At 40.8% G+C, this 57,671-nt stretch carries 58 protein-coding genes and 1 tRNA gene (2 of these 59 only partly in view); 19 read left to right on the forward strand and 40 right to left on the reverse strand.

The window, feature by feature from the left end; genetic code table 11:
• Nucleotides 1–408: the beginning of a 23S rRNA pseudouridine(1911/1915/1917) synthase RluD gene (rluD, locus tag L4F91_RS10310; protein ID WP_265778552.1), read on the reverse strand. 567 nt of this gene lie to the left of the window's left edge; only the first 408 of its 975 coding nucleotides appear in the window; its start codon is at nucleotides 406–408; its stop codon lies beyond the left edge, outside the window.
• Between the two features lie 99 nt (nucleotides 409–507).
• Here rluD and L4F91_RS10315 point away from each other — a divergent pair, with 99 nt between their 5' ends.
• Nucleotides 508–1,296 carry an outer membrane protein assembly factor BamD gene (locus L4F91_RS10315; RefSeq protein ID WP_250351422.1) on the forward strand — a complete coding sequence of 263 codons (789 nt, stop codon included), beginning with the start codon at nucleotides 508–510 and terminating at the stop codon, nucleotides 1,294–1,296.
• A gap of 236 nt (nucleotides 1,297–1,532) precedes the next feature.
• Here the strand turns inward: L4F91_RS10315 and L4F91_RS10320 are convergent.
• The 4 genes from L4F91_RS10320 to rpsU all read right to left on the reverse strand — a co-directional run bounded on the left by L4F91_RS10320 (nucleotide 1,533) and on the right by rpsU (nucleotide 5,807).
• Nucleotides 1,533–1,609, reverse strand: a tRNA-Ile gene (locus L4F91_RS10320).
• A 122-nt stretch (nucleotides 1,610–1,731) separates the two neighbouring features.
• Entirely contained in the window at nucleotides 1,732–3,603 is a 1,872-nt protein-coding gene (gene rpoD, locus L4F91_RS10325; RefSeq protein ID WP_250351634.1) for an RNA polymerase sigma factor RpoD, read from the reverse strand.
• An 80-nt stretch (nucleotides 3,604–3,683) separates the two neighbouring features.
• Nucleotides 3,684–5,447 (reverse strand): DNA primase, encoded by a 1,764-nt coding sequence (gene dnaG / locus L4F91_RS10330; protein ID WP_395896333.1) that lies wholly within the window; start codon nucleotides 5,445–5,447, stop codon nucleotides 3,684–3,686.
• A 144-nt stretch (nucleotides 5,448–5,591) separates the two neighbouring features.
• A complete protein-coding gene (gene rpsU, locus L4F91_RS10335; RefSeq protein WP_017805200.1) occupies nucleotides 5,592–5,807 on the reverse strand; it encodes a 30S ribosomal protein S21 in 216 nt (71 codons plus the stop codon).
• Nucleotides 5,808–6,044: 237 nt separating this feature from the next.
• Between rpsU and tsaD the strand changes: the two genes are divergently transcribed.
• From tsaD to L4F91_RS10355, 4 genes are all read left to right on the forward strand, one after another.
• Nucleotides 6,045–7,076, forward strand: a complete 1,032-nt coding sequence (gene tsaD / locus L4F91_RS10340) for a tRNA (adenosine(37)-N6)-threonylcarbamoyltransferase complex transferase subunit TsaD (protein WP_265762395.1) — start codon at nucleotides 6,045–6,047, stop codon at nucleotides 7,074–7,076.
• A 9-nt stretch (nucleotides 7,077–7,085) separates the two neighbouring features.
• Nucleotides 7,086–7,319, forward strand: a complete 234-nt coding sequence (locus tag L4F91_RS10345; RefSeq protein WP_395896336.1) for a hypothetical protein — start codon at nucleotides 7,086–7,088, stop codon at nucleotides 7,317–7,319.
• A 12-nt stretch (nucleotides 7,320–7,331) separates the two neighbouring features.
• A complete protein-coding gene (locus L4F91_RS10350) occupies nucleotides 7,332–7,913 on the forward strand; it encodes a thymidine kinase (RefSeq protein WP_250363935.1) in 582 nt (193 codons plus the stop codon).
• A gap of 115 nt (nucleotides 7,914–8,028) precedes the next feature.
• Nucleotides 8,029–8,784 (forward strand): class I SAM-dependent methyltransferase, encoded by a 756-nt coding sequence (locus L4F91_RS10355; protein ID WP_395896338.1) that lies wholly within the window; start codon nucleotides 8,029–8,031, stop codon nucleotides 8,782–8,784.
• A 175-nt stretch (nucleotides 8,785–8,959) separates the two neighbouring features.
• On the opposite strand, the gene L4F91_RS10360 is transcribed toward L4F91_RS10355, so the two are convergent.
• The 9 genes from L4F91_RS10360 to L4F91_RS10400 form a co-directional block, all read right to left on the reverse strand.
• Nucleotides 8,960–10,756 (reverse strand): DEAD/DEAH box helicase, encoded by a 1,797-nt coding sequence (locus tag L4F91_RS10360; RefSeq protein ID WP_395896340.1) that lies wholly within the window; start codon nucleotides 10,754–10,756, stop codon nucleotides 8,960–8,962.
• A 141-nt stretch (nucleotides 10,757–10,897) separates the two neighbouring features.
• Entirely contained in the window at nucleotides 10,898–11,794 is an 897-nt protein-coding gene (gene nlpI / locus L4F91_RS10365; protein ID WP_395897892.1) for a lipoprotein NlpI, read from the reverse strand.
• 104 nt (nucleotides 11,795–11,898) lie between these two features.
• On the reverse strand, nucleotides 11,899–14,034 hold the full coding sequence (pnp, locus tag L4F91_RS10370) for a polyribonucleotide nucleotidyltransferase (RefSeq protein ID WP_250351415.1): 2,136 nt from the start codon (nucleotides 14,032–14,034) through the stop codon (nucleotides 11,899–11,901).
• A gap of 272 nt (nucleotides 14,035–14,306) precedes the next feature.
• Nucleotides 14,307–14,909 carry a NapC/NirT family cytochrome c gene (locus tag L4F91_RS10375; protein ID WP_250351632.1) on the reverse strand — a complete coding sequence of 201 codons (603 nt, stop codon included), beginning with the start codon at nucleotides 14,907–14,909 and terminating at the stop codon, nucleotides 14,307–14,309.
• Nucleotides 14,910–14,920: 11 nt separating this feature from the next.
• Nucleotides 14,921–15,352: a nitrate reductase cytochrome c-type subunit gene (locus L4F91_RS10380; protein ID WP_250351414.1), complete on the reverse strand. Its 432-nt coding sequence runs from the start codon at nucleotides 15,350–15,352 to the stop codon at nucleotides 14,921–14,923.
• 1 nt (nucleotide 15,353) lies between these two features.
• Nucleotides 15,354–16,217 carry a quinol dehydrogenase ferredoxin subunit NapH gene (gene napH / locus L4F91_RS10385; protein ID WP_250351413.1) on the reverse strand — a complete coding sequence of 288 codons (864 nt, stop codon included), beginning with the start codon at nucleotides 16,215–16,217 and terminating at the stop codon, nucleotides 15,354–15,356.
• Entirely contained in the window at nucleotides 16,217–16,969 is a 753-nt protein-coding gene (gene napG, locus L4F91_RS10390) for a ferredoxin-type protein NapG (RefSeq protein WP_250351412.1), read from the reverse strand. Before napG ends, napH begins: the two co-directional genes overlap by 1 nt.
• 45 nt (nucleotides 16,970–17,014) lie before the next feature.
• Nucleotides 17,015–19,495, reverse strand: a complete 2,481-nt coding sequence (napA, locus tag L4F91_RS10395; RefSeq protein WP_250351411.1) for a nitrate reductase catalytic subunit NapA — start codon at nucleotides 19,493–19,495, stop codon at nucleotides 17,015–17,017.
• A 26-nt stretch (nucleotides 19,496–19,521) separates the two neighbouring features.
• Nucleotides 19,522–19,812, reverse strand: coding sequence for a chaperone NapD (locus L4F91_RS10400; protein ID WP_250351410.1), 291 nt, complete (start codon nucleotides 19,810–19,812; stop codon nucleotides 19,522–19,524).
• A 314-nt stretch (nucleotides 19,813–20,126) separates the two neighbouring features.
• On the opposite strand from L4F91_RS10400, the gene narQ reads away from it, so the two are divergent.
• From narQ to rpoH, 5 genes are all read left to right on the forward strand, one after another.
• Nucleotides 20,127–21,830, forward strand: coding sequence for a nitrate/nitrite two-component system sensor histidine kinase NarQ (narQ, locus tag L4F91_RS10405; RefSeq protein WP_250351409.1), 1,704 nt, complete (start codon nucleotides 20,127–20,129; stop codon nucleotides 21,828–21,830).
• A gap of 15 nt (nucleotides 21,831–21,845) precedes the next feature.
• Nucleotides 21,846–22,880 carry a UDP-N-acetylmuramate dehydrogenase gene (gene murB / locus L4F91_RS10410; protein ID WP_250351408.1) on the forward strand — a complete coding sequence of 345 codons (1,035 nt, stop codon included), beginning with the start codon at nucleotides 21,846–21,848 and terminating at the stop codon, nucleotides 22,878–22,880.
• Between the two features lie 33 nt (nucleotides 22,881–22,913).
• Nucleotides 22,914–23,237: a DUF2322 family protein gene (locus tag L4F91_RS10415; RefSeq protein WP_250351407.1), complete on the forward strand. Its 324-nt coding sequence runs from the start codon at nucleotides 22,914–22,916 to the stop codon at nucleotides 23,235–23,237.
• Nucleotides 23,237–24,187, forward strand: a complete 951-nt coding sequence (gene tehA / locus L4F91_RS10420; protein ID WP_250351406.1) for a dicarboxylate transporter/tellurite-resistance protein TehA — start codon at nucleotides 23,237–23,239, stop codon at nucleotides 24,185–24,187. Before L4F91_RS10415 ends, tehA begins: the two co-directional genes overlap by 1 nt.
• A 186-nt stretch (nucleotides 24,188–24,373) precedes the next feature.
• A complete protein-coding gene (gene rpoH / locus L4F91_RS10425; protein ID WP_395897894.1) occupies nucleotides 24,374–25,219 on the forward strand; it encodes an RNA polymerase sigma factor RpoH in 846 nt (281 codons plus the stop codon).
• A gap of 431 nt (nucleotides 25,220–25,650) precedes the next feature.
• On the opposite strand, the gene lptD is transcribed toward rpoH, so the two are convergent.
• Together lptD and L4F91_RS10435 are read right to left on the reverse strand one after the other, a co-directional pair.
• Nucleotides 25,651–27,996 carry an LPS assembly protein LptD gene (lptD, locus tag L4F91_RS10430; RefSeq protein WP_395896347.1) on the reverse strand — a complete coding sequence of 782 codons (2,346 nt, stop codon included), beginning with the start codon at nucleotides 27,994–27,996 and terminating at the stop codon, nucleotides 25,651–25,653.
• A 65-nt stretch (nucleotides 27,997–28,061) separates the two neighbouring features.
• Nucleotides 28,062–28,619, reverse strand: a complete 558-nt coding sequence (locus L4F91_RS10435) for a DNA-3-methyladenine glycosylase I (protein WP_265762559.1) — start codon at nucleotides 28,617–28,619, stop codon at nucleotides 28,062–28,064.
• Nucleotides 28,620–28,784: 165 nt separating this feature from the next.
• Between L4F91_RS10435 and tal the strand changes: the two genes are divergently transcribed.
• Complete coding sequence (gene tal / locus L4F91_RS10440) at nucleotides 28,785–29,738, forward strand: transaldolase (protein ID WP_395896349.1); 954 nt, start codon at nucleotides 28,785–28,787, stop codon at nucleotides 29,736–29,738.
• 187 nt (nucleotides 29,739–29,925) lie between these two features.
• Here tal and L4F91_RS10445 read toward each other — a convergent pair whose 3' ends face one another.
• From L4F91_RS10445 to hslR, 16 genes are all read right to left on the reverse strand, one after another.
• Complete coding sequence (locus tag L4F91_RS10445; protein WP_395897896.1) at nucleotides 29,926–30,888, reverse strand: asparaginase; 963 nt, start codon at nucleotides 30,886–30,888, stop codon at nucleotides 29,926–29,928.
• Between the two features lie 174 nt (nucleotides 30,889–31,062).
• Entirely contained in the window at nucleotides 31,063–31,317 is a 255-nt protein-coding gene (gene rpsQ, locus L4F91_RS10450) for a 30S ribosomal protein S17 (protein WP_250351402.1), read from the reverse strand.
• The gene (rpmC, locus tag L4F91_RS10455; RefSeq protein ID WP_017805230.1) at nucleotides 31,317–31,508 is read right to left on the reverse strand and encodes a 50S ribosomal protein L29; all 192 of its coding nucleotides are present in this window, start codon (nucleotides 31,506–31,508) and stop codon (nucleotides 31,317–31,319) included. Before rpmC ends, rpsQ begins: the two co-directional genes overlap by 1 nt.
• Nucleotides 31,508–31,918, reverse strand: coding sequence for a 50S ribosomal protein L16 (rplP, locus tag L4F91_RS10460; protein WP_103853558.1), 411 nt, complete (start codon nucleotides 31,916–31,918; stop codon nucleotides 31,508–31,510). The genes rpmC and rplP overlap by 1 nt, the downstream gene beginning before the upstream one ends.
• Nucleotides 31,919–31,931: 13 nt before the next feature.
• Nucleotides 31,932–32,636, reverse strand: coding sequence for a 30S ribosomal protein S3 (gene rpsC / locus L4F91_RS10465; RefSeq protein ID WP_250351401.1), 705 nt, complete (start codon nucleotides 32,634–32,636; stop codon nucleotides 31,932–31,934).
• Nucleotides 32,637–32,654: 18 nt separating this feature from the next.
• Nucleotides 32,655–32,987 carry a 50S ribosomal protein L22 gene (gene rplV / locus L4F91_RS10470; RefSeq protein ID WP_250351400.1) on the reverse strand — a complete coding sequence of 111 codons (333 nt, stop codon included), beginning with the start codon at nucleotides 32,985–32,987 and terminating at the stop codon, nucleotides 32,655–32,657.
• Between the two features lie 10 nt (nucleotides 32,988–32,997).
• Nucleotides 32,998–33,273, reverse strand: a complete 276-nt coding sequence (gene rpsS, locus L4F91_RS10475; protein ID WP_005539416.1) for a 30S ribosomal protein S19 — start codon at nucleotides 33,271–33,273, stop codon at nucleotides 32,998–33,000.
• A gap of 25 nt (nucleotides 33,274–33,298) precedes the next feature.
• Nucleotides 33,299–34,120, reverse strand: a complete 822-nt coding sequence (gene rplB / locus L4F91_RS10480; protein WP_103853556.1) for a 50S ribosomal protein L2 — start codon at nucleotides 34,118–34,120, stop codon at nucleotides 33,299–33,301.
• 21 nt (nucleotides 34,121–34,141) lie between these two features.
• Nucleotides 34,142–34,444, reverse strand: a complete 303-nt coding sequence (gene rplW / locus L4F91_RS10485; protein WP_035687397.1) for a 50S ribosomal protein L23 — start codon at nucleotides 34,442–34,444, stop codon at nucleotides 34,142–34,144.
• On the reverse strand, nucleotides 34,441–35,043 hold the full coding sequence (gene rplD / locus L4F91_RS10490) for a 50S ribosomal protein L4 (protein WP_250351399.1): 603 nt from the start codon (nucleotides 35,041–35,043) through the stop codon (nucleotides 34,441–34,443). Before rplD ends, rplW begins: the two co-directional genes overlap by 4 nt.
• A gap of 15 nt (nucleotides 35,044–35,058) precedes the next feature.
• Nucleotides 35,059–35,688 (reverse strand): 50S ribosomal protein L3, encoded by a 630-nt coding sequence (gene rplC / locus L4F91_RS10495; protein ID WP_035687403.1) that lies wholly within the window; start codon nucleotides 35,686–35,688, stop codon nucleotides 35,059–35,061.
• Nucleotides 35,689–35,704: 16 nt separating this feature from the next.
• Complete coding sequence (gene rpsJ, locus L4F91_RS10500) at nucleotides 35,705–36,016, reverse strand: 30S ribosomal protein S10 (protein ID WP_001181005.1); 312 nt, start codon at nucleotides 36,014–36,016, stop codon at nucleotides 35,705–35,707.
• A 244-nt stretch (nucleotides 36,017–36,260) separates the two neighbouring features.
• Nucleotides 36,261–36,578, reverse strand: a complete 318-nt coding sequence (metJ, locus tag L4F91_RS10505) for a met regulon transcriptional regulator MetJ (protein WP_250351398.1) — start codon at nucleotides 36,576–36,578, stop codon at nucleotides 36,261–36,263.
• Between the two features lie 187 nt (nucleotides 36,579–36,765).
• Nucleotides 36,766–38,382 carry a phosphoenolpyruvate carboxykinase (ATP) gene (gene pckA, locus L4F91_RS10510; protein WP_250351397.1) on the reverse strand — a complete coding sequence of 539 codons (1,617 nt, stop codon included), beginning with the start codon at nucleotides 38,380–38,382 and terminating at the stop codon, nucleotides 36,766–36,768.
• A gap of 228 nt (nucleotides 38,383–38,610) precedes the next feature.
• On the reverse strand, nucleotides 38,611–39,471 hold the full coding sequence (gene hslO / locus L4F91_RS10515; RefSeq protein WP_250351396.1) for an Hsp33 family molecular chaperone HslO: 861 nt from the start codon (nucleotides 39,469–39,471) through the stop codon (nucleotides 38,611–38,613).
• Nucleotides 39,472–39,576: 105 nt separating this feature from the next.
• Nucleotides 39,577–39,990, reverse strand: a complete 414-nt coding sequence (gene hslR / locus L4F91_RS10520) for a ribosome-associated heat shock protein Hsp15 (RefSeq protein WP_250351395.1) — start codon at nucleotides 39,988–39,990, stop codon at nucleotides 39,577–39,579.
• A gap of 134 nt (nucleotides 39,991–40,124) precedes the next feature.
• Here hslR and L4F91_RS10525 point away from each other — a divergent pair, with 134 nt between their 5' ends.
• From L4F91_RS10525 to L4F91_RS10560, 8 genes are all read left to right on the forward strand, one after another.
• Complete coding sequence (locus L4F91_RS10525) at nucleotides 40,125–42,149, forward strand: OPT family oligopeptide transporter (RefSeq protein ID WP_395896370.1); 2,025 nt, start codon at nucleotides 40,125–40,127, stop codon at nucleotides 42,147–42,149.
• 124 nt (nucleotides 42,150–42,273) lie between these two features.
• Complete coding sequence (gene cysQ / locus L4F91_RS10530; RefSeq protein WP_395896372.1) at nucleotides 42,274–43,080, forward strand: 3'(2'),5'-bisphosphate nucleotidase CysQ; 807 nt, start codon at nucleotides 42,274–42,276, stop codon at nucleotides 43,078–43,080.
• A 70-nt stretch (nucleotides 43,081–43,150) separates the two neighbouring features.
• Nucleotides 43,151–44,644, forward strand: coding sequence for a glucose-6-phosphate dehydrogenase (gene zwf, locus L4F91_RS10535; protein WP_395896374.1), 1,494 nt, complete (start codon nucleotides 43,151–43,153; stop codon nucleotides 44,642–44,644).
• A gap of 40 nt (nucleotides 44,645–44,684) precedes the next feature.
• Entirely contained in the window at nucleotides 44,685–45,383 is a 699-nt protein-coding gene (gene pgl / locus L4F91_RS10540) for a 6-phosphogluconolactonase (protein ID WP_395896376.1), read from the forward strand.
• Nucleotides 45,384–45,432: 49 nt separating this feature from the next.
• Nucleotides 45,433–45,867 carry a nucleotidyltransferase substrate binding protein gene (locus L4F91_RS10545; protein WP_265778464.1) on the forward strand — a complete coding sequence of 145 codons (435 nt, stop codon included), beginning with the start codon at nucleotides 45,433–45,435 and terminating at the stop codon, nucleotides 45,865–45,867.
• Nucleotides 45,860–46,171 carry a nucleotidyltransferase family protein gene (locus L4F91_RS10550; protein WP_265778693.1) on the forward strand — a complete coding sequence of 104 codons (312 nt, stop codon included), beginning with the start codon at nucleotides 45,860–45,862 and terminating at the stop codon, nucleotides 46,169–46,171. The genes L4F91_RS10545 and L4F91_RS10550 overlap by 8 nt, the downstream gene beginning before the upstream one ends.
• A gap of 46 nt (nucleotides 46,172–46,217) precedes the next feature.
• A complete protein-coding gene (gene gnd / locus L4F91_RS10555; RefSeq protein WP_395896378.1) occupies nucleotides 46,218–47,672 on the forward strand; it encodes a decarboxylating NADP(+)-dependent phosphogluconate dehydrogenase in 1,455 nt (484 codons plus the stop codon).
• A 120-nt stretch (nucleotides 47,673–47,792) separates the two neighbouring features.
• Nucleotides 47,793–48,077, forward strand: a complete 285-nt coding sequence (locus tag L4F91_RS10560) for a YfcZ/YiiS family protein (RefSeq protein WP_395896380.1) — start codon at nucleotides 47,793–47,795, stop codon at nucleotides 48,075–48,077.
• A 161-nt stretch (nucleotides 48,078–48,238) separates the two neighbouring features.
• Here the strand turns inward: L4F91_RS10560 and iolG are convergent, their stop codons facing one another.
• The 8 genes from iolG to L4F91_RS10600 all read right to left on the reverse strand — a co-directional run.
• Entirely contained in the window at nucleotides 48,239–49,249 is a 1,011-nt protein-coding gene (gene iolG, locus L4F91_RS10565; protein ID WP_395896382.1) for an inositol 2-dehydrogenase, read from the reverse strand.
• Nucleotide 49,250: 1 nt separating this feature from the next.
• The gene (gene iolE / locus L4F91_RS10570) at nucleotides 49,251–50,147 is read right to left on the reverse strand and encodes a myo-inosose-2 dehydratase (protein WP_395896384.1); all 897 of its coding nucleotides are present in this window, start codon (nucleotides 50,145–50,147) and stop codon (nucleotides 49,251–49,253) included.
• Nucleotides 50,148–50,174: 27 nt separating this feature from the next.
• Entirely contained in the window at nucleotides 50,175–52,115 is a 1,941-nt protein-coding gene (iolD, locus tag L4F91_RS10575) for a 3D-(3,5/4)-trihydroxycyclohexane-1,2-dione acylhydrolase (decyclizing) (protein WP_250351386.1), read from the reverse strand.
• A 233-nt stretch (nucleotides 52,116–52,348) separates the two neighbouring features.
• Nucleotides 52,349–54,346, reverse strand: coding sequence for a transketolase (gene tkt / locus L4F91_RS10580; RefSeq protein WP_395896386.1), 1,998 nt, complete (start codon nucleotides 54,344–54,346; stop codon nucleotides 52,349–52,351).
• 168 nt (nucleotides 54,347–54,514) lie between these two features.
• Nucleotides 54,515–55,192 carry a 3-keto-L-gulonate-6-phosphate decarboxylase UlaD gene (locus L4F91_RS10585; RefSeq protein ID WP_250351384.1) on the reverse strand — a complete coding sequence of 226 codons (678 nt, stop codon included), beginning with the start codon at nucleotides 55,190–55,192 and terminating at the stop codon, nucleotides 54,515–54,517.
• A gap of 12 nt (nucleotides 55,193–55,204) precedes the next feature.
• Nucleotides 55,205–55,900: an L-ribulose-5-phosphate 4-epimerase gene (gene araD, locus L4F91_RS10590; protein WP_395896388.1), complete on the reverse strand. Its 696-nt coding sequence runs from the start codon at nucleotides 55,898–55,900 to the stop codon at nucleotides 55,205–55,207.
• On the reverse strand, nucleotides 55,894–56,754 hold the full coding sequence (locus L4F91_RS10595; RefSeq protein ID WP_250363908.1) for an L-ribulose-5-phosphate 3-epimerase: 861 nt from the start codon (nucleotides 56,752–56,754) through the stop codon (nucleotides 55,894–55,896). The genes araD and L4F91_RS10595 overlap by 7 nt, the downstream gene beginning before the upstream one ends.
• Before the next feature lie 46 nt (nucleotides 56,755–56,800).
• Nucleotides 56,801–57,671, reverse strand: the 3' portion of a protein-coding gene (locus L4F91_RS10600; RefSeq protein WP_395896390.1) for an FGGY-family carbohydrate kinase. The gene runs 581 nt beyond the window's last position; 871 of the gene's 1,452 nt are visible here — the last part of the coding sequence; the start codon falls outside the window, past its right edge; it ends in the stop codon at nucleotides 56,801–56,803.

The following is a 57,671-nucleotide window of genomic DNA, read 5'->3' on the forward strand; positions in this document are numbered from 1 at the left end:
ACGATGAACGATCCCCGCGCGCGGTACTTCTGCAATGGCAGGATAATGATAAAGTAACGCATTTAAAACCGTTCCGTTAGGGTTGCCCGCCCCGGGGTGTACAACCAAATCTTTCGGTTTATTAATGACCAAAATATCATCATCTTCATACACTATATTTAACGGAATAGCTTCTGGCTCAAAGCGGGTTTCATCTTCGACTTCTACGGTAATAGAAATGTGTTCGCCACCATACACTTTACTGCGTGGCACATTGACCACTTCGTCATTTACTTTCACCAGATCGCTTTCGATCCAAGTTTTTAACCGTGAACGAGAATAGTCAGGGAACATTTCCGCTAAACTTTGGTCTAAACGTTGTCCCATTTGATTTGGCTGAACGTCTGCTTCTAAAGTAATGTGTGCCATAAATAAAAATCCGTGAATAATTTGCTTATTTAGCAAGGTGCTATAAAATACGGATTATTGTAACTTATTTATTATTGCTCGTAAAAAAAGGATTCATCAATGCGTAAATTAACGTCTTTTACATTCGTTGCATTAACGGCACTTGCCGTAAGTGCTTGTTCTAATTCATCAAAAGAAATAGAGCAAGGCACTGAACAAGAACTTTATGCGAAAGGGCAAACCTATTTGCAAGACGGGGACTATTCCCAAGCGGTACGCTATTTAGAAGCAGTCAAAAACCGTTTCCCTGCGGCAAATTACAGTGAGCAAACACAGTTAGATTTAATTTATGCTTATTATAAATCGCAAGATTACACCAAAACCTTGGTCGCAGCAGAACGTTTTTTACAGCAATATCCAAATAGCCCAAATGTAGATTATGTGATCTATATGGCAGGGCTAACCAATTTTGCTTCAGGCGAAAACTTCTTCCAAGATTTCTTTGGGGTTGATCGTGCTACCCGTGAAAATACCGCAATGAAAGCGGCATTTGCAAACTTCCAAACCCTTGTGGATCATTTTCCTAATAGCACTTATGCACAAGATGCCTTAGCAAGAATGGCTTATATTAAAGCTGCCTTAGCTCGCCACGAACTTGCCATTGCTAAATTCTATATGAAACGCAATGCCTATGTTGCCGTTGCTAACCGCGTAGTCGGAATGTTACAACAATACCCTGACACCCAAGCCACCCTTGAGGCGTTGCCATTAATGAAGGAAGCCTATGAAAAAATGAACCTTCCTGATTTGGCAAAACAAACGGAAACCTTGATTCAAGCAAATAAAGATAAAAAATTCAGTGATGTCGAAAAACCAAAAGACGTTGAATTAAATAAGCCAAAAGCTTAATCAATGCGCAATAGAAGATGATGAGAAAACCTCTATATTGAAGATAGAGGTTTTTTATTACTTAATTTTTAAGTGCGGTAAGTTATTAGAAAATTTCCAAAAATTTGACCGCACTTAGATTTTTTTTCGTCAGAGTGTAAAATGTATGATAAAGAATTTATTGGCAAATCCGGGAAATCAATATAAAGGATTATGAAGTAATCTGAAGCAGAATGAACGATATTCAATGATTGAAGTGGTGCCCCCAACAGGACTTGAACCTGTGACCAATCGATTATGAGTCGACTGCTCTAACCGACTGAGCTATGGGGGCGGTGAGAGTTTGCTGATTATAATGAAATCTCCTAGTAAAGTCTATCATTCACCAATTATGCGGTTTAAATTTGAACAAAAAAGCCTGATAATACATCAGGCTTTACTAAAGATAAATTCTCCTTACTCATCCAAGAAACTACGCAAAGTTTCTGAACGGCTTGGATGACGTAGTTTGCGTAACGCTTTCGCCTCAATTTGACGGATACGTTCACGGGTTACATCAAATTGTTTTCCCACTTCCTCTAAGGTGTGATCCGTGTTCATATCAATACCAAAACGCATTCTTAGCACTTTCGCTTCTCTCGGTGTTAAACCTTCTAACACTTCGTGCGTAGCGGCTTTAAGGCTTTGTGCCGTTGCGGAATCAAGTGGCAATTCTAAGGTGCTGTCTTCAATAAAATCACCTAAGTGTGAATCATCGTCATCACCAATTGGGGTTTCCATTGAGATCGGTTCTTTGGCGATTTTTAGCACTTTGCGAATTTTATCTTCTGGCATTCCCATTCTTTCTGCCAATTCTTCTGGTGAAGCCTCACGCCCCATTTCTTGCAACATTTGGCGCGAAATACGATTCAATTTATTGATCGTTTCGATCATATGAACTGGGATACGAATGGTTCTTGCTTGATCTGCGATTGAACGTGTAATTGCCTGACGAATCCACCAAGTTGCATAAGTTGAGAATTTATAGCCACGGCGATACTCAAATTTATCCACCGCTTTCATCAAACCTATATTCCCCTCTTGAATCAGATCCAAGAATTGTAAACCACGGTTGGTGTATTTTTTCGCAATAGAAATGACCAAACGCAAATTAGCCTCAACCATTTCCTTTTTCGCTCGGCGTGCTTTTAATTCACCTTGGGAAACCGCATCGCAAATATCGCGAATTTGGCTAATTGTTAAGCCTGTATCTTGTTCAATCTGTCCTAATTGGGCAATTGCCTGACGGATAGGTTCTTCATACTGCGCTAATTTTTCAGACCAATTTTTCCCAGCATTCAGGGCTTTTTCTAGCCACGCATCTTTGGTTTCGTGTCCAATAAATTCTTTTTGGAATGTGCCTTTTGGCATTTTCGCGTTATCCACCGCCATTTTTTGAATATGACGTTCCTGCTGACGCACGCGTTTCATCATATTACGCATAGATAACACCAACGTATCAAATTGTTTTGGCACTAAACGGAATTGCGTAAAGATCTCTGCCAAAATTTGAATTTGATCTCTTGCTTGTTTTTTATGGCGACCGTGTTTTGCAATCGTTTCTAAGGTTTTTTTGTGTTGTGCCTGTAGTTCTGCAAATTTTTCACGCGCCACTTCCGGGTCAATACTGTTATCAGAATCACTGTCATCGGAAGAATTACTTTCATCACTTTCTTCCTCTTCGTTTTCATCATCTTCAATTGATTCTGTTGAAACGCTTTCCTCATCTTCTTCGTCAGAAAGCATTTCGTGTTCATCTGATACAGCTTCTTCCACGACGGCATTTGGATCAACAAAACCTGTGATGAGATCAGCTAAACGCATTCCCCCCTCTTCCACCAAAGCGTATTGATGTAAAAGATCGCTCAAGGCTTCGGGATAAGCTGCTACGGCAGTTTGTACTTCATTGATCCCTTCTTCGATACGTTTCGCGATGTCAATTTCGCCTTCGCGGGTTAAAAGCTCCACACTCCCCATTTCACGCATATACATACGCACGGGATCAGTGGTTCGCCCTAATTCCGCTTCCACGCTAGATAATACTTGGGTGGCTTCTTCTACCGCATCTTCATCAGTGATATTTTCATTCAACATCAAATCATCGGCATCCGGTGCAGTTTCTAGCACTTGAATACCCATATCGTTAATCATTTGAATGATGTCTTCAATTTGATCTGCATCTACAAGCTCTTCTGGCAAATGGTCGTTTACTTCAGCATAAGTAAGATAACCTTGCTCTTTCCCTTGTGCGATTAACAGTTTCAATTGAGATTGTGGATTTTGTTCCATATCCATATTATATATCCGCCTCGATGTGTAATTGTGGGAGATAAAATGCTTCCGATTTTATCACCGTTATGTTGGATTAACTATTTATTTTGCTGTTTTTTCAATAATAATTGTGCGAGTGTGTGCCGTTCTTGTTCATTTAAGCCTTCTGTGCGTGCTTTCGCGATAAGCATTTCGATATTTTTCTCCATCAGTTGCAAATAAAAAGAACGCAAGGTTTCACGAAATGTGTCTTCGATTTTATCCTCATCGACTAAATGATCCCACACAGCCAGAATTTCAAGGGGGCGAAAATGCTCAGTATCACGGTAATGTTCTAAAATTTGTGCCGTCGTCATCCCCACTCGTTCACGACAAAGTGCGGTGATTTTTTCAAACAAATCTAGCCCTGCCTCATTGAGTACCGACAAGGCACTTAAATTCTCTGGCACAATGTGGATCAACTCAGGATTTTGTAATAGTAAAGCAATCAGCACACGCATTGGTGTGCGTTTTACCACATTTTGCTTCGGCGTTGATGAGGTATTTTCTTTTTGTGCGGGGATTAAATGCTCAATCTGCGTTTCATTAAAGATCCCCAATTTTTGCGCCAAAAGCTTACGCAGAGATAAACGTAGCAATTCCCCCGGAATTCGGTTAATCAATGGTACCGCAAGCGCAGCCAGTTTTCCCTTGCCTTCTTTACTTGAAAAATCCACCTGTGAACTCAGTGTGGCAAATAAAAAATCACTCAGAGGCTGTGCTTGACGAATATAATCCTCAAACTCTTCTTTACCATATTGACGAATGAAGGTATCAGGATCTTCGCCATCAGGTAAGAAAATAAACTTAATTTGCCGTCCATCTTCTAAAAAAGGCAACGCATTTTCTAACGCTCGCCACGCTGCATCACGCCCGGCACGATCAGCATCGTAACAACAAATAATCTGTTCACTAGAACGAAATGCGAGCTGAATTTGCTCAGGCGTTGTCGCTGTGCCTAAAGACGCAACAGCATAATCTACCCCAAATTGGGCAAGCGCCACCACATCCATATAACCTTCTACCACCAGCAACATTTCAGGACTATCATTAACTTGTAATGCTTCAAATAAGCCATAAAGCTCGTTGCCTTTGTGGTAAGTCATACTTTCTGGGGAGTTCAAATATTTTGGTTTTTCATCCCCCAACACACGTCCACCAAACGCGATGGTTCGCCCGCGACGATCACGGATAGGAAACATAATGCGATTACGAAAACGATCATAAACATCTTGCTTTTCGTTGCGCGATAACATTCCCACATCAAACAATTTTTGGCGAGCGTCTTGATTGCCTCCAAACTGTTTAAGCACCGCATTAAACTGATTCGGCGAAAAACCGATTTGAAAACGTTCAATCACCTCAGCAGATAAACCACGTTTTTGCACATAAGATTGCGCAGGAATATGATGCGCAAGTTGCTGATGATAAAATACTGCAATTTCTTGCATTAGCTGGTAAAGATCTTTCTTAGTGCGATAACTCGCTTGGGGTTTGCCTTTGTTATCAAAGTGCGGTGAGTTTTCATAAGGAATTTCCAGCCCTAAATGATTGGCAAGTTCTTCTACTGCCTCGATGAATTCGAGCTTATCATATTCCATTAAAAAATTAATCGCATTACCGTGTGCGTGGCAGCCAAAACAATGGTAAAACTGCTTTTTAGGGCTTACGGTAAAGGAAGGCGTTTTCTCGTGATGAAAAGGACAACAAGCCTGAAATTCACGCCCTGCTTTTTTCAGCTTAACCCGTGAATTAATTAATTCGACAATATCTGTTCTGGCAAGAAGATCATCAATAAATGAACGTGGAATATGGCCTGCCACAATAATTTCCTCTCATTTCAATCAATGTAGATTTAGAAAGACATACCTAAGATAATAAGAAATGACAGAGCTAAAAACAACAAAACCGTGATTCCAAAAGGTTTCACGGCCTGCTTAACTCGAGTTTAATTAAAAAATTTTTAATTAGTATAAACGTACATTACGTGCATTCTCACGAGCAACGCGTTTTGCGTGGCGTTTAGCACGAGTTGCGTTTTCACGTTTACGAATTGTTGTTGGTTTTTCGTAAAATTCACGGCTACGAACTTCCGCTAAGATTCCTGCCTTTTCGCAAGAGCGTTTGAAACGACGTAATGCTACGTCAAATGATTCATTTTCACGAACTTTAATTACCGGCATAAGCCATCACCTCAATATGGATTAATATTTTGCAAAATTTAGACCGTTTTGATAAACGGCTTATTTAAACTAATAAGGGTCGCAATTCTAATTCAAATTAAGCGCAAAAGCAAAGAAAAGATCCAATTTTTGTTGAAATTCTGCTTTTCGCTAAAAGGAAAAATGATCGCCAACTGGTGAAAAGACAATAAACAGGGTAAAATCACCTCAATTTTTCCTATATCAAAGAGAGAAAAAATGCGAATTTTAGGCATTGAAACATCTTGTGATGAAACAGGTGTGGCGATTTATGATGAAAATAATGGACTTATCGCCAACCAACTTTACACCCAAATTGCCTTGCACGCCGATTATGGTGGAGTTGTACCTGAATTAGCATCACGCGACCATATCCGTAAAACCGCTCCGTTAATTCAAGCTGCATTAGCACAAGCAAATCTAACCGCCAGTGATATTGATGGTATTGCTTATACTTGCGGCCCCGGACTGGTGGGCGCATTATTGGTTGGCTCAACCATTGCGCGTGCTTTGGCTTATGCGTGGAATGTGCCAGCCATTGGGATTCATCATATGGAAGGGCATTTACTCGCCCCAATGTTAGAAGAAAATGCACCGCACTTTCCTTTCGTTGCTCTATTGGTATCAGGCGGTCATACTCAGCTTGTACGGGTTGATCGCGTAGGACAATATGAAGTGCTTGGCGAAAGTATTGATGATGCTGCAGGCGAAGCCTTTGATAAAACGGCGAAACTGCTCGGCTTAGACTACCCCGGTGGGGCAGCATTGGCACGCTTAGCGGAAAAAGGCACGCCTAATCGCTTTACTTTTCCACGTCCAATGACAGATCGCCCCGGCCTTGATTTTAGTTTTTCTGGCTTAAAAACCTTTGCGGCAAATACCATCAATCAAACCATTAAAGAAGAAGGAACACTCACCGAGCAAAGCAAAGCAGATATTGCTTATGCGTTCCAACAGGCGGTGGTAGAAACCTTAGTGATTAAATGCCGCAGAGCCTTGAAAGAAACGGGCTTTAAACGCTTGGTTATTGCAGGTGGGGTGAGTGCTAATCAACAATTACGCCAAGCCTTGGCAGAATTAATGGCACAGTTGGGGGGGGAAGTTTTTTACCCACAACCGCAATTTTGTACGGATAACGGGGCAATGATTGCCTATACAGGATTTTTACGCCTGAAACACGGTGAGCATTCACCATTAGAAATTGAAGTGAAACCACGTTGGGCGATGACCGAATTGAACGAAATTAAATAAGGATAATTTATGCAATCTCACCAATCTAACGTAATGCGTGCCGCTGGCATCGGTTGCGTGCTTATGCTTCTTGCTATCGCTGTTGTCTTGATCAAATTACCGACTGCACAGGTGATGGATCTACTTACCCTTGCAGGACAATGGGTAGGACAAGGCACTACTGTTGGCATTTTTATGCTTGCCACGCTCCCACCATTGACGGGGCTGGTATTTTACTTTATTTGGAAATGGCTAACAAAATAACCGCACTTTATTATGGCTAAACTTTATTTTTATTATTCTACGATGAATGCGGGCAAATCCACGACCCTGCTACAATCAGATTACAACTACCGTGAACGGCAAATGAATACGCTGGTTTACACCGCTGCCATTGATGATCGCTTTGGGGTGGGCAAGGTAACCTCTCGTATTGGGATTAGCCAGCAAGCGAAATTGTTTCATAAAGAAACGGATCTTTTTGCCGACATTGCCCTGCACCTTGAACAAGAAAGTCTGCATTGTATTTTGGTGGACGAAGCACAATTCCTTACCAAAGCGCAAGTTTATCAACTAAGCGATGTGGTAGATAAATTACATATACCCGTTTTATGTTATGGATTACGCACCGACTTTCAAGCGGAACTCTTTGAGGGCAGTAAATATTTACTTGCTTGGGCTGATCAGCTAGAAGAATTAAAAACCATCTGCCATTGTGGACGCAAAGCCAATTTCGTATTACGTTTGAATGATCAGGGTGAAGTGGTCAAAGATGGCGCACAAATTCAAATCGGTGGCAATAATCATTATGTTTCCGTATGCCGTCGTCATTACAAAGAAAAAATTGAACAGGCATAAAACAGACCATTTTTTCACCGCACTTTATTTGTAAACAAGAATTGATCGCATTTAACTAGGAAGGACACAGGAAAGCTGATATAGTTGAATGATGATTAATCCTAAGGGAGGTAATATGAAAAAAGAAGAAATGGGACATAATTTTCTTGCCCGATTAGGCAAAACACGTTTACGCCCGGGCGGTCGCAAAGCCACAGAATGGCTGATTGCTAACGGCGATTTCAACGCGCATAAAAAAGTCTTAGAAGTGGCGTGCAATATGGGAACAACGGCCATTGAGTTAGCCAGTAAATTTGGCTGCCATATTGAAGGTGTAGATCTTGATGAAAACGCATTAGAGAAAGCAAGAAAAAATATCGCTGAAAAAGGGCTACAAGATAAAATTCACGTTCAACGTGCCAACGCAATGAAATTGCCCTTTGCCGATAACAGCTTTGACATCGTTATCAATGAAGCAATGCTCACAATGCTACCAGTGGAAGCCAAAATTAAAGCGGTGCGCGAATATTATCGCGTTCTCAAACCCAACGGCTTTTTGCTCACTCACGATGTCCTTCTTACCACGGACGATGCAGACAAGGTGATCCAACAGTTACGCGAAGCCATTAACGTTACCGTAACCCCATTGACAAAACAGAACTGGAAATCACTCTTTTTAGACGCAGGATTTCGCAACGTGGAAACCTATTCGGGCAAGATGAGCTTACTTTCTCCAACAGGAATGATTTATGACGAGGGGGTATTCGGCACAGCCAAAATTATCCGCAATGCCTTAAAGCCAGAAAATCGCCCAACATTTACAAAAATGTTTAAGGTTTTCAATGATCCTGAGAAAAAATTAGGCTTTATCGCCCTATGTAGTCAAAAATAATTTAAGCGAAAATCCCCCGCCCTTATCACACTAAAGTGCGGGGATTTTTTAGTGAATTTTGGTTTTTATACAAACAAATTTATGTGCAAGTTCCCGCTTTACGGAAAATGCACCGCCTTATATTTTACGATAAAAATAAAAAATAGCCCCAAGGGGCTATTTTCAACAACTAAAATTATCTTTTTCTTGAACGAGATTTAAAACCGCCTTCATCAAAAGTGCGGTGATTTTTTTCTTTAAATTTGCGTTCACCTTTGCCGCGGGCAAAACGCTCATCAGCGCGACTTTTGCCTTTTCCAGCAAAGCCTTTTCCTTTCCCCTCGCCCCCTTTCACTTCACCAAGGAAAGACATTTGCATTGGTTTATTCATTACACGAGTTTTCGCGAAATGATTGAGCAATTCTTTCGGCATTCCTTGTGGTAATTCAATGGTGGAATGACTATCGTAAAGTTTGATATGCCCAATATAACGGCTGTTAATATCCCCTTCATTGGCAATGGCACCAACAATATGACGCACTTCAACACCATCTAAACGTCCAACTTCAATGCGGTATAAATCCATCGGCTGCGGATTACCATAGCCACGACGTTCAGCTGAACGTGGATTCTCACGGCGGCTACGCTCCCTTGGGGTATGTTTATCAAATACAGGATCAGGTGGGAGAATTAATTTTTGTTTACCTTGTAATAACATCAACATTGCAGCAGCAATATCTTCTTGATCTTGATCGGCTGTAAATAAGTCTTCTAGTAAACTGCGGTATTTTTCGAGATCATGATGTTCCAATTGCTTAGTAATTTTTTCAACAAATTTCTTACGACGACAAATCTGTAATGCATCGTGCGTTGGAAATTCCACCTCTTCAATAGGTTTCTTGGTCAAGCGTTCAATATTTTTTAACAAACGGTTTTCTCTTGGTTCAACAAAAAGTAAAGCTCGCCCTGCGCGTCCTGCACGACCAGTTCGGCCAATACGGTGAACATAACTTTCTGCATCAAGAGGAATATCATAATTTACCACTAAACTAATACGTTCAACATCAAGACCCCGTGCTGCAACATCGGTTGCAACTAAAATATCTAAGCTTCCGCTACGTAAACGTTCAAGGGTTTGTTCGCGTGCTTGCTGTGTCATATCACCATTTAGTGCTGCTGCACGGAAACCGTGTTTTTCCAGTAACTCAGTAATATCAAGGGTGGCAGTTTTGGTACGCGCAAAGATAATCGCTGCATCAAAATCTTCCACTTCAAGAAAACGCAATAATGCCTCGTTTTTACGTAACCCTCTCACATACCAGCAAATTTGAGTGATATCCGGCGCATTACGTTGTGTAGATTGAATTTTCACCTCTTTTGGCTCGTGCATAAAGCGTTTTGTAATACGGCGAATAGGTTCGGGCATTGTTGCCGAAAATAAGGCTGTCTGATGCTTCTCTGGCAGTGCTGCCATTACTGTTTCCACATCGTCAATAAAGCCCATACGTAACATTTCATCTGCTTCATCTAAAACAATGGCTTTTAACTCAGAAAGATCAAGGGTGTTACGTCTAAGGTGATCTAAAATACGCCCCGGTGTCCCCACCACCACTTGTGCCCCTTGTTTTAAAGCGCGCAATTGAATGTCATAACGTTGTCCACCGTAAAGGGTAACAATATTGATGCCTTTGGCATATTTCATAAATTGCTCACAAGCATCTGCCACTTGAATGGCAAGCTCGCGGGTTGGTGCCATCACTAACATTTGTGGCATTTTTTTATTTGGCTCAATTTGAGCTAAGAGTGGGAGAGAAAAAGCAGCGGTTTTTCCACTCCCTGTTTGTGCCATTCCAAGCACATCATCACTCGCTAAAAGGTGAGGGATACAAGCCTGTTGGATTGGTGAAGGGGATTCAAATCCCATATCTGTTACAGCATTAAGGATAAATTCAGGAAGTCCTAAATCATTAAAAGTGATGTTTGTTTCAGTCATTAAAATACTCGAATATAAAAGGAAAGCTCAATTACTTTCAGTTTGGCAAAGCCGAGGTGTTACTAATAGATAGCAGCTTTGCGGATAACATTGTTGAAAATTTTTACGTTTTACAACACCAAATCTAGATAAATACCTAGCTTATTTTGCTTGCTGACGTTTTAATTTCGCCAATTCAAGCACTGCAAAACGATACTCAACAAAGTTATACACCTGATTCGCTATGGTCAGTTTAAACAGATTTTCTGCTTTTTCTTTTTGACCCAAATTGAGTTGTTGTTTTGCTAGATAAAAATAGGTTTCGGTCAATACTTCAGCATAAGGGATTTTTTGCGTTTCAGCAAATTCTCTCCCTTGCTGTTGTAGCTCTGCAAGCGATAACTGACCTAAATAATATTGCACAATATAACTGCCCCACTGCTTTTGCGAGAGTGCAGAGGCTTGTTGTGCTAACTGCTGTTTAGCCTTTTTGGGATTGATTTCTAGTTCATTGAGGTATAACCATAATGCACGGTAAGCATCGCTTTGATCTTGTTGATAAAACTGCAAAAAGTCCTGCTGTGCAAGTGGGTAACGCGCTATATAATAAAAACCTAAACCTCGATTAAATAGGCTATATTCATCTTTTGGATTAAATTCCAATGCCACATTAAACGCTTCTAAAGCCTCATCATAATTTTCATTAATAAACTGATAGACGCCTAAATAATTATAAAGTGCGGCATTTTTTGGCTGAAAAATTAAAGACTGCAAAAAGTCATAACGTGCTAATCCCCAAAGACCAAGAGCGTCATATAGCACGCCTCGCTCAAAATGTAAGGAAGCACGATCTTTTTTATCCATTCCGCCAATTTGTAATACTTGGCTAATCCGAGCAATCATAATTTCTTGCTCAAGATGGCTATTTGGTGTCTGCGTCGCAATGAGCAATTTATTTTTTGCCATAAATGGTTGCGAATCTACACAGCCGACAAGTAACAACGCAAAACACCAGACTGAAAACAATCTGAGAGATTTTATACGCCAATTACATTGCATCATTGTTTAGCCTTAGCTTTTTAGCTTAAGTATACCTGACTGACAATGTCAGCCAGTTTTCCATTAAGGAAAATAGCTCCCTAACAAGTAGGGAGCAGAGTTCGTTATTCTTGCTCGCTCACGTCAAGCACAATCTCTTCTGATTGGCTTGTTTCTTGTTTTGGAGCAATATCTTTCATCGTTAAACGGATACGACCTTGACGATCAATTTCAACCACTTTCACGCTCACTTCTTGACCAACAGTCAAGTAATCACTTACTTTCTCTACACGTTCATCAGCAATTTGTGAAATGTGAACTAAGCCTTCTTTATTGCCTACTAATGAAACAAATGCACCGAAATCAGCAAGGCGAGTTACTTTACCTTGATAGATTGCACCCGCTTCCACTTCTGCAGTGATATCTTCAATGCGAGCCATTACTTCTTTCACCGCATTATTATCCACGGCTGCGATTTTCACTGTACCGTCATCATCAATATCAATGGAGGTACCCGTTTCTTCCGTTAAGGAGCGGATCACAGCACCACCTTTACCGATCACATCTTTAATTTTCTTCGGATCGATTTTCATCGTGTGAATACGCGGTGCAAAATCTGAAATATCTTCACGCGGTGCAGGAATGGCTTGTTCCATTACACCAAGAATGTGCATTCTTGCCCCTTTCGCTTGATTAAGCGCAATTTGCATAATTTCAGGCGTAATTCCTTCAATTTTGATATCCATTTGCAGTGCAGTTACCCCTTCGCGTGTCCCCGCAACTTTAAAGTCCATATCACCTAAGTGATCTTCATCACCTAAAATATCAGAAAGCACGACAAATTTTTCGTCTTCTTTCACTAAGCCCATTGCAATACCCGCAACCGCCGCTTTAATTGGTACACCTGCATCCATTAAAGCTAATGATGCACCACATACTGAAGCCATTGATGAAGAACCATTTGATTCGGTAATTTCAGAAACAACACGAACAACATAGGGGAATTCGCTCAAACTAGGCATTACCGCAGCCACCCCACGTTTTGCCAAGCGACCGTGACCAATCTCACGACGTTTTGGTGAGCCGATCATACCCGTTTCACCCACAGAATATGGCGGGAAGTTGTAGTGGAATAAGAAATGATCGGTTTTTTCACCGGTTAATTCATCAATAATTTGTGCATCACGCTCTGTACCTAAGGTTGCCACTGCCAACGCTTGAGTTTCACCACGAGTGAAAATCGCTGAACCATGTGTACGTGGTAATACACCGGTACAAATATCCAGCGCACGCACCGTATCCACGGTACGACCGTCAATACGAGGCTCACCATTTAAAATGCGTGAACGAACGATTTGACTTTCAAGTGCGGTAATAATATCAACAATTTTTCCTTCGCTGATGCTTTCATCTTCCGCTGTGAGTTGGCTCACAACATCTGCTTTAATCGCATCAATTTGCTCATAACGTGATTGTTTTTCGGTAATACGATAAGCATCGCCTAAACGGCTTTCGGCTAATGCTTTCACTTTATCAATCAACGCGGTATCTGGTGCTGGAGGCTGCCAATCCCAACGAGGTTTACCTGCTTCTTGAGCAAATTCTTTAATCGCTTCAATCACCACTTGTTGCTGTTGATGACCGAACACCACTGCGGCTAACATTTGTTCTTCGGTTAAAATATCCGCTTCCGATTCCACCATTAATACGGCTTTATCAGTGCCTGCTACCACTAAGTCTAAACGGCTTTGTTTTTGTTCGCTCGTGGTTGGGTTTAAAACAAATTGACCATCAATAAAACCAACGCGCGCCGCACCAATTGGTCCGTTAAATGGCACGCCTGAAAGAGTAAGTGCCGCAGAAGCCCCTATCATCGCGACTAAATCAGGGCTAATTTGTGGATTTACCGAAACCACGGTTGCCACGATTTGAATTTCGTTGAAAAAGCCTTCAGGGAATAATGGACGAATTGGACGATCGATTAAACGAGCAATTAAGGTTTCGCCTTCTGATGGACGGCCTTCACGTTTGAAAAATCCTCCTGGAATACGTCCCGCTGCATAAGTACGCTCTTGATAATTTACCGTTAATGGGAAGAAATCTTGTCCTTCTTTAACCTCTTTTTTCGCTACCACAGTAACGAAAACGCTGGTATCGTCCATACTCGCCATCACTGCTGCCGTGGCTTGACGGGCAATTGCACCGGTTTCTAAGGTTACCGTGTGCTGACCATATTTAAATTGTTTAACAATTGGATTCACAATATTTTCCTTTCAATTAAATGAAATAAGTGCGGAATATTCCGCGTGAAATGCTTTTCGTAAATCAACCTTTTATCTAACCAGTTGATTTTACTACTTTTCCCAATTGCGACTAGCAAAAATCATCTCAAAAAAAGACCGCACTTAATCTCTTACCAAAGATCATTTTTGATAGCCGCACGCCAACGGGAAAATAAAAGCCCTGCTATTATACAGGGCTTTTTCGTTTATTGATACCAATTCAACCAAATATCTTTTTCGCTGAGGAAAAATTAGTGTTCTTTGCTACCTTCAGCTTTCTCTGGAAGGAAACCTGATCTCACGTCTTTCATATTCGGTAAGTGGTGAGCAATCCCTTTATGGCAATCAATACAGGTTTTCCCTTCTTTAATCGCCATCGCGTGCATTTTCTCTGCCACTGTTTTTTGTTGCGTGAAATCCATTGCTTCAAAATTATGACAGTTGCGACATTCTTGTGAGTTATTGGCTTTCATTCTTGCCCATTCACGTTCTGCCATTTCTAGACGAGCAGCTTCAAATTTTTCTTTGGTGTCCACTTTACCTGTAAGGTGTGCATAAACTTCTGTTGCTGCTTTGATTTTTCTTGCCCATTTAGGAATAAATTCGTGCGGTAAATGGCAGTTCGCACAAGTAGCTTTCACGCCTGTGCGATTCATATAATGCACAGATTGGCGATATTCTGGTACAACATCATTCATATGACAGCTTGAACAGAATTCTTCCGTATTGGTATGTTCAAGAGCGGTGTTAAATCCTCCCCAAAAGAGAATACCAGCAATAAACGATAACGTGATTAAAACACCGACTGCCATACGACTCGGTGAGCGAAACCAATGCCAAAACTTTTTGATCAATTTCAACATTTTTATTCTCCGTAACCTTTCATAGGTTTAAATTCATTTGGCACGATTGGCTCGACATCCGACTGTGAAACGTGGCATTGCAAGCAGAAATAACGTCTTGGTGAGGTTTCACCGCCGACAATATTGCCTTGGCGATCCATAAAGTGCGTTGGGCTAATGCGTGTTGCCCCTGTAATGCGTGATGCTTCAACACTGTGGCAGTTTAAGCACTGATTGACATTTTTCGTCACTTGATAATTTTTCACACTATGTGGAATTGTTGGTGGCTGATTGACATAGTTAAGTGCTGGCAGCTCACTTTGTTTTGGTACATTGTGGAAAGCTGGCTTCACATCTTCTGCCGCCCCTTGTAAATAGTTGTCAATTTTATCTTCCGCAGCCATTACGCTGGTGGCGAAAAGTGCGGTTAAAATTACTAAGGTTTTTTTAATCATTTTATTCCCCCGAATGATTAAATCTAGTGGTAAAAGTAAATACATTTTCAGCACAAACATCAATGCAACGTCCGCAACTGATACAATCTTTAGAAAGTACGAGCAGGCTTTCATCTTTTTTGCCGTGCAATGGGCTGCGTAACACTTGTGGCTCAGGGCAAACATTGTAGCAATCCATACAATTATCACAGCGTGAGCGATCAATGACTTTAATACGCGCAATGCTTTTCGCACCAATTAAGCCATAAGTCGCCCCGATAGGGCATAAATGCCCACACCAGCCATGCTCTGCAATCAATAAATCAAATAAAAATATCGCTAAAATTAACCAAGTTGTTGCACCAAAGCCATAAATTAACGCACGTCCAAATGCACTCACTGGGTTGATCCATTCCCACAACATAATGCCACTCATTGCACTGCCGATAAGAATCATCAATAAAATACCGTAGCGTAATCCACGTGGGATTTTGGCATTTTGCCGAATGCCTAATTTACGTCTTAACCAAGCTGCACTGTCGGTAACAAGGTTTAACGGGCAAACCCAGCCACAAAATATTTTGCTCCCTAACAAAGCATAAAGGGCGATCACAATACTCGCACCAAGTAGCGTTGTGAAGTTTGGTAAATGGCCTGTTGCAAGGCTTTCTGCGGTAATGAGGGGATCACTCATTGGGATTAAATCTAAAAATAGACTCCCACTATAATTGCCACGCAAAATCCACACACCAAGCCAAGGGCCACTTAGAAACATTGCGAGAATGCTTAACTGGGTTAAACGACGCCAAAACAAAAAGCGATTAGCACGCCATAAACCAAGCTTTTCTCTTGCTTCTCTTCCTGCATATTTCGGTGAATTTGCCATTAACGCCCCTCCGGTTTGCGTACAGGTAAAGAAATCATATCCTCAGGGGCAAGAGAATGCCCAGCCTTTTCTTTTTCTTGCCAACCTAAGCGATAATGTTTACCCAACATTCCTTTTGCTAAAGAGAGAGGTAACACTTTAATTGCCGCCTCGTCCAGTACACAGGCCTCTTCACATTTTCCGCAACCTGTGCAAGCATCAGAATGCACAGTTGGGATAAATAATGCGTGTTTACCCGTGCGATCATTACGTTGCATTTCTAACGTGATCGCTTTGTCAATAAGCGGACAAACGCGATAACACACATCACAGCGTAAGCCTTGCCAATTTAAGCAAGTTTCGTGATCTAGCAACACCGATAAACCCATTCGAGCGTCATTAATATTATCCTGTGTAGAATCTAACGCCCCACTTGGACAGGCTTTTGCACAAGGAATATCTTCACACATTTCGCAAGGTTTCTCCCGTGCGATAAAGTAAGGTGTGCCAGCTTCCATAGGTGAAAGCAAGGAAGCAAGGTGTAACATTTCATAAGGACAGGCTTGCACACATTGTCCGCAGCGAATACAGGCAGCGGCGAATTTTTTCTCATCTTCAAGGGCAAACGGTGGACGTAATGCCACGCCTTGACGTGCAAGGCTTTGCTCTTGTTGAAGTCCGAGTAAAATGCCAAGACCTCCTAATCCGCCCGCAGTACGAGCAGCGTCTTTAAAAAATTTACGGCGTTCCGGTGTTTGGGTTAATTTTTTCATCGTTTTTTCACCGCACTTTAGCTATATCAAAGTGCGGTTATTTTTTTAAGCTTTTTCCACTTTAACGGCACATTTTTTGAAGTCCGTTTCTTTAGAAATAGGATCGGTTGCATCTAACGTAAGTTTATTAGCAAGCTGACCTGCATCAAAGAAAGTGGTAAAGACTAAGCCTTCAGGACATTTATTACGTCCACGGGTATCCACATAAGAAATAATTTCACCGCGACGTGAAGACACTTTGATCTTATCACCGTGACGTAATCCCCGTTTTTTCGCATCATTTGGGTGCATCCAAACGACGTTATTCGGGAATGAACGGTGTAATTCAGGAACACGGCGAGTCATTGTGCCAGTATGCCAATGTTCTAATACACGCCCCGTAGATAACCATAAATCATATTCTTCATCAGGCACTTCCGCTGGTGGCTCATAAGGAACCGCTAAGATCACGGCACGTTTGTCAGGCTGACCATAGAATGCTACGCCTTCACCAGCTTTGACATAAGGATCATAGCCTTCACGATAACGCCACAATGTTTCTTTGCCATCAACCACAGGCCAACGTAAACCACGCGCTTTATGATAGAGATCATAATCTGCTAAATCATGCCCATGTCCACGACCGAAAGAGGCATATTCTTCAAATAATCCTTTTTGAATGTAGAAACCAAAATCATAAGCTTCATCATTTAGGCGATCATTTAGCTCTGCATTAGAATATTTATCTACATTACCGTTACGGTATAACACCTCATATAATGTTTTGCCTTTAAATTCTGGATTTGCATCTAAAATGTCAGCGGGCCAGACTTCATCCGTTGTGAAGTATTTTGAAAATTCTACTAATTGCCATAAGTCAGATTTTGCTTCACCCGGTGCTTTCACTTGCTGACGCCATACTTGTGTGCGGCGTTCGGCATTACCGTAAGCCCCTTCTTTTTCTACCCACATTGCGGTTGGTAACATTAAATCTGCAGCTAATGCGGAGACTGTTGGATAGGGATCGGAAACCACGATAAAGTTTTCAGGATTACGCCAACCCGGGAAAGTTTCTTGATTGATATTTGGGCCACCTTGCATATTGTTAGTACACATTTGCCATAACACACGCATTTTGCCATCTTTTAATGCACGGCTTTGTGCCACAGCGTGATAGCCTAGTTTATCGGTGATCACACCTGCTGGAATTTTCCACGTTTTCTCTGCTTTAGCACGATGTTCAGGTTTTGTTACCACCATATCAGCGGGTAAGCGGTGGATAAAGGTACCTACTTCACGCGCGGTACCACAAGCAGATGGCTGACCGGTTAATGAGAATGGTCCACAGCCCGGAATGGAGATTTTCCCAGTTAATAAGTGAATGTTATAAATCAAGTGGTTTGCCCACACACCACGCGTATGTTGGTTAAAGCCCATTGTCCAGAACGAAACAATTTTGCGTTTTGGATCGGCATAAAGCTGCGCCAAACTTTCAAGTTGCTCTTTTGGTACGCCTGACATTTCGTGTGCTTTATCAAGGGTATATTCAGACACAAGGGCTTTGAGTTCTTCAAAGTTACTGTCATACATTTTACCGCTATTAGCATTTTTTGCTGCTTTCTGGCGCGGATCGCTATCACGCAAGCCATAACCAATATCGGTTTCACCACGTTTAAATTTAGTATGTTTATTAACGAAATCCCAATTAATGGCATCATTTTGAATTAAATAATTAATGATGTAGTTCAAGATCACTAAATCTGATTGTGGTGTGAAAACCATTCCATTATCGGCAAGTTCAAAACTACGATGCTCAAAGGTAGAAAGCACGGCCACTTTAACATCAGGATTAGATAAACGGCGATCAGAAATACGCGACCATAAAATTGGGTGCATTTCTGCCATATTTGAACCCCATAACACGAAAGCTTCCGCTTCTTCAATATCGTTATAGCAACCCATCGGCTCATCAATACCAAAGGTACGCAAAAATGCAACCGCCGCAGAAGCCATACAATGACGCGCATTTGGATCAATATTATTAGAACGGAAACCGGCTTTCCAAAGTTTGGCTTTCGCGTAACCTTCAAAAATGGTGCTTTGCCCAGAGGTGAACATTCCCACTCCATTCGGTCCACGTTCTTTCATTGCCGCCAAGAATTTTTCTTTCATCGTTTTGAAAGCGGTATCCCAAGTTACTGGCGTGAAATCACCATTTTTATCATATTTACCGTCTTTCATACGTAACATTGGCTGAGTTAGACGGTCTTTTCCATACATAATTTTTGGTAAGAAGTAACCTTTAATACAGTTTAATCCACGGTTTACTTCCGCATCAGGATCCCCTTGTGATGCCACAACACGTCCATTTTGCGTACCAATTAATACTCCACAGCCTGTACCACAGAAACGGCAAACACCCTTGTCCCATTTGATACTGTTATCCTGTGTGGCTTCCACATTTTTTACTGGAATGGTTAATCCAGCAACCGCCGCAGCGGCAACGGCTGCATTGGTTTTCATAAAGTCTCGGCGACTTAAATTCATCTCATTTCCCCCACGAGTATGATTAATTATTCATCATTGCCTTCATCTTGTTGATGATAGACTAAAGATACGGTAATCACGCCATCAATATTGCGCGCTTGCTCCATTTGCTCGAGCAAAAGATGTTGATCGTGCGATTGCATCACCACCACCAACTTGCCTTTTTCAACATCTTCGGCAGGCACTTCGGTATAAGGTACAGCTAAAAGTGCGGTCTTAATTTTTTCAATTTTTTGCGGATTACATTGAACAATCACGCCACAAACGTGCCAATCTTCCGCTTTATCCATTGGGATAGTCGAGTGTTTATTTAACATTTTTATTCCTGTGGATATATCATATATTGAGTGCTAGTAGGTTCACTCAATTTTATTTAAATGGTGATATTGACCACGACTCAAATAACTTTTACTAGGCTTACTATTTTCTTGAGGGATTGATCTATTTTTAATAACCTAAATTAAGTATTTATCCGATTAAAAACTAATTTATTGTTTTAGATCAAAATTATTCCAGTATCAGATAAGGGGATAAATTACTTTCTTTAACTCATTGACTAACATTTCTATGAAAAAAGAATTTTTTTGTTAAAATGCTGGAAGATTAGAATTATATTTGATACTAAAAATTCGTGAAAATAAGAAAACACTCTGTTGCCACCAAAATTGCTAATTACTTGCTACTTATTATTATTTTTGCAACGGTGATTAGTGTATTAAGTTTAATTATTATGCTAAGTAATAAATCTGATGCCGAATTAATCAATATATCCGGTTCATTACGAATGCAAAGTTATCGTATTTTATACGAAATGGAACATGCACCTGAGTTAGTGTCAAAAAATTTACTTCAATACCGTTCCACCTTACATTCCTCTACCTTAACGGATATTAACCATCAGTTTTTTATGCCCAATGATATTAAGCAGGCTTATCAACATCTGATTGTACGTTGGAAGGAAATGGAGAATTATGCCAAACAAATGAATTATCCTTCCTATCAAAAAGAAGTAGCAAACTACGTTGCTGAAGTGAACCAATTTGTTGAAGATTTACAACATTTTGCTGAGAAAAAACTTTATCTTGCAGTATATTGCATTCTTTTTGCAATGCTTTCTATTGTCGCAATGGTGTCTTATGTGGTGTGGTTTACCAAAAAACAAATGGTAAAACCGTTGGAAAAATTAGCCTTAGCAAGTACCCAAGTGCAAATTGGGCAATTCAACCACATTCCACTAGATAGTAATAATAATGATGAAATCGGACGACTTGCGTTAGTTTTTACCCAAATGGCGAGTGATTTGAAAAAGCTGTATGCAGGGCTGGAAGAAAAGGTCAATGAGAAAACACAAAAATTGAGCCAAGCTAACCGCTCTCTTTCAATGCTTTACCAATGTTCTCAATTAGTTACCACGAATAATATCGATCCTACGTTACTCAAGCAAGTCTTAAAACAAATAAAAGTCAATGAACATTTACGCTATATCGAATTACTGGTATATGGCGCAGAACATTGGAATATCCAGCTCGGTGAGAAAGAAGCCCCACTCTCGACACAACAAATGGAACTTTGTGTTGAAGGGGATAAACTTGGGCGACTATCTTGGCAAGCGGGGCTGCCTTGCCCTGATTTACGCACAATGCAAAATGTCTCACAAATGTTGAGCCGTTCACTGTATTTTCACTATACGCAACGTCAGCAACAACAGCTTTTATTAATGGAAGAGCGGTCAATTATTGCACGAGAATTACACGATTCATTGGCACAAGTGCTGGCGTATTTACAAATTCAACTCACCTTGCTAAAGCACAATCTGAACAAGGATGGCGAGCAAAATAAAGAAAAAAGCCTGACAATTATTCGTGATTTTGAACAAGCCTTAAATGATGGTTATGTTCAACTGCGCGAATTGCTTGCCACCTTCCGTTTAACGGTGCAAGAAGCAAATTTACAGCTTGCACTTGAACAAGTGATTGACTCTTTACGCAATCAAACAACAATGAAAATGCGCGTGGAATGTAGTTTGCCGTCTCACACTTTCAATGCGCAACAGCTCGTACACGCCTTGCAAATTGTCCGCGAGGCAGCATTAAATGCGATTAAACATTCTCAAGGTACAGAAATTGAAGTGGTTGCTCACACCAATGAAGACGGAGAATATGAGCTGTTGGTGCGCGATAATGGCGTGGGTATTCCTAGCCTCGATGAACCAGCTGGGCATTACGGTTTAAATATAATGAATGAACGCAGCGCCCAACTCAATGCTATACTAAGCATCAATAATCGCCCTGAAGGCGGTACAGAAGTGAAAATGACACTGCCAAATAAATTATAGACGTTAAGGAATAAAATGGAAAATCTTCAACCATTTCATACATTTGGAATAAATGCGCAAGCAAAAATGGTAAAAAAAATCACCGCACTTGAACAAATCCTCCCTCTTTGGCAAGAAGCCCAACAGCAACAGCTTCCCGTGCTTTTTCTTGGGCAAGGTAGCAATGTGTTATTTGTGGAAGATTTTAACGGAATCGTACTGATAAACGCATTAAAAGGCATTGAACATCACCAAGATGAGCACTTTCATTATCTTCACGTCCAAGGGGGCGAAAATTGGCACGAGCTGGTTCAGTGGAGCTTGGAACAAGGTATTTATGGTTTGGAAAATTTGGCATTAATCCCCGGCTGTGTCGGCTCCGCCCCAATCCAGAATATCGGTGCTTACGGGGTAGAATTTAAAGATCTGTGCGATTATGTAGAGGTACTTAACCTTAATACAGGCGAAATCTTCCGTTTAAACAAGGCTGAATGTCAATTTGGCTACCGTGAAAGCCTCTTCAAACATCAATATAAAGAGGGGTATATGATTGTTGCAGTCGGATTAAAATTAGCTAAAGATTGGCAGCCTGTATTAAGTTATGGCACCCTTTCGCGTTTTGATCCTGCCACGGTAAAAGCCGAAGACATTTTCAATGAAGTCTCTACGGTACGCCGTGCGAAGTTGCCTAATCCACAAGAATTCGGCAACGCAGGAAGTTTTTTCAAAAACCCCGTTATTTCCAGCGCACTTTTTGCACAATTAAAACACCAATACCCCGAGATACCGAACTATCCGCAGCCAGATGGCACGGTGAAGTTAGCCGCCGGTTGGCTGATTGATCAATGTGGCTTAAAAGGCTATCAACTTGGTGGTGCGGCAGTGCATCAAAATCAAGCGTTGGTACTGATCAATAAGGCACAAGCAAGTGGTAAAGATGTGGCAAACCTTGCCCATCATATTCGTCAAACTGTGGCAGAAAAATTTGCGGTGTATTTACAACCTGAAGTTCGTTTTGTCGGTGCAAAAGGCGAAATTGACAGCGAACAATTTATTTCATCGCAACATTAATCATTATTCTCATTTAACTAAAAAGGAAACAAAATGGATTTCAAAACAATTTTAGAAACGTTACCTACTATCGATCACCTTTCGGGCTTAAGCGTATTTGACGGTGAAACACCACTTCATCACATTCCTGCCATTGCTGGCAAACTTGGCTCATTACGCGTGTATCATGCCCTTGCGCAAGAATTTAACGGAAAATTAGACCGCACTTGCGCAGAGAAAGGCTTACAACTTTTTGCTGAACATACCGCGGATGCGAAACAATTCCCCGGTAAACACCCCAATATTGATTTATTGTTTGCTATGATAACAGAAGGAAAAGAATACCGCCTTGTACCTGAAATAGCAGAGGGAAAATAATGTCGCAAGCCAAGCCTTTTCCTATTGGGGTAAACTATTTCAGTATTGTATTGGGCATTTCTGCCCTCGGTTTAGCGTGGCGTTATAGTGCTAATGTGTTGGCTGTGCCAACGCTTATCGCAGAAACCTTGATCGGCTTTGCAGCCTTGCTTTGGGGACTACTATTTTCGATTTATGTGTATAAATGGATACGCTATCCCACCCAAGCTAAAGCCGAATTGCATCACCCAATTTTAGGTTGTTTTGTTAGCCTGATCCCAATTACACTTTTATTAATCGCGATGGGATTATCACCTTATAGTAAAGGATTGGCACAATATTTAGCTGGGCTTGGCATTGTGGCACAACTTGCATTTTCTACCTACCGTTACGGTGGATTATGGCGTGGTATTCATCCGCAAGATGCCACGACCCCTGTGCTATATTTGCCAACCGTCGCAGCAAATTTCGTCAGTGCAACGGCATTAGGCTTATTAGGTTATTCAGAATTAGGAATGTTATTTTTCGGTGCAGGAGTGATTGCGTGGATTATTCTTGAACCCGCCGTGCAACAACGTTTACGCAATTTAACTGAATTGCCAACAGTAATTCGTCCAACGATTGGTATCCAACTTGCGCCTGCTTTTGTTTGCTGTTCAGCCTATCTTGCCTTAAATGGCGGTCATATTGATTGGATAGTGAAAAGTTTGATCGGATACGGCCTGCTACAATTATTATTTTTAATTCGCCTACTACCTTGGATCGGCAAACAATTCCGTCTCACTTATTGGGCCTTTTCATTTGGCTTAGCCTCAATGGCTGGAGTAGGCATTCGTCTTTACGGCAAAGGTGAGAACCTCAGCCTTGCCCTACAACATTTAGGTTTAACGATGTTCATCATTGCCAGCTTGTGCATCGGATTTCTCATTGTGGCAACACTTAGATTAGTCATAACAAAGCAAATTCCCTAGCTTTGCAATTGACTAAAATAGATTTATTTTATTGCGTAAAAATTTAATCAAAAGAAATGAACTTTCTGATCCCACAATAGTCTAAATTTACAAGAAAAGGATAAATTAATCGTTATAATCGATTGACCTTATAATAAATTATGTTATAAATAGACCCAAATTGGGCATAAAATAAGAAGGAATATGATGAACAAAGATACACAAGCTCTAATGTTAGTTCCTCAAGGCAGCTTAGAAGGCTATATCCGTGCTGCAAACGAATATCCTATGCTAAGTGCAGAGGAAGAAAAGGAATTAGCGGAACGTTTGTATTATAAAGAGGATCTTGAGGCAGCCAAAAAATTGATTTTGTCTCATCTTCGCTTTGTGATCCACGTTGCGCGTGGTTATTCTGGTTATGGATTGCCACAAGCGGATTTAATTCAAGAAGGTAACATTGGCTTAATGAAAGCGGTAAAACGCTTTAACCCTGAAGTGGGCGTTCGCCTTGTTTCCTTTGCTGTACATTGGATTAAAGCAGAAATTCACGAATATGTACTACGTAACTGGCGTATCGTCAAAGTGGCAACGACGAAAGCACAACGTAAATTGTTCTTTAACCTACGCAAAACTAAACAACGCTTAGGTTGGTTCAATGATAATGAAGTGGATATGGTGGCTGAGGAACTAGGCGTATCAAAACAAGATGTCATTGAAATGGAAAGCCGTATGACAGGGGCAGATGTTGGCTTTGATCTGTCTAATGATGACGATGATGAAAGTTATGCTCCAGCGCTTTATCTTGAGGATAGAAACTCAAATTTTGCCGCAGAATTAGAAAATGAAAATTACGAAACCCAAGCCGCAGATCAGGTTGCCGCAGCGCTTGAAGGTTTAGATGAACGTAGCCAAGATATTATCAAAGCACGTTGGTTAGATGAAAATAAAGCAACGCTACAAGATTTAGCTGCGAAATATAATATTTCCGCTGAACGTGTTCGCCAGCTTGAAACCAATGCACTGAAAAAACTTAAAAGTGCGGTAACGTTCTAAAGCCAAACAATATAAAAAGCACTGGATTACATCAGTGCTTTTTCAGTTATTTTCTTTACATTTTCCCATTACCCATCCTAAATACGAAGAAAAATCAATGACGACTGCTATTGCTCCTTAAAAACAAATCTTGACAGTTTCTATGTAACTCTCACATTCTTAGGAACTTAAATTCCGTTACCCACCATTTTAGGTTTGAGTAATAAACCATTTACTGACGCTTCTCAAGAACCTACAACTATTAGCTTATAATATCTAAATGACCTATTCCAAAATATAAAATAGGGATATTCCGTGCTAAATAACAGATTATTTGAACTGCTAAGTTTTATTACGTAATACAAAAAGTCTGCACCTTAATAAATTACTTGTTGATTCCAACTTTTAAGATGCAGCTAAAACAATCTATTTTTTACTTTCTTATGATGACTTTAATATAGGCTAAATGATTGAATATAAGGCAATTTTCCTGCTTTTAGCATTTTTTCAATGCCGCTGCGGTGATCGGTGGTGCCTAAGCCACGTAACTCAAAGTTTACCCCAAAACTATGATCGTAAAGCACTTCGTTTGACGTTTGTCCTTCTTTGCTTGTTACATAACGGCGTGCGCCCACTCCCACCGACCAACAGCAGGTGTTGTATTTTACCCCGAGATATTGCTCAACAGGCTTTTTCAAGGCTAGATCTTGGTAATAATGCCCAACCACTGCCCATTTGTCCGCAATTTCCCACGCTGCCACTAAACCAAGCTGTTTAATGTCTTGGTTATACGCATTTGCACCTGTGAGATTTTGGTCAATATATTGCTGGCTGGCATAGCGATAACTTAATTGAACGAGGTTATTACCACTTGGATTAAATTCTAATACAGTATTTGCCAAAGAAGTTTGATGCAAGCTCGTATCATATTGGTAACTCGCTCGCCAGTTCCATTGTTTATTAATTCGCCAATTGGTTTCTAATGACCAAGAGGAGGTGGAGCGATCACTACTGTTGTTTGAGTTATTATCAATCCTTGAATCACTAAGGTAATAAATTTGCCCTAAAGAGAGGTTAAAACGCTCATTCCCTTCTTTATCATAAAAACGCGTTGTTCCCCCGAGGGTAAACTGATTCGCTGAGGCAATGCGGTCTAATCCACTATAACGGCGATCACGGAACAAGGAAAAATAATCTTGCTGCAATAATGCGGAATCATAACCAAAACCAAGATATTGGCTATTTAATTTTGAACCGATATTGCTTTGGTCCTTATAAGGGCGATAAAGATATTGAATATGCGGCTCAATCGTTTGTGTATAGCCATCAAACAAGGTTTCTTTGCTTGCAAGTAAGGTTTGAAAATCAACCTTCACTTGTGGCAAGACACGGGTTACCGAGCGTTCAATCTCTTCCGCATTTTGCCCTTTTCCTTTTGTTTGATTATAGTGAGTTGCGTAAAGTTTTGTTTCAATATTCACACTGCCGTAACGGTTCGTAAGCGGAATATTAAGGCTTGGTTCAAGATGATAACGCCAAGCTTTCGGCATTAAGGCACTGTCATTCTCAAAACGCGAAATTTGTGAGAATACGCGGAAATCCATTAAGCCGTCGGCAAGTCCATCGCGATAATAATTAAAATCTAATTGTGGAAAAACACGATAAGGTCCGATATCCACATCGTCAAACACTTGGAACTGTTTCGCCGATAAAGCGAAATTGTAGTTCGGCTGATAGTAAGCAATGCGGAAATTTTGATCGGCATAACCGTCTGTACTGCGCCCATAAGCAGAATCAAAATCAGAGAAATAACGTTTATCGCTTACCCTTGTGTAATCCACATTTAAACGCCAATTTTCTAAGAAACTGGAACTATGTCGCCAGTGGAATAAATGACGAGAGCGGTTGTCTCCTTGGTAATCATCATAGCGATCACGTGCTAAATATTCTCCTGCAATTAATCCCTCACCAATTTGCGTGAGATAACGTGTTTCACCGTTAAATTGCCAGCCTCGTTTTGACATATATTTTGGTGTTACGGTCATATCAAAATTGGGGGCAATGTTCCAATAAATTGGCTGTGCATACGAATAACCATCACGGCTAGACATTCCCACATTTGGAATTAACAAACCAGAACGGCGACGATCGCCGATAGGGAGTTGCAAATAAGGGGTATAGAAAATCGGCACACCATGTACTTTAAAGCGTGCGTGCCACATTTCGGCATATTCTTCTTGGATATGCTGACGCATTTCACTTGCTTCAATCGACCAACTATTATCATCAGGCAAGCAAGACGTAAAAGTCGCATTTTTAAGTAAGCGATAATCATTGCGTAGCTCAACGTGTTGTGCATTACCTCGCCCTTGACGCCCAACAAATTGGTAATCTGCGCCTTCTACATCTGCATCTTTATTATTCAAGTTTATCTTGGCAGAATGCCCTGACAAATTGATAAGATTATCTTTATAATCAAACCCCTTTTTGGCATAGGCAAAGCGCTGTACATTAGCCCCTTCGCCACGTTGAACAATTTCTGCAATTTGGGTAGTTAAATGGCGATTACCCTGTTTAATCTCAACATCGCCCTCATAACGCGCACTAACAGGCTGATTTAATTCTGCGCGATCTGCCTCGATATAAACAGGCAATTGGTTTGGATCGCCCTGCACCACCTCACCTTGAAACTGTGGTACGCCAGCTAAGCATTGCTGCTGTAAACTTGCCCAACTTGGTACACCATAAAGTGCGGTCAAAATTGAGAAAGAAAGCATCGTGTAGTAATTTTTTTTCATTAATAACCCATTTTTTAAGGTGTGAAATTAAGCCGATTATAAAGAAAAATGATGAAAAAAGCATTTTATTTATACTTACAAAAACAGCTATTCAGATGATCATTTACTAGCCCCATAGATTGCATAAAAGCATAACAAGTGGTTTCTCCAACAAAGACAAAACCACGTTTTTTTAAAGCCTTTGAAAGCTGTTTTGAAACCGCTGTCTTCGCTGGCACTGCGGATAAATCAGGGACATCATTTATTTGTGGCTGGTGATTAACAAAGGCCCAAATAAAATCGCTAAAATTTTCACCGCACTTTTGCATTGCTAAATAGGCTTTTGCATTCTTTACAATTGCCTCTAATTTCGCACGATGACGAATAAGCCCAGCATTTTGCATTCTCTCATCAATATCTTGTGCCGTCATTTGCGCAATCTTTTCAGGATTAAAGTGAAAAAATGCCTGACGATACTGTTCCCGTTTTTTCAAAACGGTAATCCACGAAAGCCCTGCTTGCTGTCCTTCTAAACAAATTTTCTCAAATAATTTCAGACTATCATATTCTGGCTTGCCCCATTCATTATCGTGATAATCTTGATAAATAGACGAGCCTTCGGCCCAACTGCAACGTGTTTTCATCATTCATTCCTTATATTGTGATCAGGATCACAGATTTTCTTTTCCTCATTCATTGAATTTAATTTAGAATCTACCTATTAATACTAGAGCTAAAATAGCTATATGCTCATCAATAAGATGTGATATTGTATTCCAACTTAACCAACAATCAAATTAGAGGTAAATATGACAACACAATTAGACGCATTACGCGAAATGACCGTAGTTGTGGCAGATACAGGAGATATCGAAGCCATTAAAACTTACCAACCACAAGATGCCACCACGAACCCATCACTCATTTTAAGCGCCTCCGCATTGCCTCAATATGCGCCGTTAATTGACGAAGCCATTGCCTATGGCAAAAGCAAAAGTGCTGATAAAGCACAGCAACTCATTGATGCAGAAGATAAATTAGCGGTAAATATCGGTTTAGAAATTCTTAAAATCGTACCCGGACGCATTTCTACCGAAGTGGATGCACGTCTTTCTTACAATACCCAAGCCACTGTTGAAAAAGCACGTAAATTAATCGCACTTTATAATGAAGCTGGGGTTTCCAATGATCGTATTTTAATTAAAATTGCCTCCACTTGGCAGGGTATCCGTGCAGCAGAAATTCTTGAAAAAGAAGGCATTAACTGTAACTTAACCCTCTTATTCTCAGAAGCCCAAGCTCGTGCTTGTGCTGAAGCGGGGGTATACTTAATTTCACCATTCGTCGGTCGTATTCTTGACTGGTATAAAGCCAATAGTGATAAAAAAGAATATGCGCCAGCAGAAGATCCCGGTGTGATTTCAGTAACTAAAATTTACAACTATTACAAACAACACGGCTACCAAACCGTAGTAATGGGGGCAAGTTTCCGTAACGTAGGCGAAATTACTGAACTTGCCGGTTGCGATCGCTTAACCATTGCTCCTACTTTATTAAAAGAATTGCAAGAAAATAACACCGCACTTGCTCGCAAACTAGAATATAAAGGTGAAGTGAAAGCTAAGCCACAACCACTTACAGAAAGCGAGTTCTACTGGCAACATAACAGCGATCCAATGGCCGTCGAGAAACTGGCTGAAGGTATCCGTAAATTTGCCATTGACCAAGAAAAATTAGAAGCGATGTTATTGGCGAAGTTCTAATCTCCTCTCAATAAGACAAAGCCCCAACTCACTGGGGCTTTTGCTATATATGAAAATTCTGCCAAAAATCTCACCGCACTTTTAATGCTTGTAATGGGATAAACGCAAAACATTCCACCGCTTTTAGCGGTTTCTTACAACGCATCTCACCACAATAAAGTGCGGTGCAAATGTTAAACTTTTTTCTTTATCCTTCCATATAGCTTTTCAGCGCCTCGCCTTGCAATCCTGCATTCAGCGCGATGAGTAATTTTAAGCGAGCTTTCGGAGCATTCAGTTCTTTCACAAACATTACGCCCTGTTCCTGCAAACTTGCCCCACCGCCATCATAACCATAAACAGGCTCAGCAATACCGTTAAAACAACGAGAAACTAACGCAACAGGAATATTATGTGCTAGCAATCGCTGTAATCCTTTCGCAGCTTGCGGTGGAATATTTCCTGCCCCTAATGCTTCAATCACTAAGCCGTCCAATTGTTGCAAATCTAATTGCTCAAACAGCCAGCTATCCATTCCCGCATAAGTTTTGATGACTTGCACATTTCCACTCACTGTTTCTAAATCAAAACGCACGCGAGGCTCGGCGGTTTTGAAAAAGAGAATATCTTTTTTCATAATCACCCCCAAAGGGCCGTGAGTGGGTGTTTGAAAGGTGGAAACATTAGTGGTGTGGGTTTTGGTTACATATTTCGCCGCGTGAATTTCATCATTCATAACAACTAACACGCCTTTATCTGCGCTTTTCTCAAAAACTGCCACGCGCAATGCAGAAAGGTAATTATAAATGCCATCACTGCCTAACTCATTATTTGAACGCATTGCTCCCGTAATGACGATAGGTATTTTAGGAAGTTGCATTGTATCAAGAAAATAAGCCGTTTCTTCCAGTGTATCCGTCCCGTGTGTAATCACCACACCATCATAATTTTGTGCCTCTTGCTTAATTTTCTGGCTTAGGGCAAGCATATGTTCAAGGCGAATATGTGGGCTGGGTAAGTTAAGAAAATCCACCGATTCCACTTCAATATTATGTAAATCCAAACCGACTTTGGTCATAGGATTACGGCTATTTGGCGTCACTTTTCCACTGCTATCCGCGTGCATTGAAATTGTGCCTCCTGTGTGGAGGACGAGGAGTTTTTTCATTATTATTTGATCTATAGGTTATTTTAATTACGCTATTTTAGCATAGCTATCAACAAAAAATTTTTACAACCTTCACATAAATAAAAGAGCGGTCAAAATTTTTATTATTTTTATCAACAAAAAAGCCAATGGTATTCACCATTGGCTATTATTTTATTTAAAGCGATAACTAATAAATTAGATTACTGCTTTTTCAACAACGCGAACCAAAGTATGTGATTTAGTTTTTGAAAGAGGACGACATTCCTTAATTTCAACAACATCACCTAATTTTGCTTCGTTATTTTCATCGTGCACATGTAATTTAGTTGTACGACGGATAAATTTACCATAAAGAGGGTGTTTCACTTTGCGTTCAATTGCAACTGTGAATGATTTATCCATTTTGTCGCTAATTACACGACCTTGCACAGTACGAATTTTATCAGTCATTACTCACCCGCCTTCTCGGTTAATACAGTTTTCACTTGTGCAATACTGCGACGCACTTGTTTTAACTGATGGGTTTGTTGAAGCTGACCGGTGGCTGCTTGCATACGCAATTTGAATTGCTCACCTAACAAGTTAACCAATTCAGCATTCAGCTCTTCAACAGTTTTTGTACGTAGTTCTTGAGCTTTCATTACATCACCGTTTTAGTTACGAATGTGGTCTTAATTGGCAATTTAGCCGCTGCAAGTGCAAATGCATTTCTTGCTAGCTCTTCAGACACACCATCCATTTCATAAAGTACTTTACCCGGCTGGATTAAAGCTACCCAGTATTCAACGTTACCTTTACCTTTACCCATACGGACTTCTAATGGTTTTTCAGTAATTGGTTTATCTGGAAAAACACGGATCCAGATTTTACCTTGACGTTTAATCGCACGAGTCATCGCACGACGTGCTGCCTCAATTTGGCGAGCTGTTAAACGACCACGGCCAACTGCTTTCAAACCGAAGGTACCGAAGCTAACTTCTGTACCACCTGCAATTCCACGGTTACGACCTTTTTGGACTTTACGGAATTTTGTACGTTTTGGTTGCAACATTTAGCAATTCTCCTTACTTACGACCTTTACCACGTGGCTTTTTAGGCGTGGTAGGTTGTTGTTCTGGTTGTTGTGCAATTGCAGCCATTCCACCAAGAATTTCACCTTTGAAGATCCACACTTTAACGCCGATTACGCCGTATGTAGTATGTGCTTCAGCAGTGTTATAATCGATGTCCGCACGTAGTGTATGTAATGGCACACGACCTTCACGATACCACTCTGAACGAGCAATCTCTGCACCACCTAAACGACCGCTAACTTCAACTTTGATACCTTTGGCACCTAAACGCATTGCATTTTGTACCGCACGTTTCATTGCACGACGGAACATTACTCGACGTTCAAGTTGAGAAGCGATGCTATCTGCAACTAATTTCGCATCTAATTCAGGTTTTTTCACTTCAGCGATGTTGATTTGAGCTGGAACACCTGCGATAGCTGCAACAGCATTACGTAATTTTTCAACATCTTCGCCTTTTTTACCAATTACGATACCTGGGCGAGCTGTGTGAATTGTTACACGAATACTTTTCGCTGGACGCTCAATAGTGATGCGTGAAACGGAAGCATTCGCTAATTCTTTATTTAAGAATTGACGCACTTTGAAATCGCCGTCTAAGTTAGACGCGAAGTCTTGTGTATTCGCAAACCAAGTAGAGCTCCAAGGCTTAACAATACCTAGGCGAATACCATTTGGATGGACTTTTTGACCCATTGCTATTCCTCTACTAAATTAACGATCTGACACAACCACAGTGATGTGGCTTGTACGTTTTAAAATACGATCTGCACGACCTTTAGCACGTGGCATAACACGTTTCATACTAGGACCTTCATCTACGAAAATCTTAGTCACTTTTAGATCATCGATATCTGCACCGTCATTATGCTCTGCATTAGCAATTGCAGACTCAAGCACTTTCTTAACAAGCGATGCTGCTTTTTTGTTAGTGAAAGTTAAAATTTCTAATGCTTGACCTACTTTTTTACCACGGATTAAATCCGCAACTAAACGAGCTTTTTGCGCTGAAGTGCGAGCGTAACGATGTTTTGCGATAGTTTCCATCTTTTACCCCTTACTTCTTAGCTTTCTTATCCGCAGCGTGTCCGCGGTAAGTACGAGTCGGTGCAAATTCACCGAGTTTATGACCAATCATTTCGTCCGATACATAAACTGGAACGTGCTGACGACCATTATGGACTGCGATGGTCAATCCGATCATTGATGGAATGATCATTGAACGACGGGACCAAGTTTTAATTGGCTTTTTATCCCCGCTTTCCACCGCCTTCTCTACCTTCTTCAACAAGTGTAGGTCAAGGAAAGGACCCTTCTTGAGAGAACGTGGCATGGCTAATCCTCTTATTTAATTAATATTATTTACCACGACGACGTACAATATATTTATCTGTACGTTTGTTATGGCGAGTTTTCTTACCTTTGGTTTGAACGCCCCAAGGAGTAACTGGGTGTTTACCGAAGTTACGACCTTCACCACCACCGTGTGGGTGATCAACAGGGTTCATTGCTGTACCACGAACTGTTGGGCGAACGCCTCTCCAGCGGTTAGCACCAGCTTTACCAAGAACGCGAAGCATATGCTCTGAATTACCCACTTCACCAATGGTCGCAGAACATTCAGCTAATACTTTACGCATTTCACCTGAGCGAAGACGTAAAGTAACATAGTTACCTTCACGCGCAATAATTTGTACATAAGCACCAGCAGAACGTGCAAGTTGTCCGCCTTTACCTGGTTTTAATTCAACGTTATGTACAGTTGAACCAACAGGGATATTACGCATTGGTAATGAGTTACCAACTTTAATTGGAGCGTTTACACCTGCTTGGATTTGATCGCCTGCGCTTAAACCTTTAGGTGCTAAGATATAACGGCGTTCACCATCTTTATAAAGCACTAAAGCAATATTTGCAGAACGATTTGGATCATATTCAAGACGCTCAACAACCGCTGGGATATCTAACTTGTTACGTTTGAAATCGATTAAACGGTAATGTTGTTTATGACCACCACCGATATGGCGAGTAGTAATACGTCCTAAATTATTACGACCACCTGTTTTAGATTTGCTATCTAATAATGGTGCGTAAGGTTTCCCTTTATGTAATTCAGGGTTTACGATTTTAACAACGTGACGACGACCAGCGGAGGTCGGCTTACATTTTACGATAGCCATTTATTTCTTTCTCCTCCGTAATTACTCTGCACCTTCAACGAAGTCAAGTGATTGACCTTCTTGAAGAGTTACATAAGCTTTTTTCCAGTCACTGCGATGTCCCATCTTAGTACCACGACGTTTAGTTTTACCTTTAACGACAACAGTACGAACAGAATCTACTTTCACTTCAAATAATTCAGCAACAGCTTTTGCAATTTCTGCTTTGTTGGCATCTAAAGCGACTTTGAAAACGATGGTGTTTGACTTCTCAGCGTTATTTGTTGCTTTCTCAGAGACGTGAGGTGCTTTTAACACTTTTAGCAAACGTTCTTGTTGAATCATGCTAACATCTCCTCAATTTGTTTCACTGCATCAACAGTTACAACCACTTTATCAAAAGCGATTAAACTGACTGGATCAATACCTTGCACATCACGTACATCAACTTTATATAAGTTACGTGCAGCTAAGAATAAATTCTCATCTAAACTTGCAGTGATGATAAGCGCGTCAGTTAACGCCATATCTTTTAATTTTTGAACTAAGGCTTTTGTTTTTGGCGCATCAATTTCGAATTTTTCAACTACAACTAAACGATCTTGACGAACAAGCTCAGATAGAATGCTTTTGATTGCACCACGGTACATTTTTTTGTTCACTTTTTGGCTGTGATCTTGTGGTTTCGCTGCAAAAGTTACACCACCAGAACGCCAAATTGGCGATTTAATATCACCAGCACGAGCGCGACCAGTACCTTTTTGACGCCAAGGTTTTTTACCTGAACCAGACACTTCAGCACGAGTTTTTTGCGCACGTGAACCTTGACGAGCACCTGCTGCATAAGCAACAACTACTTGGTGGATCAATGCTTCATTAAACTCACGTCCGAAGGTAGTTTCAGAAACAGTTAGTGCGTTTGCACCTACAACTTGTAATTCCATCTCTATCTCCTAGACTTATGCTTTAACTGCTGGTTTTACGATAACATCACTATTAGTTGCACCAGGTACAGAACCTTTAACTAATAATAAATTACGCTCAGCATCGACACGAACAACTTCAAGTGATTGAACGGTTACACGCTCAGCACCTAAGTGTCCAGCCATTTTTTTGCCTTTAAACACACGACCTGGAGTTTGGTTTTGACCAATAGAACCAAGCACACGATGTGATAAAGAGTTACCATGGCTTGCATCTTGAGTACGGAAATTCCAACGTTTAACACCACCTTGGAAACCTTTACCTTTAGATGTACCAGTAACATCAACTTTCTTAACATCTGCGAAGATGTCAACATTAATTTCTTGACCTAAAGTGAATTCTTCACCTTCAGTTGTACGAAATTCCCATAAACCGCGACCAGCTTCAACACCTGCTTTCACGAAATGGCCTGCTTCAGGCTTAGTTACACGGCTCGCTTTTTTAGAACCAGTAGTAACTTGAATTGCAGTATAGCCATCGTTTTCAAGAGTTTTAACTTGAGTTACACGGTTTGCTTGGATTTCGATAACAGTAACAGGTACAGAAACGCCATCTTCATTGAAGATACGCGTCATACCAACTTTACGACCGACTAAACCAATCATTGTCATAACCTCTTAATTAACCTAGGCTGATCTGCACGTCAACGCCGGCAGCCAAATCTAAACGCATTAATGCATCAACAGTTTTTTCTGTTGGTTCTACGATATCTACTAAACGTTTGTGAGTACGAATTTCGTATTGGTCACGTGCGTCTTTATTAACGTGTGGAGAAATCAACACGGTAAAACGTTCTTTACGCGTTGGTAAAGGAATTGGACCACGAACTTGTGCGCCAGTACGTTTAGCTGTTTCTACGATCTCCGCTGTAGATTGATCAATTAAACGATGATCAAATGCTTTTAAGCGGATACGGATTCTTTGGTTCTGCATTAGACCAGAGCTCCAATAATTTTTAGCTAAAATAAAACTGACACCGTCACCTTTCATAAACTTCATTGAAAGGGAAGTGCAGTAACCTAATATTATAGTCCCCCAATCGGGGACATTTTATGTATTACAAAATCTGTAACACGCCTTTAATAAATGATTACATCAAAGGGCTTTCTAAGAAAGCGTGTGGATTATACTTAGCTCAAATAGGAATTGCAACCTATTTCTCAGCAAAATCTGAAATTTAGTATTCCCATTCTTCAGGCTTCAAGCCTAACTCACGCATCATTTTTTTCGCCTGCTCAGGTATCTCGTCGTGGCGCTCTTTTAACAAATCGTCATCGGTTGGTAACGGCTGCCCTGTAAATGCGTGCAAAAATGCCTCACATAATAATTCACTATTTGTCGCGTGACGTAAATTTTTCAGCTGACGTCTTGTCCGCTCATTAGTCAAAATTTCTAACACTTTAATTGGAATAGACACCGTAATCTTCTTTACTTGCTCACTTTTCTTACCGTGTTCTGCATAAGGACTAATATATTTACCATCCCAATTCACCATAATGACACCTTAAATCTCCACAAAAATTGTGTTTATTCTAATGAAAAATTGCTGAAATCACAATCTAGACATTAAGACTGCTAGATAGCTAGATGAATGATTAAAAATCCACAAAAAAACACCGCACTTTGATTTTTCTCCAAAATCATCAGTGCGGTGTAAATTTTAGCAAATTTTTGTTATGTAATTAGGCTTTTGGTCCCGCGTTGATCAATGCTTTCCCTTCTTCGTTTGTTGCATATTTTTCAAAGTTTTTCACAAAACGCCCCGCCAAATCTTCGGCTTTCGCTTGCCATTGTGCTTTATCTGCATAAGTATCACGCGGATCTAAAATGGCCGGATCGACACCCGGCAACGCATTTGGAATGGCTAAGTTAAAGATTGGTAATTCAGACATTTCCGCACTATCAATAGCACCATCTAAAATCGCATCAATAATGCCACGAGTATCTTTAATAGAGATACGTTTACCTGTGCCATTCCAGCCTGTGTTTACAAGATATGCTTCCGCCCCCGATGCTTCCATACGTTTTACTAACACTTCTGCATATTGTGTTGGGTGAAGTGATAAGAATGCCGCCCCAAAACACGCAGAGAACGTTGGAGTTGGTTCGGTAATACCACGTTCTGTCCCCGCTAATTTCGCTGTAAAACCAGATAAGAAGTAGTATTTGGTTTGCTCTGGTGTCAATTTTGCTACTGGTGGTAACACCCCGAAAGCATCAGCGGTTAAGAAAATCACTTTTTTCGCATGACCCGCTTTAGAAACGGGTTTTACAATGTTCTCAATGTGATAGATTGGGTAAGAAACACGGGTGTTTTCTGTTTTTGATCCGTCATCATAATCCACGGAGCCATCTGCTCTCACCACCACATTTTCTAACAAAGCATCACGCTTAATTGCACGATAAATATCTGGCTCACTTTCTTCCGATAATTTGATGGTTTTAGCATAACAACCACCCTCATAGTTAAATACGCCATCATCGTCCCAACCGTGTTCATCATCACCGATCAATTGGCGTTTTGGATCTGTTGAAAGCGTGGTTTTCCCTGTACCAGATAAACCGAAGAAAATTGCCACATCACCTTCTTTGCCAACGTTGGCAGAACAGTGCATTGAGGCGATACCTTTAAGCGGAAGGAAATAATTCATCATTGAGAACATTCCTTTTTTCATTTCACCGCCGTACCAAGTTCCACCAATTAGTTGAATACCTTCTGTAATATTAAACGCCACAAAGTTTTCAGAATTTAAGCCTTGTTCTTTCCAATTTGGATTAGTCACTTTAGACCCATTCATTACCACAAAATCTGGTTTAAAGTTCGCTAATTCAGCAGCAGATGGGCGGATAAACATATTCGTTACAAAGTGGGCTTGCCACGCAACTTCAGTGATAATACGCACCGCTAAACGGGTATCTGGATTTGCCCCACAGAACGCATCCACCACAAACAGACGTTTGCTAGAAAGTTGTTTGGTGACTAATTCTTTTAAACTTTGCCAAGTGGCTTGATTCATTGGTTTGTTATCGTTTTTCGCCGCATCACTTGTCCACCATACGGTATCTTTGGTTTTTTCATCTAAAACAATATATTTATCTTTTGGCGAACGTCCGGTAAAAATCCCCGTATCCACAGCGACTGCCCCCGATTTTGTTACCGTACCTTTTTCAAATCCCTCTAGGCCTTCTTTGGTTTCTTCCTTGAATAATTGTTCATAGCTTGGGTTATAAACGACTTCTTTTACATCATAAATGCCTAACTCACCAAGTTCTTCAACTAATTTAGTTACATCTGTCATAATACACCTCAATTAAAAGTTAATATTTAAAATTAAAAGGAAAGTGAGGGCTATTTTATGCAAAGAAGATGAAAAAAAATGTTAGGTAGATCGCAAAATCAGAAAAAAACAGCTTACTCACTCAAAATAGTTAATTTTTATGACCTTAATCAAAAAATAAATTGAAAAATATGAGAAATAAAAAAGCACGAACCCAGTCCGTGCTTTCTTTGTTATTGTTTATGAGGGTTACTCTCGCAATTTCTCAATTGCTTCTTTATTAAAGAAATAATGCGTGCCGCAACATTCACATTGCATATCAATGCTACCATTATGCTCTGCAAGAATTTCATCAATTTCATTTTCTGGTAGTAAAAGCAATGCACTTCCTGAACGCTCTTGGGTGCAGCCACAGAAAAATTCCACATTTTGTGCGGGATAAATTTCTACGGTTTCTTCGTGATATAAACGGTAAAGTAGCTCTTCGGCACTTAATCCAAAGATTTCCTCATCTTTTACCGTCGCAGTCAGCGTAGCAAGATGCTCAAAATCCCCTTCTTCGCCCACGCCGTCAGGCATTACTTGCAATAACATTCCTGCTGCCACAGGTTCGCCATTCAATTCGCCCGTACGAATAATTAACTGCGTTTGTAACTGTTCAGAACGTACAAAATAATCTTCTAAACATTCCGTAATCGTCGGTTTATCTAAGCTAATCACACCTTGATAACGTTCCCCTTCAGTAGGCGTAATAGTGATGACTAACACCCCTTTACCAATCATTTCACTTAGTGTCATCTCATCACGTACTTCACCTTGTAAACGGGCTAATGCGCGGATTTTTTGATCATCCGAACCATTCACTAAGGCTAAAGAAAGTGGTCCATCACCTTGAATTTGTACGGTAATACTGCCATTAAATTTTAATGTGGCGGTGAGTAAACTGGTTGCCACCATCATTTCACCCAGTAAGTTTTGCACCACTTTCGGATAATGGTGGGTATTTAAGGTCTCTTTAAAACTTTGATTTAACCGTACCCATTCACCACGTACCGCTCGATGTTTAAATAAATAACGATAAAGTTTGTCGTTGTCAGCTTGATATGTCATATTGTCCTCAATAATACTTAAATAACGCCAAGTACAGATTAGATCAATGAGTTCATTAACTTGGCAATTTGCCTTTATATTGGGATCATTCTACAAATAACAAGGCTACTCTTGATATTTAAACTTAAGTAAATCTCGTCGCTCTTTTTTATTTGGTCGGCGTTCAGGGTTTGGCATAGAAAGGGCATTATTTTTGCGTGCAATGGCCCATTTTTCCCGTTTTTCAACACTCTGTGCGGTTTCTTGATATAATAATTGTGCTTCTGGCGCACCACGTCGCTGGGTGGAAAGGGCTAACACTTGCACTTCTTTTTCTTCATTGCCTTGACGTAATTTGATCAATGCGCCCACTTCGACGGTTTTATTCGGTTTAGTACGCTGATTATTGTAATGGACTTTACCGCCATCTATCATTTCTTTGGCGATGGTACGCGTCTTATAAAATCGAGCTGCCCAAAGCCATTTATCTAGACGAACTTCATCATTTTTATCCGCATTACGCACGTTTTGTTTTGCCATTTCTTTCTCCTAATCAAGTGCGGTCATTTTTTATTGTATTTTATGCCATAACGGAAGATGAAAACAAAAAATTGATCTTATTAGATAAAATTGATATAGAATGAAATGTTTTTATTACAAAATTTGGGAGAAATATGCAAACTTCGTATCACTCAGCGCCAAGTTTAAAAGAACTTACCTTCCGAGGAATGTTCTTAGGTGCGTTAATTACGGTGATTTTCACCGCATCAAATGTCTATTTAGGCTTAAAGGTGGGGCTAACTTTTGCTTCATCCATTCCTGCCGCTGTAATCTCTATGGCAGTATTAAAAATGTTTTCTGGGTCAACTATTCTAGAAAATAATATGGTGCAAACCCAAGCCTCTGCCGCAGGTACACTCTCTTCGGTGATTTTTGTTATCCCGGGCTTATTAATGATGGGATATTGGCAAGATTTTCCATTCTGGCAAACCCTTTTAATTTGTGCATCAGGGGGGATTTTAGGGGTGATTTTCACTGTCCCGCTGCGTCAAGTGATGGTGGCTAAAAGTGATTTACCTTATCCTGAAGGGGTTGCTGCGGCTGAAATTCTTAAAGCAGGAAATCACCAAGAAGGAGAAAATGATACAGGTATCAAAGAAATTGCGACTGGAGGCATCATTGCTGCAATAGTCAGTTTTGCAACAAATGGCTTGCGCATTATTGCTGATGGGGCAAGTTTATGGTTTAAAGGTGGTAATGCGGTTTTCCAAGTGCCGATGGGGTTTTCTTTCGCTTTATTAGGCGCCGGTTATCTAGTTGGTATTGTCGGTGGTATTGCAATTTTAATCGGTATTTTTCTCACTTGGGGAATTGCTGTTCCCTATTTCACTAGCGCATCATCAATGCCTGTTGATGGCGAGATGATTAGCTATGCAATGGGTATTTGGAAAAGTAAAGTGCGTTTTATTGGTGTGGGTACCATTGGTATTGCGGCGATTTGGACTTTACTTGTCTTAATGAAGCCAATGATCCAAGGAATGGCACAATCTTTCCGAGCATTAAAAGATCCATCAGCACAAAGTAGTGATCGTACTCAGTTAGATTTATCCCCTAAATCAATGATCTATATCACGATTACATCTGTTGCATTAATTATGGTTGCATTACACCATTTTATCGCAGAAGCGCCGATTGCGACTGAGTATGCCTTCTTATTTGTTATTGTATGTACGCTATTAGCAGTATTTATTGGTTTCTTCGTTGCTGCAGCCTGTGGATATATGGCTGGTCTTGTCGGATCATCATCTAGCCCAATTTCAGGAATTGGAATCATTTCTGTGGTACTTATTTCCTTAACCTTACTCGCATTAGGTAAATTCACAGGGCTTATTGAAAGCACAGAAGGAATGAAATTTTTAACCGCACTGACTATTTTTTCTGGTTCTATTGTGGTTACCACAGCGGCAATCTCAAATGACAACTTACAAGATTTAAAAACAGGGCTATTAGTTGAAGCCACACCTTGGCGTCAGCAAGTCGCACTGATTATCGGTTGTGTTGTTGGTGCATTAGTTATTGCCCCAGTATTAGAAATTCTTTATCACGCTTATGGCTTTACGGGAGCATTACCACGCGCTGATATGGATCCTTCTCAAGCACTTTCAGCGCCACAAGCAACCTTAATGACTACCATTGCAACAGGTATTTTTTCTAGCAATTTAGAATGGTCTTATATCTTTATGGGGATTGGATTAGGTTTAGTCCTCATTATGCTGGATCTTCTATTGAAAAAAGCAAGCCATAATCGTTTTGCCTTACCTGCACTTGCCGTGGGAATGGGGATTTATTTACCACCTGTTGTAAATATGCCAATTGTCATTGGTGCGGTACTGGCTTGGTTTATTAATCGCCATTTAACCGCTTATGCCCATCGTAATGGTAAAAATGTGGAAGAAGTGAAGAAAAAAGCCGATCGCTACGGTACGCTATTTGCCGCAGGCTTAATCGTTGGGGAAAGTTTAATTGGCGTTATCCTTGCCTTCATTATTGCTGCCTCCGTGACTTCTGGTGGCTCAGATGCACCATTAGCACTTTCGCTAGAAAACTGGGATAGCACAGCAGAATGGCTTGGCTTCGCGGTCTTTATCGCGGGTATCGTGATTTATGCATTACGTGTACTTCGGGCGAAAAAAGGATAAGCGATAATCGGTTTAAATTTATCTTTATTTGTTAATTAAGGGCAAGATAATACTTGCCCTTTTTTCTTTTTATCCCCTTTGCTATACTCATTTTATTATCTGGTTCATCTTTTGGGAGGCGGTTTTGTTATTTGATTCTTCTTTATTACAATCGGTACTAATGATTGCAGAACAAGCGGGCCATCACCTCAATCGGTTTTACAACAAAAATCTTACCTCATACATAAAAGCGGATAATACCCCAGTTACAGAAGCAGATCTTTTTGTCAGTCAATTTTTAATGGAAAAACTTCGCGCCCTTACCCCTGCTTATCCCGTCTTATCAGAAGAATATTGTAAAATCCCTTTTCACGAAAGACAGCAATGGCAAACCTATTGGCTTGTTGATCCCTTAGATGGCACGCAACAATTTATCAATCGCACAGGGCATTTTTCAGTATTAATTGCCTTGGTACATCATCATCGCCCTGTGCTAGGTGTGATTCATTGCCCGCAAACCGAACAAACCTATTACGCCGCACAGGGCTTAGGCGCCTATAAAAAAACAACGCAAAAAACCACCGCACTTAACAGACAACCGGTTAATTTATCACAGCCCATTCGTATTGTTGTGGGATCGCATTCTGCGAAAAAGAAAGTGCGGTCAATTTTGCAGCCAAATTTTAATTACCATTTTGACATTATTGGCTCAAGCGGCATAAAAAGCGTAAAAGTTGCAGAAGGGGCGGCAGATTGTTATATTCGATTAGGCGAAACAGGAGAATGGGATACCGCAGCAGCTGAAATTATTTTAGCTGAAATGGGCGGTAAAATTTTTGATCGCCATTTCCAGCCACTCACTTACAATCAGCGTGAAAGCTTAGTAAACCCTGATTTTGTTATGGTGGCAGACGCACAATTAAACTGGCACAACATCTTTCAATTTAATTAATGAGAACTATTGGTAATTTGCCGAATTTGCGCATATTATTACCACTCTTTTAAAAATGGATAGCAATCATATGACAAACCACAACGCAGAAAAAAACTGTATCGTGATTTTTGGGGCATCAGGTGATTTAACGCACCGTAAATTAATCCCAGCACTTTACAACTTATATAAACTCGGGCGTTTAGCGGAAGATTTCTCCGTGCTAGGCGTAGCAAGAACAGAAATGACGGATGAGCAATTCCGCACAAAAATGCGTCAAGCCTTAATCAAGACAGAAAAAGCGGAAGGCGAAATACTTGAACAATTTTGCAGCCATCTGTATTACCAAACCATCAACACCTCTGATGCCAAAGATTACGCCAAACTCGTGCCTCGCTTAACCGAATTGCACGAAAAATATCACACTGAAGGCAACACACTTTATTATATGTCCACACCACCAAGCCTGTACGGCGTGATTCCTGAATGTCTTGCGGCACACGGGTTAAATACCGAAGACTATGGCTGGAAGCGTTTAATTGTGGAAAAACCCTTTGGCTATGATATTAAAACTGCCAAAACACTTGATATTCAAATTCATCGCTTTTTTGAAGAACATCAAATCTATCGTATCGACCATTATCTTGGCAAAGAAACCGTTCAAAACTTATTAGTATTACGTTTTTCTAATGGTCTATTTGAGCCGTTATGGAACCGTAATTTCATTGATTATATTGAAATTACTGGGGCTGAACAGCTTGGTGTAGAAGAACGTGGAGGATATTACGATGGCTCTGGCGCAATGCGTGATATGTTCCAAAATCACCTATTACAAGTGCTTGCGATGGTTGCAATGGAGCCGCCCGCCATTATTAACGCGGATTCAATGCGTGATGAAGTGGCAAAAGTATTGCACTGCCTACATCCATTAAACGAAGAAGATGTGAAAAACAATCTCGTGCTAGGGCAATATACTCGCGGCGTTATTGACGGTAAAGAGGTTAAGGGCTACCTTGAAGAAAAAGGCGTGCCACCGGATTCTAATACCGAAACTTATATGGCATTACGTTGTGAAATTGATAACTGGCGTTGGGCTGGCGTGCCGTTTTATATCCGTACAGGAAAACGCTTACCAACCCGCGTAACTGAAGTGGTTATTCATTTTAAAACGACGCCACACCCAGTATTTAGCCAAAATGCACCTGAAAATAAACTGATTATTCGCATTCAACCTGATGAAGGTATTTCAATGCGTTTTGGTTTGAAAAAGCCAGGCGCAGGTTTTGAAGCAAAAGAAGTATCTATGGATTTCCGCTATGCGGATCTTGCTCAACCAAGCCTATTAAGCGCTTATGATCGTTTATTACTGGACGCAATGAAAGGCGATGCTACCTTGTTTGCGCGTACTGATGCCGTACACGCCTGTTGGAAATTTGTGCAACCTATTTTAGATTACAAAGCCGCTCGTGGACGCATTTATGACTATGAAGCCGGCACTTGGGGGCCAAAGGAAGCCGATAAACTGATTGCACGCACAGGACGAGTTTGGCGTAAACCAAGTGGGCTGATGAAGAAAAAAGTATAATATCTTTCCCTCAATGATTGAGAGGAAATGGGAGAACACAATGAACACCGTTATTTTTGATAATGCGCAATGTGCGGTAGAAAAAATTGCTGAAGAATTAAAGCAATATAGTCTTGCAGGACGCCCTGTGCATATTTCTCTTTCAGGTGGCAGCACGCCAAAACTCTTGTTCAAAACCTTGGCAACAGCACCGTATAACCAAGCTATCCAATGGCAAAACTTGCATTTTTGGTGGGGCGATGATCGTATGGTTGCGCCTTCTGATCCTGAAAGCAATTATGGCGAAGTGCAAAAATTATTGTTCGATCATATTGCGATTCCAGCAGAAAATATTCACCGCATTCGTGGTGAGGCTCCTGTTGAGCAGGAACTCTCACGCTTCCAAAATGAACTTACAGAAGTCGTGCCGAACGGGGAGTTTGATTGGATTATTTTGGGTATGGGGACAGACGGGCATACCGCTTCATTATTCCCACATCAAACCAATTTTGATGACGAGAATTTAGCAGTGATCGCCAAACACCCAGAAACAGGGCAAGTGCGAATTTCCAAAACCGCTAAATTGCTTGAGCAAGCCAAACGCATTACCTATTTGGTAACAGGGGGAGCTAAAGCGGAAATTTTAAAAGAAATTCAAAGCACGCCAGCGGAAAATCTGCCTTATCCCGCCGCGAAAATCAAGGCGAAAAATGGCGTAACGGAGTGGTATTTGGATAAAGAGGCGGCAAAGTTGTTGTAATAAAATAAAAGTGCGGTGATTTTTTAGCAAATTTTTATTGGGAAAATAAATGGATCAACTGGATCTCTCAGCCTTAGAAAAGGCGTTTAATTCACTTGAAATGACCTTAGCGAAATTGGCGGATAAGCAATGGTTTACAGCACAAGAAAATATTGTGCAAGATACCCTTATCGCTGGTTGCATTCAAAAATTTGAATTTGTTTATGAGTTAAGCATCAAAATGATGAAACGCCAATTAAAACTGATTGCAGAAGCCCCCGATGAAATTGACAGTGCAGATTTCCGTGATATTTTGCGTTTGAGTGCAAAAGCCGGCTTAATTGAGCAAGTGGAAGATTGGTTGCTCTATCGCAAAATGCGCAACATCACCTCGCATACTTACGATCAAAATAAGGCGCAACAAGTTTATGAACAAATGATCGGTTTTTTAGCTTCCGCCAAGAACTTGCTCAACCAATTACAGCAGCGTAATAATGATGATTGATATTCAACCCCAACATCTTGAAATTGTAGAAAAAATACTCCGCACTTACTTGAGCGAGTATGAAGTGCGTGCCTTTGGCTCAAGGGTGAAAGGCACAGCACGTCCCTTTTCAGATCTTGATTTAGTGGTAATGACAACACAGCCCCTTTCTTTAAGAACACTGTGTGAAGTAGAAAACGCTTTTTCAGAAAGCGATTTACCTTGGCAAGTGGATCTTGTGGATTGGGCAGCAACATCATCAGAATTTCAGCAGATTATTTTGCAGAAATCTGTGGTTATTCAACAACAGATTTCATCAACCTAGCCTTTCATAAAGGCAGCAACTGATTATAACGAAACAGGAGAAAGTTATGAGTCAAAAAGGCGATATCGGCGTTATCGGTTTAGCGGTAATGGGACAAAACTTAATTTTAAATATGAACGACCACGGCTTTAAAGTGGTGGCGTATAACCGTACTACCTCAAAAGTGGACGAATTTTTAGAAGGCGCGGCAAAAGGCACAAATATTATTGGCGCTTACTCGCTAGAAGATTTGGCAAGCAAATTAGAAAAACCGCGCAAAGTGATGTTAATGGTGCGTGCAGGTGAAGTGGTTGATCAATTTATCAACGCCTTACTACCTCACTTAGAAGAAGGCGATATCATTATTGACGGTGGAAACTCAAACTACCCAGACACTAACCGCCGCGTGAAAGAATTAGCAGAAAAAGGCATTCGCTTTATCGGTGCTGGTGTCTCTGGCGGTGAAGAAGGTGCGCGCCACGGGCCATCTATTATGCCCGGTGGTAATGCTGAAGCTTGGCCTTATGTAAAACCTATTTTGCAAGCGATTTCCGCCAAAACAGATAAAGGCGAACCTTGCTGTGATTGGGTTGGGCAAGAAGGCGCTGGACATTTCGTCAAAATGGTACATAACGGCATTGAATACGGTGATATGCAATTAATTTGTGAAGCTTACCAATTCTTAAAAGATGGCTTAGGCTTAAGCTATGAAGAAATGCAACAGATTTTTGCCGAATGGAAAAAAACAGAACTAGATAGCTACCTGATCGACATCACCACCGATATTCTTGGCTATAAAGATAGTGATGGTGAGCCATTAGTAGAAAAAATCTTAGACACCGCAGGACAAAAAGGCACAGGTAAATGGACGGGGATCAACGCTCTTGATTTCGGTATTCCATTAACCTTAATCACCGAATCTGTGTTTGCCCGTTGCGTGTCTTCATTTAAAGATCAACGTGTTGCCGCAGCAAAATTATTCCACAAAACTATTCAACCTGTAGAAGGGGATAAACAAGTTTGGATCGAAGCGGTACGCAAAGCCCTGCTCGCATCAAAAATTATCTCATACGCACAAGGCTTTATGTTGATCCGTGAAGCATCAGAAAACTTCGGTTGGAACATTAACTACGGCGCAACGGCCTTATTATGGCGTGAAGGTTGTATCATTCGTAGCCGCTTCTTAGGCAATATCCGTGATGCTTATGAAGCTAACCCAGATCTGATTTTCTTAGGCTCAGATCCATACTTCAAAAACATCTTGGAAAACGCTTTAGGCGACTGGCGTAAAGTGGTAGCGAAATCCATTGAAGTGGGCATTCCAATGCCTTGTATGGCGTCTGCAATCACCTTCTTAGATGGCTACACTTCAGCAAATTTACCAGCTAACCTACTTCAAGCACAACGTGATTACTTCGGCGCACATACTTATGAACGTAAAGATAAAGCACGCGGTGAATTTTTCCATACTAACTGGACAGGACGTGGTGGTAATACCGCATCAACCACTTATGATGTGTAAATGATTAAAGAGCGATGAGATAACTCATCGCTTTTTTTGCATAAAAATAAAGTGCGGTATAAAATTTCAATATTTTTCAACCGCACTTATCATATAAAAATTAAAAATAGGAGTCATAAAATGAAAAAAGAGAATCCCGTAGAATGCGTTGGCTGTAATACCTTTGATGTCGGAACAATTATTGATAACAGTAATTGCACTAGCCATCTTGAACGTGTTTATGCCAGCAAAGAAGACGCCGAACAGGCTTTAACCGAATTCACTGCCAAAGCGCGAAGTGCAGAAACTGAGCCTTGCCAAATTAAGGCAGAAATTATCCCAGTTGAAAATGGCTTTTTACTCAGCGCAGATTTCACCTTTAGCTGCCAAGCTGAATCCCTTATTTTTGAATTGGGGTTACGTTAATCAAACAAATCACAATGTAAAACAAGGTAGTGTTGATAACCATAATAAACGATATTGCGTACAGTCATATCGCTGAGTTGTTAAATGTTTTGGAATACACATACATCTTGTTTACCCATAAAAAATGAGAGCTGTTTGGCTCTCATTTGTTTTCAATCCTTTTAAGCAATGTCACTCAACTTAACAGGTCGCCCTTCATCTAAAGATTTTTTTGCTGCAAGGGCAATAAGTACGGGTTGCAAACCATCGTTACCATTGACTAATGTGGGTTTATCATTCACCACTGAATCCACAAAACATACCATTTCATCGGCAAAAGATTGCATATAGCGCTCTAAAAAAAAGTATTTTGGTTTTTCTGAGATAATGCCTGTTTGGCAAGAATATACTGCAGTAGAATCTGTATCATTACGCGTTTGTACTGCACCTTTTGACCCAAATACTTCCGCACGTTGATCATAACCATAAACGGCTTTACGACTATTATCAATTACGCCAATCGCACCATTAGCTAATTTCAAGGTGATCACAGCAGTATCAATATCACCAGCCTCACCAATAGCTGGATCAACGAGTACACTACCTGTCGCATAAACTTCTATGACTTCACTGCCAGATAAATAGCGGATCATATCAAAATCGTGAATTGTCATATCAAAGAACATTCCTCCCGATACTTTAACATATTCTATCGGCGGTGCAGCTGGATCCCTTGAGGTAATACGAATTAAATGAGGCTCACCAATATCACCTGCAATTACACGTTGTTTTATTGCTTTGAAGTTATGATCAAAACGACGGTTAAATCCCACTTGGAATTTCACCCCAGCTTTTTCCACTTCTTTAAGCACTTCTTGAATGCGCGCCACATTCGCGTCAATTGGTTTTTCACAAAAAATATGCTTACCAGCCCGCGCTGCTTCGATAGAAATTGGGGCGTGAGTGTTGGTTGAAGAACAAACTAGCACAGCATCAATTTCAGGATCTTGCAGAATCTTTTGGTAATCATCATAAACATTTGGAATACCTATTTCTTTCGCCCATTGCTGAAGTTCATCTGTGACACGAATATCTGAAATAGCTTTAATTTCTGCCCCTTTAACATATTTACTAATGCTTTCAGAATGCACGCGGCCAATACGGCCAGCACCAATAATACCTACTTTAATCATATTAAACTCCTGCTACCTCTTTAATATATTTACGACCTTTCACCGCATATTCAAATGGATTAGCAACAGCAGGATCTTGTTCTGCTTCTACCACCATCCAGCCTTTGTAATTATGTCTATCTAAGATTTCAAAGATAGGTTTAAAATCAATCACGCCATCACCTGGTACAGTAAATGTTCCTTTTTTCACGCCTTCTAAAAAACTAAGATTTTTCGACCGCACTTCATTAACCACTTCATCACGAACATCTTTCAAATGAACGTGAATAATGCGATCGATATATTTCTCTAGGACATCAAGCATCGCGTGTTGAGAACCTTCAGAGTAGTACAAATGACCAGAATCAAATAAAAGATAGACATCATCATTTACTACGGACATATAACGATCAATTTCTTCTGGCGTTTGAATCCCTGTTCCCATATGGTGATGTAAACACACTCGCATTCCTTTTTCGGCTGCTAATTTAGCTAATTCATTGTACCCCTCAGCTAATAACTGCCATTCTGCATCCGTAAAAACCGTTTTCTCATTAAAAATTGATTTCGGTAAGCCTTGAATGCTGCGACTTTGTTCGGAACAGCCAATTACTTTCGCTCCCATTGCGTGTAAAAAATCACGATGTTTAATAAAATCTTGTAGAGTCTGCTCTTTTTTTCCATCCACAAAGAAAGTACTAAACCACGCGTTACAAATTTGTATGCTACGAACACTGAGCTTATGCTTCAATACGTCCACATCGCGCGGGTATTTATTTCCTACTTCACACCCTGTATAACCTGCCAGCGCCATTTCACTCACACATTGCTCAAAAGTATTCTCTGCGCCTAATTCAGGTAAGTCATCGTTTGTCCAACCAATAGGTGCAATCCCCAATCTTACATTTTCAGCTTTCATAATTTTTCCTTCTTAAACAATGAATAATTAATAACGTCTTGCTTCATTTATGCGTTTTACTGCATTTTCATAAGCCTGTTGAATTCGTTCTTTTTCGGAAACTTCTGCGACGCCAACGTGCCACCAACTGCCGTACGAATGCAACATTGTTTTCGGTAGTACTTTCACATCAATTAAGGTAGAGACAGATTGTTTTTGTGCATCATACAAGGCTTCGAACAGTTCTTCTTCTGTCGTTACACGGTAGGTTTTACAACCATAAGAAGCCGCATTCATAGCAAAATCAACGGGAACAAAACCGCCATTGAGCTTATTTGTTTCCGCATTTCTAAAACGAAATTCTGTCGCAAAGCTATCCATACCGTGTCCAATTTGAAGATTGTTAATACAACCATTGGTCATATTATCAAACAAGACTACATTAACTTTCTTGCCTTCTTGAATAGAGGTAACCAATTCAGAATGAAGCATCATATAAGAACCATCACCTAACAACGCATAAACTTCTCGTTGTGGCTGTGCTAATTTCACCCCAAGAGCAGCATTTACCTCATAGCCCATACAAGAATAACCATATTCCAAATGATAAGTATTAACACCTTTAGATTGCCATACTCGTTGTAAATCACCAGGTAAACTACCTGCTGCTCCAACAATCACATCATTATCCCCTAATGTTTCATTCAAAATACCCAGTACACGGCTTTGGGTTAAATGAGAATCAGTAAGCCTAATAAATTCTTCAAATACTTCTGCACGATTTAAATTATCATCTACTTCTGGGATAAAATTATTTTCGTTATAAGATAGGTGGTAAAGACGCTCCAATTCTTGTTCAAACTGTTGCTTAGCTTGAGAAATTGCTTCCCCCCACGCACTTTGATAGCCTGTTGATGCGAGAAGTGCGGTCAATTTTTCTAACGTTTCTTTTGCATCCGCAGTGATTTGTACACCATCTAATTTATAAGCATCAAAACGAGCAATATTGATGTTAAGATATTTCACTTCAGGGTGTTGGAAAATCCATTTTGAAGAAGTGGTAAAATCTGTATATCTTGTCCCAATACCAATAATTAGATCCGCTTCTTTGGCAAGTAAATTAGCAGATAAACACCCCGTTTCACCCACCCCGCCAACATTCAGATAATGGGAAGAAATCACCGCACTTTTTCCTGCTTGCGTCTCGGCAAAGGGGATATTATAGATTTCAGCAAAGGCTTTTAATTGTTCTGCTGCCTCTGAATAACGTACTCCACCACCACAAATAATAAGTGGTTTTTTCTTTGATTGAATTAATGCCAATGCATCTTGTAACATTGGTTCTGTTGGTAATGTACGCTCAATACGATGAATACGTTTTGTTAGGAATGCCTCTGGAAAATCATAAGCCTCCCCCTGTACATCTTGTGGCAAAGCAATCGTTACTGCCCCCGTTTCCGCTGGATCTGTCAGTACGCGCATTGCATTAATACAGGCTGTCATTAGCTGCTCTGGACGATTTACACGATCCCAATATTTACTCACCGCTCGAAAAGCATCATTCGTGCTAATACTTAAATCATAAGGTTGCTCAATTTGTTGCAACACTGGATCTGGCTGACGTGTCGCAAATACATCGCCCGGTAATAAAAGTAAAGGGATACGGTTGGCTGTTGCAGTTGCAGCAGCAGTAATCATATTCGCAGCACCTGGTCCAACTGAAGATGTACACGCATAGATTTGTTTACGTAATTTCTGTTTAGCAAAACCGATAGCAACGTGTGCCATTCCTTGTTCATTACGTCCTTGTCTAACGATTAAATCGCCTGAATTTTGCTCAAGCGCTTGTCCTAATCCCAGCACATTTCCATGTCCAAAGATCCCAAAGATACCCTCAATAAACTTCGTCACTTTGCCATCAAATTCAACATACTGATTATCTAAGAATTTTATTAAGGCTTGTGCAACTGTCAGTCTAACTGTTTTCATCTTTCTCTCCTCGTTACCCTAAGACTTATTCAGGCACTATATAATCACACTTTCATTTCAAATAAAATAAAAATGAAAAATAAATTTCATTTTTGTGGCAGGGATCAAATTTTGAGAGAAAAGATTTGAAAAATATAGCAAGAACTCAGGATAATTCAGAGACTCTATACACAAACAAAAAAACCTTGAGCCGAAACTCAAGGTTTTTACCAAAATGACAGTGCGGTCAAAAATTATAGAATTTCTTTCGCTTTTGCGATGACATTTTCTACGGTAAAGCCGAACAGTTTGAATAATTCACCCGCTGGTGCTGATTCGCCAAAGGTGTTCATTCCCACGATTCGTCCACCAAAACCAACGTATTTATACCAAAATTCGCTAATGCCTGCTTCAATAGCAACACGTTTGGTCACGTTACTTGGCAACACGCTTTCACGGTATGCGTCATCTTGTTTGTCAAACACGTTAGTTGAAGGCATTGAAACCACACGCACGTTTTTACCTTCTTGACGAAGTTGCTCCGCGGCTTTTACGGCTAATTCAACTTCTGAACCAGTTGCAATGAAGATTAAATCTGGCGTACCTTCGCTATCTGTTAAAATATAACCACCACGTGCGATATTTGCTAATTGTGCTGGGGTTCTGTCCATTTGAGTTAAATTTTGGCGGCTGAAAATCATCGCACTCGGGCCATCTTTACGCTCAATGGCGGCTTTCCACGCGACTGCGGATTCCACTTGGTCGCACGGACGCCACGTTTCTAAATTTGGGATTAAACGTAATGTCGCGGTTTGTTCTACTGGCTGGTGAGTTGGGCCATCTTCACCTAAACCAATGGAGTCGTGAGTATAAACAAATAACGCGCGTTGTTTCATTAATGCTGCCATTCTTACGGCATTATGCGCATATTCCATAAACATTAAGAACGTTGCACCATAAGGAATGAAGCCACCGTGTAAGGCAATCCCGTTCATAATGGCAGACATACCGAATTCACGCACGCCGTAGTTGAGGTAATTACCATCTTGGTTTGCTGTTGCACGAATTGGGCGTGAACCTGACCATAAGGTTAAGTTAGATCCCGCTAAATCCGCTGAACCGCCTAACAATTCTGGCAATAATGGGGCATAAGCTTCAATGGCGTTCTGTGAGGCTTTACGGCTCGCAATGCTGGCAGGATTTGCTTGTAACTTTTCAATGAATGCTTGGCTTTCGGTTACCCAATTCTCCGGTAATTCCCCGCTTAAGCGACGTTCAAGCTCAGCACTTAATTCAGGATAAGCTTGGCGATAGGCTGTCCATTTTTCATTCCACGCCTGTTCTGCTTGCTGACCTTTTTCTTTCGCATCCCATTGGGCATAAATTTCTGCTGGAATGTCAAACGGTGCGTAGTTCCACCCTAAATTTTTACGGGTTAAGGCGATTTCTTCATCACCTAATGGCGCACCGTGACTGTCGTGTGAACCGGCTTTGTTTGGTGAGCCATAACCAATGGTTGTTTTACAGATAATCAAGGTTGGGCGATGTTTCTCTGTTTGCGCTTGTTTAATTGCTTCAGCAATGGCTTCGGGATTATGCCCGTCAATTTGACCAATGACTTGCCAATTATAGGCTTCAAAACGTTGTTTTGTGTTATCGGTGAACCAACCGTCTACTTCGCCATCAATGGAAATATTGTTGTCATCATAGAAAGCGATTAGTTTGCCTAAGCCTAAGGTTCCCGCTAATGAACACGCCTCGTGTGAAATCCCTTCCATTAAACAGCCATCACCCAAAAAGGCGTAAGTGTAGTGGTTGATAATTTCGTGGTCTGGGCGGTTAAATTGGGCAGCAAGGGTTTTCTCTGCAATCGCCATACCTACCGCATTGGTAATACCCTGACCTAATGGCCCGGTGGTGGTCTCTACGCCCGGTGCATAGCCATATTCAGGGTGTCCCGGAGTTTTGGAATGTAATTGACGGAATTGTTGAAGGTCGGAAATAGATAAATCATAGCCAGTAAGGTGTAATAAGCTATAAATAAGCATCGAGCCGTGACCATTTGATAACACAAATCTATCGCGGTTTGACCATTTAGGATTGGTTGGGTTATGTACTAAAAAATCACGCCATAATACTTCTGCAATATCCGCCATTCCCATTGGCGCCCCCGGATGCCCTGATTTGGCTTTTTGTACGGCATCCATACTTAAAAAACGAATGGCATTGGCTAATTCTTTTCGATTCGACATTTTTGTTCTCCTAGTTATCAAATGTAAAAACTGAATTCTGGCTATTCTACCCGATTTATTGTGAAAAAATAGCAATTAATTTGATTAGTATTTATAAGCTTTATGCCTAATGAATAAAAGATACCAAACATCATCGTTTGGTATCTGATAAGGGGCTGAAAGAATGCATTACGACCAGTAACGATCTATTTCAGTTAATATTGCGCTCGCCGTCGCTTGTCCGCTATCCCCAACCAACGCTCTGCCTGCAATAAAGGCTTTCACGTTTTTAATCTCTTTAAATAAATGAATATCTTGTGGAACAATGCCTCCCGTAATAGAAAGCGAAAAACCAAGTTCAGAAAGTTGTTTCATCAAGTGAAGATCCGTCTCTGTCCAGCCTTTCCCTGCTAATTCAGCATCTCTAGAACGGTGATAAATCGCCTGCGTTACACCGAGATCTAACCATTGTTTTGCATCATCAAGTGTCCAGTTACCATACAATTCAATTTGAATTTCTTTTTTTACTTTCAGATCGGGGTGGGCTTTATTAAAGGCGTCTGCAACTTGCTGACAACTTGCTTTGGTTGCTAGATGTGCTGCCGCCGAAACTGTCAGCCAATCAGCGCCGGCATCAAAGGCCATTTGCGCGAGAATTGCGCCACCATCGGTTGTTTTTAGATCACAGACAATAATATGTTCAGGATAAAGTGCGGTCAAAATTTTGACTGATTTCATTCCTTCTGCACAAGCTAAAATCGTCCCGACTTCAATCACATCAACAAAAGGGGCGGCCTGTTTGGCATCCACTAATCCTTTTTCAAGAGTTAGTGAATCTAATGCAATTTGTAATAACGGTTTTGCCATTATTGCCTCCTTTTACTGCCCATAATACGCATTTTTGCCGTGTTTACGCAAATAATGTTTATCCAATAACACGGGTTGCATTGAGGTTAAATTTGCATTTAACTGATGGCTGAATAAATTCATATAGCCAATTTCTTCTAACACAACCGCGTTATGCACCGCATTTTCCGCATCGCTTCCCCACGCAAAAGGTCCGTGTGAATGGACTAATACGGCTGGCACCTCTTTCGCATTAATCTTGCGTTGGCGGAAGGTTTCTACAATCACATTGCCGGTTTCAAGCTCGTAATTCCCGTTAATTTCTTCGTCAGTCATTTTTCGCGTACAAGGAATGCTGCCATAAAAATAATCCGCGTGGGTTGTGCCGGCGGCAATTAAATCTAATCCAGCTTGCGCCCAAATGGTGGCGTGCCGTGAGTGGGTATGCACAATCCCGCCAATGTCAGGAAATTGACGATACAGAGCAAGATGGGTTGGGGTATCTGAAGACGGTTTTTTATTTCCCCACACGCGTTCCCCTGTATGCATATCGACAATCACAATATCCTCTGCCGTCATTTTGTCATAGTCCACCCCTGATGGCTTAATGGCGACCAGCCCTGAAGTGCGGTCTATTTCGCTGACATTTCCCCACGTAAAGGTCACCAAATGATGTTTTGGTAGGGCAAGATTGGCGTGTAACACTTTTTCGCGTAATTCGGCTAGCATTGGAATCCTCCTTGTTGCATTTGTTGTTCAATAAAACGGCGTGCATTGATGATTTCTTCAATCGGTTCATCGGCTTTTTCTGTCCACATTTCAATGAGAAACGCCCCGCGATAATTTAGCTCGGCAAGGGTTTTAAAGCAGGTAACAAAATCTACGCAGCCTTTGCCAAAGGGGACATCGCGGAATTGCCCTTTGCAGGTTTCGGTAACTTTATAGGTGTCTTTCAAATGAATCGCGGAAATTTTGTCGATGCCTAATTGTAATTCTTCGACCACATTATCATTCCACGCAGAAAGATTGCCGAGGTCAGGATAGACAGTAAACCAAGGGGAGCGAATGAGGTTATCCCATTTTTTCCAGCGGGTAATGGAACTCATAAAGGGGGTATCCATAATTTCCATTGCAAGTGTGACTTGATTGCTTGCCGCTAACTCAACCGCCCATTCCATTCCTTGTTGAAAGCGTGCTAATGTACTTTCGTCTTGTTCTTCGTAATACACATCATAACCCGCTAATTGAATGGTGCGGATACCCACATCTACCGCCAACTGAATGGCTTTTTCCATAATCTCATAGGCTTTTTGGCGAAGCGTTTCGTCGTGACTGCCAAAAGGAAAGCGGCGATGGGCAGAAAGGCACATTGAGGGAATGGTGACCCCCGTATTAATAATGGCTTGCACCAGTTCAAGGCGTTGTGCCTTGCTCCAATCTAATCGGCTCAATCGTTCATCTGTTTCATCAATGGAGATTTCGACAAAATCAAAGCCACAGGCTTTGGCGATGGAAAGTCTATCTTGCCAGCTGATGTTTTTGGGTAGGGCTTTTTCATAAATGCCGAGTTTGTGTTTTCTCATTGTTTCGTCCTAATAAAAAGTCATAAAATTTCAACCGCACTTTTGTTTACAGCAAGGCTTGTAATGCGGAAACAAACTGTTGATAACGCTGATATTTTTTCTGATAAATTGCAAAGTTTTGCGAATTAGGTATAAAGCATTGTTGTTTGGTCGTCATTGACATTGTATGCCCTCGCGTGCCTTCCATTGCCATCATTGCCGCGCCAAGACAGCCTGTTTCTTCAATCTCAGGGACTTCAATTTTCATTCCCGTGAGATCAGCGAGCATTTGCATCCATACTTGGGATTTTGCAGGACCACCTGTAATACGCAACACTTGTGGATTAGGGAATCGTTGCAACATACGATCAAGGTGATATTTCATACTAAATAGCACACCTTCATAAATCGCTTGGAATAAATGCATTTTGTTGTGATGAGCTTGAATACCATAAAACCCTGATTTCATACCAAGCCCTGCATTTGAACCATATAAAAATGGCACAAAAAGCACCGCACTTTCACTGACGGGTAATGCGGCAACGCCATCATTGATGGTTTGATAACTCAGATTGCCCCATTCTTTTACAAACCATTCAAGATTGCCCGCTGAAGTAGGGCTAGCTTCGTGAATAATAAATTTGCCTTTTTGTGCATAACGTCCATACACGAAGGGAATGTGTTGAGTATCATCAATATGATCTGTCACGCCACTCACAACAGACCAAGTCCCTAACACGATATTTAATTTTGTTTCATCATCTAATCCCGCACAAAGTGCCGTAGAAACCACATCAAACAATCCCCCTACAACGGGCGTGCCTTGGGCTAAGCCAGTGAGTTTGGCAGCTTCGGCATTGACGTAGCCGGCAATTTGATTGGCTTTAACAATTGGGGGCAGTTTTTCGGTGATGTGATCTAATCCAAGCATTTCCGCT

This window comes from Avibacterium sp. 20-126, assembly GCF_044358625.1.
Lineage (GTDB): Bacteria > Pseudomonadota > Gammaproteobacteria > Enterobacterales > Pasteurellaceae > Avibacterium.

Bases quoted from the DNA above. Each gene is read 5' to 3' on its own strand.
- hslR (WP_250351395.1), bottom strand. From the start codon at position 39,990: ATGGCAAAACAAAACGTGCGTAATGCGGATAAAAATGATGAAGTTCGT.
- rplD (WP_250351399.1), bottom strand. From the start codon at position 35,043: ATGGAATTACAAGTTGTAGGTGCAAACGCACTAACTGTTTCTGAAACT.
- iolE (WP_395896384.1), bottom strand. From the start codon at position 50,147: ATGAAAGCTGAAAATGTAAGATTGGGGATTGCACCTATTGGTTGGACA.
- L4F91_RS10550 (WP_265778693.1), top strand. From the start codon at position 45,860: ATGATTGATATTCAACCCCAACATCTTGAAATTGTAGAAAAAATACTC.
- pgl (WP_395896376.1), top strand. From the start codon at position 44,685: ATGAACACCGTTATTTTTGATAATGCGCAATGTGCGGTAGAAAAAATT.
- nlpI (WP_395897892.1), bottom strand. From the start codon at position 11,794: ATGCAATGTAATTGGCGTATAAAATCTCTCAGATTGTTTTCAGTCTGG.
- rpoH (WP_395897894.1), top strand. From the start codon at position 24,374: ATGAACAAAGATACACAAGCTCTAATGTTAGTTCCTCAAGGCAGCTTA.
- L4F91_RS10545 (WP_265778464.1), top strand. From the start codon at position 45,433: ATGGATCAACTGGATCTCTCAGCCTTAGAAAAGGCGTTTAATTCACTT.
- tsaD (WP_265762395.1), top strand. From the start codon at position 6,045: ATGCGAATTTTAGGCATTGAAACATCTTGTGATGAAACAGGTGTGGCG.
- pckA (WP_250351397.1), bottom strand. From the start codon at position 38,382: ATGACAGATGTAACTAAATTAGTTGAAGAACTTGGTGAGTTAGGCATT.
- rpsQ (WP_250351402.1), bottom strand. From the start codon at position 31,317: ATGACTGATAAAATTCGTACTGTGCAAGGTCGTGTAATTAGCGACAAA.
- napH (WP_250351413.1), bottom strand. From the start codon at position 16,217: ATGGCAAATTCACCGAAATATGCAGGAAGAGAAGCAAGAGAAAAGCTT.
- rpsU (WP_017805200.1), bottom strand. From the start codon at position 5,807: ATGCCGGTAATTAAAGTTCGTGAAAATGAATCATTTGACGTAGCATTA.
- rpsC (WP_250351401.1), bottom strand. From the start codon at position 32,636: ATGGGTCAAAAAGTCCATCCAAATGGTATTCGCCTAGGTATTGTTAAG.
- tkt (WP_395896386.1), bottom strand. From the start codon at position 54,346: ATGTCGAATCGAAAAGAATTAGCCAATGCCATTCGTTTTTTAAGTATG.
- iolG (WP_395896382.1), bottom strand. From the start codon at position 49,249: ATGATTAAAGTAGGTATTATTGGTGCTGGCCGTATTGGCCGCGTGCAT.
- rpsS (WP_005539416.1), bottom strand. From the start codon at position 33,273: ATGCCACGTTCTCTCAAGAAGGGTCCTTTCCTTGACCTACACTTGTTG.
- L4F91_RS10350 (WP_250363935.1), top strand. From the start codon at position 7,332: ATGGCTAAACTTTATTTTTATTATTCTACGATGAATGCGGGCAAATCC.
- L4F91_RS10595 (WP_250363908.1), bottom strand. From the start codon at position 56,754: ATGAGAAAACACAAACTCGGCATTTATGAAAAAGCCCTACCCAAAAAC.
- tal (WP_395896349.1), top strand. From the start codon at position 28,785: ATGACAACACAATTAGACGCATTACGCGAAATGACCGTAGTTGTGGCA.
- L4F91_RS10380 (WP_250351414.1), bottom strand. From the start codon at position 15,352: ATGATTAAAAAAACCTTAGTAATTTTAACCGCACTTTTCGCCACCAGC.
- lptD (WP_395896347.1), bottom strand. From the start codon at position 27,996: ATGAAAAAAAATTACTACACGATGCTTTCTTTCTCAATTTTGACCGCA.
- araD (WP_395896388.1), bottom strand. From the start codon at position 55,900: ATGCTAGCCGAATTACGCGAAAAAGTGTTACACGCCAATCTTGCCCTA.
- napA (WP_250351411.1), bottom strand. From the start codon at position 19,495: ATGAATTTAAGTCGCCGAGACTTTATGAAAACCAATGCAGCCGTTGCC.
- L4F91_RS10415 (WP_250351407.1), top strand. From the start codon at position 22,914: ATGGATTTCAAAACAATTTTAGAAACGTTACCTACTATCGATCACCTT.
- L4F91_RS10355 (WP_395896338.1), top strand. From the start codon at position 8,029: ATGAAAAAAGAAGAAATGGGACATAATTTTCTTGCCCGATTAGGCAAA.
- gnd (WP_395896378.1), top strand. From the start codon at position 46,218: ATGAGTCAAAAAGGCGATATCGGCGTTATCGGTTTAGCGGTAATGGGA.
- L4F91_RS10360 (WP_395896340.1), bottom strand. From the start codon at position 10,756: ATGACTGAAACAAACATCACTTTTAATGATTTAGGACTTCCTGAATTT.
- L4F91_RS10560 (WP_395896380.1), top strand. From the start codon at position 47,793: ATGAAAAAAGAGAATCCCGTAGAATGCGTTGGCTGTAATACCTTTGAT.
- L4F91_RS10315 (WP_250351422.1), top strand. From the start codon at position 508: ATGCGTAAATTAACGTCTTTTACATTCGTTGCATTAACGGCACTTGCC.
- murB (WP_250351408.1), top strand. From the start codon at position 21,846: ATGGAAAATCTTCAACCATTTCATACATTTGGAATAAATGCGCAAGCA.
- rplP (WP_103853558.1), bottom strand. From the start codon at position 31,918: ATGTTGCAACCAAAACGTACAAAATTCCGTAAAGTCCAAAAAGGTCGT.
- L4F91_RS10525 (WP_395896370.1), top strand. From the start codon at position 40,125: ATGCAAACTTCGTATCACTCAGCGCCAAGTTTAAAAGAACTTACCTTC.
- L4F91_RS10585 (WP_250351384.1), bottom strand. From the start codon at position 55,192: ATGGCAAAACCGTTATTACAAATTGCATTAGATTCACTAACTCTTGAA.
- L4F91_RS10400 (WP_250351410.1), bottom strand. From the start codon at position 19,812: ATGTTAAATAAACACTCGACTATCCCAATGGATAAAGCGGAAGATTGG.
- metJ (WP_250351398.1), bottom strand. From the start codon at position 36,578: ATGGTGAATTGGGATGGTAAATATATTAGTCCTTATGCAGAACACGGT.
- iolD (WP_250351386.1), bottom strand. From the start codon at position 52,115: ATGAAAACAGTTAGACTGACAGTTGCACAAGCCTTAATAAAATTCTTA.
- zwf (WP_395896374.1), top strand. From the start codon at position 43,151: ATGACAAACCACAACGCAGAAAAAAACTGTATCGTGATTTTTGGGGCA.
- L4F91_RS10435 (WP_265762559.1), bottom strand. From the start codon at position 28,619: ATGAAAACACGTTGCAGTTGGGCCGAAGGCTCGTCTATTTATCAAGAT.
- tehA (WP_250351406.1), top strand. From the start codon at position 23,237: ATGTCGCAAGCCAAGCCTTTTCCTATTGGGGTAAACTATTTCAGTATT.
- rplB (WP_103853556.1), bottom strand. From the start codon at position 34,120: ATGGCTATCGTAAAATGTAAGCCGACCTCCGCTGGTCGTCGTCACGTT.
- rplW (WP_035687397.1), bottom strand. From the start codon at position 34,444: ATGATTCAACAAGAACGTTTGCTAAAAGTGTTAAAAGCACCTCACGTC.
- rpsJ (WP_001181005.1), bottom strand. From the start codon at position 36,016: ATGCAGAACCAAAGAATCCGTATCCGCTTAAAAGCATTTGATCATCGT.
- napG (WP_250351412.1), bottom strand. From the start codon at position 16,969: ATGAAAAAATTAACCCAAACACCGGAACGCCGTAAATTTTTTAAAGAC.
- rplV (WP_250351400.1), bottom strand. From the start codon at position 32,987: ATGGAAACTATCGCAAAACATCGTTACGCTCGCACTTCAGCGCAAAAA.
- rpoD (WP_250351634.1), bottom strand. From the start codon at position 3,603: ATGGAACAAAATCCACAATCTCAATTGAAACTGTTAATCGCACAAGGG.
- L4F91_RS10345 (WP_395896336.1), top strand. From the start codon at position 7,086: ATGCAATCTCACCAATCTAACGTAATGCGTGCCGCTGGCATCGGTTGC.
- rpmC (WP_017805230.1), bottom strand. From the start codon at position 31,508: ATGAAAGCTCAAGAACTACGTACAAAAACTGTTGAAGAGCTGAATGCT.
- hslO (WP_250351396.1), bottom strand. From the start codon at position 39,471: ATGACATATCAAGCTGACAACGACAAACTTTATCGTTATTTATTTAAA.
- rplC (WP_035687403.1), bottom strand. From the start codon at position 35,688: ATGATTGGTTTAGTCGGTCGTAAAGTTGGTATGACGCGTATCTTCAAT.